Source organism: Stenotrophomonas sp. YJH_SMC_10, assembly GCF_059371555.1.
The window spans coordinates 170,262-227,932 of sequence record NZ_JCAFUS010000001.1 but is presented as its reverse complement, the minus strand read 5'-3'; the positions used below and the strand labels follow the sequence as shown (position 1 = coordinate 227,932).

Sequence of the window (57,671 nt, the reverse complement as noted above, 5' to 3'; positions counted from 1 at the left end):
ACGGCGGCCTTGGCGAAGGCCGCGTAGCCGTGGATCTCCACCGGGTTCAGGTAGCCCATCAGCACCACCGGGGTCTGCGCATCGCGCTCGCGGAACTGCGCCACGGCCTGCAGGACGTAGCGGCTGCCTGCACCGCGGGCCAGCGCGCGCTCGGAGCTGCGCTGGATGGTCGGGCCGTCGGCCATCGGGTCGGAGAACGGCACGCCCAGTTCGATCACGTCGGCACCGGCCTCGACCAGCGCGTGCATGACCGGCACGGTGGCCTCCAGCGAGGGATCACCGGCCGTGACGAAGGGGATCAGCGCCTTGCGCTGCTGTTCGCGCAGACGCTGGAAACAGGCATCGAGTCGGGCTACGGACATTTCAGGCACATCCTTCAATCAGTTCAATCGCATCGCTGGTTCCCCAGTACATCCGGGTAACCTTCCCTTCAAACAGTTCCACGCGGATACCCAGGTCCGAACCGGGGTCCTGCCAGGTGAGGTACTCGCCCTGGTCACCGTCGTAGGCATGCGGGCTGGATACCGGCGGCCTCGGGAACTGGGCCATGGCCTGGGCGCGGGTCATGCCGACGCGCAGGCCGAACGGACCGGGCTGCGGCGTGGGCGCGCCGCTCTCCGGATCCCGTCCGAGGTCGAAACGGACGACGCGATCTTCATCGGTCATCATCGACACGCCAGGCGGCAGCCCCTTGCCGTCGTAGTACTCGCAACTGCCGCCCATGGCTTCGACGGCGCCCTGTGCCGTCCACGGCCCGAGGGCCTGCAGATCGCTCATGTGCTGGCCGATCAGCACCTCGCCGGCATGGTCCAGCGCCACTGAGGCCACCGCGGGCGCATCATCGCCGTCCGTGCCTTCCACCGGTGGCGGATCGACAATCGGCGTGCGTGCGATCGGGTCGAGGTCGTCGTTGGCGGCCGGCTGCTGTGCCGGCTGCGTGGTGGCCTTGGCGGCCGGCGCCAGCACCGGCGGTTCCGGCGGCTGGCACGCGGCCAACCCCAGCGCCAGCAGCAGCACGCCACTGTTGCGCAGCAACGCGCTCACAGCACCAGCCCTTCGCGCGCGGCGATGGTGTGCACGTCCTTGTCGCCACGGCCGGACAGATTGCACAGCACGATCTGGTCACGCGGACGCTCGCGCGCCAGCTTGATCGCCTGCGCCAGCGCATGGCTGGACTCCAGTGCCGGCAGGATGCCCTCGGTATGCGCCAGCAGGTGGAACGCCTGCAGCGCTTCGTCATCGGTGATGCCGAGATAGCGGGCGCGGCCGGTGTCGGCCAGGAACGCGTGCTCCGGGCCGACGCCCGGATAGTCCAGGCCGGCCGACACCGAGTGGGTTTCGATGATCTGGCCATCGTCGTCGCACAGCACATAGGTGCGGTTGCCATGCAGCACGCCCGGGCGACCGGCAGCGATCGATGCGGCGTGGCGCCCGGTGCTGATGCCGTCACCGGCGGCCTCGGCACCGACGATCTCGACCTGGCGGTCGTTGAGGAAGGCATGGAACAGGCCGATGGCATTGCTGCCGCCGCCGACGCAGGCGGTGATCGCATCGGGCAGGCGGCCATACTCGGCCAGCATCTGCTCGCGTGCTTCGCGGCCGACGATGGCATTGAAGTCGCGCACCATGCGCGGATAGGGATCCGGGCCGGCGACCGTACCGATGATGTAGAAGGTGTCCTGCACGTTGGTCACCCAGTCGCGCATCGCTTCGTTGAGCGCATCCTTCAACGTGGCCGAACCGGAAGTGACCGGCACCACCGTCGCGCCGAGCAGCTTCATGCGGTAGACGTTGATCTTCTGCCGCTCGATGTCGGTGGCGCCCATGTACACCACGCACTCCAGGCCCAGCCGCGCGGCAACGGTGGCGCTGGCCACGCCGTGCTGGCCGGCACCGGTCTCGGCGATGATGCGCTTCTTGCCCATCCGCGCCGCCAGCAGCGCCTGGCCGATGGTGTTGTTGATCTTGTGCGCGCCGGTGTGGTTCAGGTCTTCGCGCTTGAGCAGGATCTGCGCACCGCCCACATGGTCGCTCAGACGCTGGGCGTGGTAGATCGGGCTCGGCCGGCCCACGTAGTGGGCCAGGTCGCGGTCGTAGGCCGCCTGGAACGCCGGGTCCTGGCGGGCCTGGTCATAGGCCTGGGCGAGTTCCTGCAGCGGGCCGACCAGGGTTTCGGCGACGAAGCTGCCACCGTAGCGGCCGAAATGGCCGTGGGCATCCGGGAAGGCGTGGTAGTCGGCAATGGGGGAGGCAGACATGGAAGCGACCGCTGGTTCGAGACAGGTGGATACTCTAGCGCACGGTTCATGACCGGAAAATGGATATTATCTGGCGCATACCGTCAGGAAATCTCACATGATCCGTTCCCTGCTGCCACCGCTCAATGCGCTGCGCGCGTTCGAGGCCACCGCCCGCCTGGGCGGCGTTGGCCGCGCCGCGCAGGACCTGCATGTCACCCACGGCGCGGTCAGCCGGCAGCTGAAACTGCTGGAAGACCACCTCGGCCTGGCGCTGTTCCAGCGCGCCGGTCGTGGCCTGCGCCTGACCGCTGCGGGCACGCGCCTGCAGGCAGCATGCAGCGACGCGTTCAGCGGCATCGAAGACTGCGTGCGGGAGCTGCGGCGACCGGCGGCGGCCCCGGCGCTGGTGCTGGGCTGCAGTGGCAGCGTGCTGGCCCGCTGGATGATCCCGCGCCTGCCCGCGCTGCAGGCCGCCCTGCCCGGCGTGCGCCTGCAGTGGTCGGCACTGGATGGCAGCTTCACCGAGGCGCAGGCAGCGCTGGATGCGGTGCTGCTGCTGGCGCAGGGGCCGTGGCCGCGCGGCTGGCAGGTGCGTGAACTGGCGCCGGAACGGGTTGGCGTGGTGGTGGCGCCATCGCATCCGGCCGCGCAGCGCCTGCGACATGTACCGCCCTCGGCACTGCTGCAGGAGACGCTGCTGCACACGAGCTCACGACCGCAGGCGTGGCCAGCGTGGGCGCAGGCACAGGGTCTGGACGTGTCGAAGCTGCAGCTGGGTACTGCCTTCGAGCACCTGTACTACCTTCTGGAGGCAGCAGTGGCCGGGCTGGGCCCGGCGATCGCGCCAGAGCCGCTGGTGGCCGAGGACCTCGCCGCGGGACGGCTGATCGCCCCGTGGGGATTTTCCGCCACCGGTGGCTTCTGGGTGCTGGCACGGCCGGATGGACCGGCAGATGTGCGCGTGGACGCGCTGGCCGATTGGGTGGTCGCGCAACTGCGCTGACAACAAAAAGGGGACGGAGGGGATTAAGTCGCAAGTGGCACAAACGACTTAATTCCCTCCGTCCCCTTTTTTCAGCTGGCAGTCGGGGTGGCCAGTCGCTGCTGCAGGTCTTCGCGCAGGCGCGACAGCTCGACTTCGGCCTGCTGCCGCTGCTGCATTCCTTCGCGATGGATGCTGCGCACTTCCTCGACCGTGGCGATCAACTGGTCGTGCACGTGGCGCAGCGTGGCCACGTCGATCACGCCGCGCTGGTTGCTGCGTGCGGTATCGACCGAGGCCTGGCGCAGCAGGTCGGCGTTGCGGCGCATCAGCTCGTTGGTGGCATCGTCGATGGCGGTGGACAGCTCGACCGCGGCCTTCTGCTCACCCAGCGAAAGCTGGATGGCGAACTGGCGCTTCCACGACGGGATGGTGATCTCGCGCACCGTGTTGAATTTCTCGATCAGCTGCAGCGCGTTGGCCTGGATCAGGCGGATCATCGGCAGCGACTGGTCGGCCGCATGCTGCATCAGCTGCAGGTCGGACACGCGCTTTTCGAGGAGGCGGATCGCGTTGTCGACTTCGCCCTGGCGGATGCGCTGCTGCGGATCCTCACTGCCCTGCCCGGCCTGCTGCTCGGCCTGCAGTTCGGCCAGGCGCTGCTTGCCGGCCGCAGCATACAGGCCCAGCGCATGCCGTTCTTCGCGGACGATGTCGTGCATGCGGTCGAACTCGCCCACGCGCTTGCCCATCAACGCCTGCTGCACACCGACATCACCCAGCAGCTGCTCGATCTGCGCATTGGTGTCGCTGAACTTCTGCACCAGCTCGCCCTTGGATACGCGCAGGCGGTCGATCAGGCCACCGATCACCGGCACCTTCGACCGCTGCGCGAAGCCGTCCAGCTTCAGGCTGCGCGCGATGCGCACCACTTCGCCCAGTTTCTCGCCGCTGGCATCGAGGTCACGATTGCGCACCTGGTCCAGCAACTGGCTGGAAAACGCTGCGGTGCGCGTGGCCGCTTCGCGACCGAAGACCTGCAGGTTGCCCGGGCGCAGGTCATCCAGCTCCAGACGGATCTCGGCGATGCGCGGCAGATCCTCGCGGACCAGGCCAAGCGCCTGCAATACGCCTTCATCGAGCGGAGCGGCGGTGGTCGTGCCGGGCACGAGGGCACCGGGGGTCTGGCTGTCCTGGGTCATCGGGCAGTCTCCTTGCAGTTGGGTAAGCGGCAGCGGCGGCCGGCTCAAGGCAGTCTAGCCTGAGCCGCCGCGACCTCGTCATCGATCTGTGCGTGCAGCGTGGCGGCCTTCGCCGCCAATGTGGCGCCGGCCGCAGCCTGGCCCGCCGCAGCGGCCTGCCGCCAGGCTGGCAACAGGAAGTCATGGATGCGTGCGAAGCGTTGCAGCAGCACGTTGTCCTGGTCCTGCAGGAGCTGCCACTGGCCGGCCTCGAGACGGCGCAGCGTGGCCAGCCGGCGCAGATGATCGAGCCGTTGCGACAGCGCGGCCTGGCCGGCGATATCCAGCGACGCCAGCCGCACCGCTGCCAGCTCGACCCAGGCGTCCAGCGCTGCGGCCGCCGCTGAATGTCCGGCAATGGCCATGGCCCGCAGCTGCAGCTGCAGCTGCAGCTGCTGGGCCTGCTCGCGCGCCTGCAGGGCCAGCACGCCCAGTTGCGACTGCAGCGCACGTGCTTCCGCCTCGCGATCGACATCGCGCCCCAGCAGGCGGCCCCACCAGCCCGCATGCCGCCGGATCTGCGCCAGGTTATCGGCCTGCAGGGCCAGCGCGATGCGTGCCAGTGCGGCCACCAGGCCTGCGCCCGCGCCCGGCGGCAACGCTGTTTCGCGCCGCGCCAGCGCCTGCAGCAACGGCGCACCATAGGTGGCCAGCACGGCGACATCGGCCGTGTCCGGCAAGCTCGGTGGCGGCAGTGGCGCCTGCATGGTCACGGCAGCGGCGGCGGCTGCGGTGTCGTTGCTGGAATCTCCTCACTGTCGTCCGGCGGCAACGACTCGCCGTAGAAGTGACGCATCAGGGCCTCATCCAGCGCGCGCTCCTCCGGCGTCGTGGCACGGCGCACACGCGCACGCTGCGCCACCGCACTGTTCGGCACCCCACGCTCGACCTGCTGCCGCGCCCAGCCGGCGAACGCGGCCAGGGTCTGCGACACCTGTGCCTGCTGCGCCTGCGATGCCGCCAACAGTTCCACCAACGGTGCCAGGCCAGCCTGCAGGTCGTCGGCCAGGAGCGTCGTCGGCACACTGGTGGCTGCCGCGACCGGCACCGGCGCGGCGGCCGGACGTGTTTCAGAAAGACGATGCAGGGCCTCCAGCAACGCCGGCCACGGTGCCGGGTCGGCAACGGCAAGCGCTTCCGGCACCGGCGGTGGAAGCTGCAGGGCGGCGGCGATGTCGGCCAGCTGCGCGACCACGCGCCCGCCGACATCGCTGTCGTCGGCCCCCAGGGCCTTGTTGCGCAGGAAGTCGCGCTTGATCTGCGTCCAGCGTTGCGCCTGCGTGTCGTCCAGCACGCCGCGCAGTTCGGCCAGCTTCAGCAGGTTTTCTTCGGCGCCGGTAGTCAGCAGCTGTGCCTCGCCCAGGTAGTGGTCGGAGATCAACTGCTGCAGCTCGTCCTCGTTCATCACCGGCGAGATCTTCTCGGCCAGCTTGTTCATGTTGCGGTAGCTACCCTGCAGCCGGAACGGCGGCTCGGTGCGGTAGCGGTCGTCCTGCGCGGCACTGGCGATGTACTGCTGGTTGACGCGGTAGACCACGTCGCGCACGCGCAGCATGCGCTGCAGGGTGGCGGTGATTTCGTTGATCTCCGCGCTGCTGTAGGCGTGGCTGAGGCTGTTGGTCGAGACCTCCTTGCCCATCGCCCGGTCGACCAGCGTGTACAGGTCAGCCATGTCGCGCGTAGCCAGCGGCGCCAGCACCGGGTTGGAGGTCAGGCTGTTCTCGATGTAGCTGAGGGTAAAGGCCGCCTCCATGCCACCGAGCACATCACCCAGGTTGTAGATGTCGGCACGGTTGGCCAGCATGTCCGGGATCTTGAACACCTCGCCGGACTCGGTGTACGGGTTGCCGGCCATCACCACGCAGAACTTCTTGCCACGCATGTCGTACGTACGGGTGCGACCGCGCCACACACCCTCGATACGGCGGGTGCCATCGCACAGCGAGATGAACTTCTGCAGGAACTCGGGATGGGTGTGCTGGATGTCGTCCACATACAGCATGGTGTTGTTGCCCATTTCCAGCGCCAGGTTGAGTTTCTCCAGCTCCTGCCGCGAGGTCGCGTCCGGTGCCTGGGCCGGGTCCAGCGAGCGCACCTCGTGACCCAGCGCCGGGCCGTTGATCTTCATGAAGACCAGGCCCAGGCGGTGCGCCACGTATTCCATCAGCGTGGTCTTGCCGTAGCCGGGCGGCGAAATCATCATCAGCAGGCCCATCAGGTCGCTGCGCTTGTTCTCGCCGACCGTACCCATCTGCTTGGCCAGGTTGTCACCGATCACGCCCAGGTAGACATCGTTGATCAGCTTGTTGCGTACGAACGAGGACAGCGGCCGCGCCTTGAACTCGGAAAGCCGCAGGGTCTCGCGCTCGCGGCCGATGATGCCCTGGCGCAGCGCCTGATAGGCATGGAACGCTGGCACGAAATGACGCAGGTGCTGCTTCAGGCGCGCCAGGAAATCATCCAGCGATACCACCAGCGTGCCGTTGCTGATGCGGGCGTGTTCACCCAGCAGGCCACTGACCTCCGCCTGCAGCGCGGCGTCGCTGGCACGGGTGCGCAGTTGACGCTGCACCAGCAGCAGTGCTGCAGCCTCGTCGACATAGCCGGCATGCGGGGCATGCGCCGGCATCCGCGCCAGCGCCCGCAGCCACTGCCCGGCCAGCGCCCAGCGCGTGGCCAGCGGATCCTGGCTGCGCTGCAGGGCGCGTTCGACCGCCTCGCGTTGCCCGGCCTGTTCCAGCTGCCGAGCCAGTGCCTCCAGCAGCGCTACCGCATGGCGGCTGCTGCTGAACACCGGCTCGCCGGCCGCCAGTTCCTCGCCCAGATAGGCGGCCGCGGCCTCTGCGGCATCGGCATCGAACGGCAACGCGTGGGATTGCGCATACGCCAGCAGTGCCTCGGCCATTTCCGCACGCAACGCCAGGCGCCCTTCGTCGGACCCCAGCAGCCGTGCCAGCGCTTCAGCCCCCATCTGGCGGGCCGGCCATTGCGCCACCGCTTCGTGCCGCTGCTCGGCAGCCCAGAACAGTACCGCCAGCGCACGCACCCGCGGTGCATGGCGCAGGCTGCCGGCCGCCTGCTGCAACGGCAGCAACGCACGCAGGATCAGCGCGGCATCATGGTCATGGATGCCGCGCTCGTAGCCTTCGCGGTAGCGCGGTGCGGCGAACGCACGCACGCGCTGGTCCAGTGCTTCGGGCGTGGCGACGTCGTGCTGCAGCGTGGCCAGATCAAGGCCGTCGCTCCCCTCCTGCGCGGCCATCAACAGGCTGCCGGCCAGATACTCGCCGCGATACAGTGCAGGTGATTCGGAGTCCAGGGTGACCGGCCAGAACGGCTTCAGCGCATCCAGCTCCGGATCGTGCAGGGCCTCCAGGAAATCGGTGCCGGTCAGATGGATCGCCAGCGTGTCACCACGCGGCAGCAGGGTCAGGTCCAGGGCCTGGGTGTTGACGCTGAAGCGATGACGCGGCCCCAGCCGCACCACGTTGCCGCCTGCTTCGTACAGATCACTGCGGTCACGCAGCTGGCGCACCGCCTGGTCACGCACGCCCTTCAGGCGTGCTTCGATGTCGTCGGCCTTGACGTTGTCATGCAACGCGCGCAGGCGTTCGGCCAGCTCACGCAGCTTGAGGATCAGCGGATCGCCGGCAAAGAACGCATTGAGCTCATCGGCGGTGGCGAAGCGCTCGGTGCGCTTGGCCAGGCCATCGAGGATGCGGCTGGCTGCATCCAGCACCGAACGTGCCTTGCGCTGGCGGTCATCCAGCAGTGCCTGCTTGTGCGTTTCGAAGGCTTCAACCAGCTCTTCGCGCTTGCTTAGGATGTCGCCGAGGAACTGCTCGTGTTCGCCGAACTGGCTCTCCAGCTCCTCCAGCTGCACCAGCAGGCGAGACAGCTGCTCGTCGGCACGCTCCGGATCCGTGGCCAGCGCCAGCGCGCTGGTGATCGACTGCGAGAACAGTGCGAACTGTGCGGCGAACTGCGCCACGGCCTCGGCCGAACCGAGCGACCTGCGGCGCTGATCGGCACGCGCGCGGGCCTGGTTGAGGCGACCGTACAGCACCGAAATGGACTCGACCACGCGGGTGCGGGCGGTGGCATCGTCCACCTTCAGGCCGGCCATCAGTTCGGACAGCATATCCAGATCGGCCGCCATCCCGCGCAGCCCCTCCAGCTGCTCATCCAGCTGGCGGGCACTCTGCGCCTGCTGCGCAGCTTCATCCAGCGCCTGCAGGCGCGTGGTCAGCGGCATCAGCGCGGCATCGCCGGCGAGGAAGTCACCCGTGGCGGCGCCGACATGATCCTGCGCCTCCACCAGCTCGGCCGTCATCGTCTCGATACGCGCGGTGTCGATGTAGCGCAGCTCGCGGATGGTCAGCAGCCGTCCGCGCAATGCGGTGATCGCATTGAGGGCCTCGACGAAGGCCTGCACCTCGTTCCAGTTCTGCGGCTGCAGCCGGCCCAGCAGCGCCTTGTGCGCGGCCTCTGCCTCGACCATCGCCTGCGCCGACTGCTGTCGGATCGACTGCACCTTCTCGTACTCGTCCAGCACCGATTCGCCGGTGGCGCTGATCTGCCGCAGCAGCGCCTCGGCGCCATCGCAGGCCGCGTCACCCAACCAGTGGTGGGCATCGAACAGGCGCCGGGTGTCGGCCACCAGGCGCTGGTAGCGCTGCACCGACACATCCTGGCCATCAATCTCGCGCGCCAGGTTGAACAGGTTGGAAATGCCGCGCACCAGTTCGGCATTGCCGATGCGGCCCATGAAGGTGTTGCCGGGCGGTCGGCTGGCGGCAAACTCATCACTGCTGAACGGGGTCTGCCAGACCTGCATCGGATGGATGCGGGTCGGTTCGCTGCCTTCGGCATGGAACAGCACCATGCGCCCGTCCTGCATCAAGGCGTAGCCATGGCCGAACACCGGGTTCTGCAGCACGCGCTGGATGGTGTTGTAGACGAACAGCGCCGAGCGCCCGCCCTCGCGCTCATAAAAGATGTACAGCACGTCCTCGCCATTCGGTGAACGGATGCTGCGCTTGAACTGCATCCCGGCCATCGAGGCGTCGAATGCCTTGTGCTCGCCGCCCTGCAGGTAATAGCCACCCGGGAAGATCACGCCGTGGTCTTCGGGCAGCTGCACGCAGGCCTGCACGATCGCATCGTTGCGCACGATGCCGCCGGTCAGCGTGTTGTAGATCAGCCCGCGCCACTCTGTCTCGCGGTATGGCAGCACCTTCAACAGCACCAGCGAACCGACCCGGGCGAACTCGAACTGGGCGTCGTCCAGCGACTGCGTGCTGTCCTCGACCGGTTCGCTGTAGATGCCCTGCCCGGTCTCGGTATTGTTCTCGACCTTGATGGTGAGGTCGCCGCCGGTGGTCTCCACGAACAGGGTGTCGAGGATGTTCAGGTGCGAATGGCGGCCGTTGACCGCCAGGTCGCGGGTCGCCCGGGTCCATTCGAAGTCGAACGGCGGCGGCAGTGCGATATCGCGCTCGCCGCGCGCATCCAGATAGGTCAGTTCGCCATCGCGCGACAGCGCCCAGCGGAACACGCGCACGTCGCTGCTGCGCTCGCCGATCTGGAACGAGGCCAGCAGCTTGTCGCCCACCACGATCAGCTGCAGCAGGCGTGCGTGCTTGTAGTAGGCATACAGCTCGTTGAAATCGTGCACGAAGCCCGGCTGGTCGAGGAAGCTGCCCTTCAGCTCCAGCGCAGCGACGTCGTAGCCGTCGCTGCCCTGCACCAGCCGGTACAGGCCGAACACATCTTCGATGCGGGTCTGGGTCTTCAGCCCGATGAACACGTTGTAGCCGAACAGCAGGCGGTCCGGGCCCACCTGCACGATGTCACGGCCGACGCAGTTGTTCTCGCTGCGGATACGGAAACGCCCGACCACTTCCAGGCGGCTGTCGCCGAACTCGGCCAGGCGCTGGCGGTTGAGCGTCTCGGCCAGGCCCTGCAGGCGCTGGCCCTGCTCGGCCAGGCGACGCCGCAGGACTTCATAGGCGCCACCCTGGGCAACGGCCTGGTCGACGGTGTTGCCGCCGGCCTCCGGCGCGGTGGATTCGGCGGACGGATGGGTTTCAGACATCAGCAGGCTTCCGGCTCACGGGCGGACGGCCGCGGTTGCGGCCGGCGCGGGCGGGCGGTGGCCGCAGCGGCCACCGCCCGATGCATCAACGGGCGCTGTCGACCACGGTGGCCGACACGGTCGGCACCGCGTCGGCATCCTCGGCGATCTGGCGCGGTGCCGGTTCGGCCACGGCCACGCCCAGGTAGCGCTGCATCAGCTCCTGCACGATCGGGCTCTTGCCGGCAAAGCCTTCGATCGACTTGCCCAGCGACACCGCCTTGACCAGGTTCTCGAACATGCCGCCGTCGCCACCGACCAGATCGATATCGGCGTTGCGCAGCGCGCTGGCGATGACGTTGGCGTTCTCGCGCGAGACTTCCTTGCCGGCTTCGATCGAGGCCAGCGCCTGCTTCAGGCTGTTGTCCAGCATCATGCGGAACTCTTCGTGGCCACGTGCCTGGTCGCTCAGCGAAGCGATGGCTTCGAACTTGCGCACCAGGCCTTCGGCCTCGGCCAGCAGCTTCTTCTGCACCACGCCGGCCTCGGCGTTGCCCAGCGATTCGGTGGCGGTGGCACGGGCCAGGCCCATCTTCTCCTCACCCTGCGCCTGCGCCTGCAGGGTCTCGGCCAGCACGCGGGCTTCGTTGCTGCCCTGCTTCAGGCTGGCTTCGGCCTTGGCTTCGATCACGCGGGCCTCGGCGATGCCGACCTTCTCGATGGCCAGTGCCGAAGCTTCACGCACCTGCGCTTCGGCCAGGCCCGGCGCAGCCTGCTCGGCGCGCAGCGCATCGGCCAGCAGGCGCTTGGCTTCGGCCTGCTTGCCGGCCGCTTCGTGTTCGGCCTGGGCCAGCGTGGTCAGTTCCACTGCGCGGTGCTTGGAGGCGGTTTCGCGCGCCTGCGCTTCCTTCACTTCGCGCACCAGCGATTCCTGTGCCTTGGCCTCGGCTTCCAGGATCAGCACCTGCTTCTGGCGGTCGGCCTCGGAGACCTCGCGCACTTCCTTGATGCGCTCTTCCTCCTGCGCCACGGTCTTGTCGATGGAGATGCGTTCGCGGGTGATGTTGGCCACGTCCATCTTGCCCTGCTCGACCACCTTGTCGCGCTCCACGCCCTGCAGCTGCACTTCGCGGTCGGTGGTGACCTGCTCAAGCTGGCGTGCGCGCTCCACGCGCTCGGCCTCGATGGCCACGGCACGCTGGCGGTTCTGCTCGGCCACTTCCACTTCGCGCAGGCGGTTCTGGTCGCGGATCTCGATCAGCTGCTGTGCTTCGATGCGGGCGTTCTCGGACAGCTGGCGCTGCTCTTCCTGCACCTTGGCGGTCTCGGCCTCCTCGCGCGCGCGGATGGTCTCGATCTCGCGCTTCTGGCGTGCTTCGGCTTCGGCCTGCTGGCGTTCCAGCGCCAGCAGCGCTTCACGCGCTTCCACGTTCTTCTTGGTGATGGCGAGCTTCTCGTTCTGCTCCAGCTCGTTGGTCACCACGTTCTGCGCGGCGGTCAGCTCGGTGATCTTGCGGATACCCTGCGCGTCAAGGATGTTGAACTGGTCCAGCAGCGCCTTCGGGGTCTGCTCCAGGTAATCGATCGCCACGTCTTCCAGCACATAGCCGTTGAGGTCGTTGCCGATCACCGCGATGATCTCGTCGCGGAACTCCTGGCGCTTCTCGAACAGTTCGGTGAAGTCGAACTTCTTGCCGACCGTCTTCAACGCTTCGGAGAACTTGGCGTTGAACAGCTCATCGACAGCATGCTTGTCCGACGCACGGTCGGCACCGATGGCCTTGGCCACGCGCAGCACGTCGGCCTGGGTCTCGTTCACCCGCAGGTAGAAGGCCACGGCGATGTCGGCACGCATGTTGTCGCGGCAGATCAGGCCTTCCTTGCCACGGCGGTCGATCTGCAGGGTGATCAGGCTGATCCGCATCAGCTCGGCGCGGTACAGCACCGGGATGATCAGCGCACCGGTGAAGTGCACCTTGGGCGTGGAGCTCATGTCGTTGACGATCAGGGCCACGCCCTGGTCGACCTTGCGGTAGAAGGCCTTGAACAGCCCGGCCACGCCCAGCAGCAGGACGAGCAGGCCGCCGGCGACGGCCAGGAACGGTAAGAGGGATGCCAACGTCATTGATGAGTCTCCTTGTTGCCCGGAAGCAGGTTGTCCTGGAAATCGAGGGCGATCGCATCGGCGCGGACCACCCGGTAATAGTGTTTTTCGGCCACGTGCTCGACCAGCACGATGCGCTCGCCACGCTGCAGTTCGAGGTCGCTGCGGATCTGCAGCACCAGCCCGGCGCCGCCATCATCGACCGTGGCATGACCGCTGCGTGCGTCCACCTTCGGCGATGCGACCACGCCGGCCCGGCCCAGCAGCGATGCCTGCGGTACCGGCCGCAGGCGCAGCAGGAAGCGCCGGACCGGGCGCAGGATCAGCGCGGTGAGCGGTACCGCTGGCAGCGGTGCCAGCACCGCCACGAGCGTCCCCAGGCCCCAGCGCAGCAGGTCCGGCAGCGGCAGCAGTACGAACAGATGGATGAAATAGGTGAGGAGCCAGCCGAACAGGCCCAGCAGGGTGACCACCACCATGATCGGGACGCCACCCAGGCCCCAACGCGCCAGCATGGCCGACAGGCCACTGAGGTCGGTCCCCGCCTCGAGCGCGCCGTCGGCGCCGAGATCGCCAAAACCGTCATCGACCAGGCCGAACGCCGCAACCGCCCAATACATCACCGACACCAACAGCAGAATGCTGTACGGCAGCGTCGGGTAACCGAGTACGACGGTGAGAAACTCCTGCATCGCTTGCCTTCCTGGGCTGTGGGCGGCGGCCGCCCGTTCGGGGCGCGCCGAGCGCGTCCCGTCGATCCCCGCGCCAGCCCTCATGGCAGGCGCGCTTGGGACCATCCTATGTGAAGAGTGCGTGCAGGCTCAAATCCAGGTCCAAATCGCGGCAGATAGTGACGCCAATCACTCCAGAACCGCGCAATCGGCCCGACGCACTTCTTCGACAAAGGTGCGCATCCTGTAGCCGTCCTTGATCCCCGGCTCCAGCTCGATGCCACTGGAGACATCCACGCCCCACGGCAGGGTGGCCAGCACCGCGTCGTAGACGTTTTCCGGGTTCAGGCCGCCGGCAAGCAGGAACGGCCGATGCAGGCCGGTCGGGATCCGTCCCCAGTCGAACGCCACGCCGGTGCCGCCACCGCCACCCGGCGCGTGGCTGTCGAACAGGAAGCCCGCGGCGCTGGGGTAGCGCAGCTGCAGGGTGCGGGCATTGATCTCTTCACGCCCGCCCATGGCGATCGCCTTCAGGTAGGGCATGTTGAAGCTGCGGCAGAAGCTCTCGTCTTCCTCGCCATGGAACTGCAGCAGGGTCGGGCGCACCGTGCGCAGCACCTCGCGCACCTCTTCCTTGCTGTTGTTGCGGAACAGCGCCACCACGTCGACCATCGGTGCGATCGCCTGGCGCATCGCGCGTGCCTCGGCCGGGGCGACCCGGCGGCTGCTTTCACGGGCGAAGATGAAACCCACCGCGTCCACGCCCAGTTCGCCGGCCAGGCGGACGTCGCCGGCCCGGGTCATGCCACAGAACTTGATGCGCGTGCGGTAGTAGGAGCGGCTCATAGCGTGACCTCGGCGGGCAGATGCCAGTTGTCGGGGTACAGGGGCCCAAGGAACACCAGGCCCTGCGGCGGTGCGGTGGGACCGGCTACGGTGCGATCGCGCCCGGCCAGCAGTTCGGCGATCCATTCCACCGGCTTCTCGCCACTGCCCACCAGGATCAGCGATCCGACGATATTGCGGACCATGTGATGAAGAAATGCATTGCCCTGCACGGCGACCTCGATCACCTCGCCCTGGCGGGTGACCTGCAGTGACTGCAGTTCGCGCCGCGCATGCAACGCCTGGCACTGCACCGAGCGGAACGCGCTGAAGTCGTTCTCGCCGAGCAGGGCCTGGCCGGCAGCGTGCATCAGCGTCTCGTCCAGCGCGCGGCGCTCCCAGCTGAGCGTCTGCCGCTGCAGCGCCGGCCGCACCTCGCGGTTGAGCAGGCGGTAGCGGTAGCGGCGCGCACGCGCCGAGAAACGGGCATGGAAGTCGTCGGCCACCGGCACGCACCAGCGCACCGCGATCGAGCGTGGCAGGCGGGTGGTGGTGCCCAGCATCCAGGCGCGCGGATCACGCGCCACGTCCGTATCGAAATGCACGACCTGGCACTGGCCGTGCACGCCGGCGTCGGTGCGGCCAGCACAGACCACCTGCAGCGGCGCGTCTGCGACCGATGACAGCGCCTGCTCAAGGCTGGCCTGCACGCTGGGGCCACCCTCGCCCAGGTTCTGCCAGCCCCTGAAATCGCTGCCGTCGTACTCGACGCCAAGCGCGTAACGCATGTGCTACCTCGATGTTGCGGGTGGGGCGGCGCTCAGGCCGGGTCGCGTTCGGACCAGACCGCCAGTTCGTTGCCACCAGGCTCGACGAACTGGAAACGGCTGCCCCCGGGGAAGGAAAACACCGGCCGCACGATCTCACCGCCGGCATCGCGCACCGCCGCTTCGATCGGCGCAAGCTGGTCGGCGTACAGCACCAGCAGCGGCGCACCGCTATCGCTGGCACGCTGTGGCTGGCCGCGGAAGAAGCCGCCCTGCAGGCGGCCGTCGTCGAAGGCGGTGTAGTCGCTGCCGTAGTCGACGAACGACCAGCCGAACGCCTTCTCGAAAAAGGCGCGACTGGCCGCAGGATCCGTCGAGGCGAATTCAACATAGTCGATGCGGCGCTCGCGGCTCATGGCAGGGTCCTTGTGGGCGGAATCGGTCACGGCAGCCGGGCCAGCAGTTCGCGGGCCTGGGCCTGGCAGTGCAGGTCGCCGCCGTCGGCGACTTCCTGCAGCAGCGTACGCGCGGTCTGGGCATCGCCCAGGTCGAGATAGGCGATGGCCAGTTCCAGGCGCTCCTGCCCGGCCCGCGGTGCCCAGCCGGCATCACCGGCCGATGCAGCAGTGCCTTCTTCATGCACCGGTGCGGCCGGCGCGTCCTCCGGCACCGCCGGCGCATCCTCGCTTCCAGGATGCTCGGCCGGCAGGTCGAACACGCCGCGGAACTGCGGCTGCTGCTCGGCGTGCAGCGCGTAGTCCGGCACGGCCACCTCGTCAGCGGCCGCGTGCGCGACCGGCTCATCCTGCACGTCGTCGGCCGGCACGGAGTCGTCCTGCGTGGCCGCCGGCTCATCCCAGCGCGGCAGCTCGGTCACCGCCTCGGGCAGCGCCACCACCTCGTCATCGCGCAGCGTCTGCGCCTGCCAGTCCGCCTGTGCGTCCAGGTCGGCAGCGGAGGCGGCAGCCACTTCATCCTGCGCCGCGCGCTCGGTCGCCCAGGCCGGCATCGCCGGCTCCTGGCGGCCCCCCTCGGTCGCCACCGAGGACCATGAGGACTGCTCGGCCAGTGTATCCAGCGCGGCGCCCGCCGGAACCGCAGCGGCCAGGCCGGCGGCATCGTCTTCTTCGCGCAGTGGCGGCAGCGGCGACGGCTTGCGTCGACGCAGCAGCCAGGCCGCGCCGGCTGCCAGCAGCAGCACCGGCAGCCCCAGCCAGTACCACGGTGTTGCCGCATCGCGGGCACCCGGTGCCTGCGCCAGGCGCTGCTGCGCGGCGGCCAGGTCGTTGTCCTTCATCGCGATCAGCGACTGCTGCTGTTCCTTGAGTTTTTCCAGGTCGGCCACGCGCTGCTTGAGCTCGCCGATCTCGGCATCGCGGGTCGCGATGTCCTCGCGTGCCTGGCGCAGTTGTTCGTTGCCCAGCATGTCACCCTCGCTGCCGGCTGCAGTGCCGGTGGTTGTGCCCGCATGCGCGGCGTCGGAGGCCAGCGCCGGAGCGATTTCAAGTCGTGCCCCATTGGCCGCAGCCGGGGAAGAAGCGGTCGCGGTCGCCGCCGTGGCGGCCGGGGCGACGCTGCCCGCCGGTTGCGGCACGGTGCGCGCCTGCCGCCACTGTGCGGCATGCTCACGCACCAGCGCGGCGGCCTCGGCGGCATCGACGGCCGCCAGTGCATCGCTACCGGGCATGCGCAGCACGGCGCCCTGTTTGAGCAGGTTGACGTTGCCGCGGATGAAGGCTTCCGGGTTGGCCCGCAGCAGGGCGATCATCGCGCGGTCGCGGCTGACCTGGTTGCCGCGGGCCACCGCGCTGGCGATCTGCGACAGGGTCTGCCCGCGCTGGACGGTGACGCTGCCATCGGCCGCCGGCGCCGTGACCGGCGCAGCCGCTGCACGGGGGCGCGGCGCGGGCACCGGCGCAGCGGCGGTGGACGGTGCAGGCGCGCGGGCGTCGTCCGCAGGGGCAGGCGCCGCGGTCGGCTCGCGCGCGATGGTGTTGGACAGGCTGCCGGCCGGCGCGACGATTTCCGGTTCGGCCACCGCCAGTGCACTGGAGGGTGCATCGACCAGCGCCGAGTACTCGCGGACCAGCCGGCCCTGGCCCCAGTCGGCCTCGATCAGGAAGCTCAGCGACGGCGTCTCGACCGGCGTCTGCGAGGTCACCCGCACCACTGCCCTGCCCTGCGCGTTGCGGGTCAGCTCGAACTGCAGTTCGCTGACCAGCCCGGTCGGGCGCTGCAGGCCAACGCGTTCGAAGGTGACCGGAGAGGCCAGCGCGACACGCAGGTTCTCCAGCTCGGACGGATCGGCCGAGACCACCGGGATTTCGGCCAGCAGGGGCTGGCCCGGCTTGGACAGGACACGGATGTCGCCCAGGCCCAGGGCCAGCGCCGAACTGCTGGCCAGGGCCAGCAGCGCAGTGGATAGATAGAGGAGCGGGCGCTTTGCGCCCCTGGCCCGTTTATTCATGGGCGACACTATAAAGCGTGCGGACCGCGGTCCGCATCCATCGAGGGGGACCTTCGGTAGTGCCGGCCGCTGGCCGGCAGACACGCACGCCCCCATCACGGCAATGCCGGCCAGCGGCCGGCACTACCGGTGAGGCAACCGCTGTGATCAACGCTGCTCGGCGGCGACCAGTTCGGCCAGCTGCACCGCGTTCAGGGCAGCGCCCTTGCGCACGTTGTCCGACACGATCCAGAGGTTGAGGCCGCGCGGGTGCGACAGGTCCTCGCGGATGCGGCCGACGTACACCGCGTCGGTGCCCGAGGCATGGGTGACCGGGGTCGGGTAGCCACCGGCCTCGTGGCGATCCACCACTTCGACGCCCGGCGACTGCTCCAGCAGCGCGCGCGCTTCGGCCACGGTGACCTTGTCGCGGGTCTCGATCGCCACCGACTCGGAGTGGCCGTAGAACACCGGCACGCGCACCGCGGTCGGGTTCACCAGGATGCTGTCATCGCCGAGGATCTTGCGGGTCTCCCAGATCAGCTTCATTTCTTCCTTGGTGAAGCCGTTGTCCTGGAAGTCATCGATGTGCGGGATCAGGTTGAAGGCGATCTGCACCGGGAAGCGCTGCGGATCGATCTCCTGGAAGCTCAGCAGCTGGCCGGTCTGCTTGCCCAGTTCCTCGGTGGCCGAACGACCACCGCCGGACACCGACTGGTAGGTGGAGACGTTGATGCGCTCGATGCCGTACTTGCGGTGCAGCGGCGCCAGCGCCACCAGCATCTGCATGGTCGAGCAGTTCGGATTGGCGATGATGCCGCGCGGACGGTTGGCGACCTGCTCCGGATTGACCTCGGACACCACCAGCGGCACGTCATCGTCGTAACGGAAGGCCGAGGAGTTGTCGATCACCACCGCGCCGGCGGCGGCGAACTTCGGTGCGTATTCCTTGGACACGCTGCCACCGGCCGAGAACAGCGCGATCTCGACGCCGGCCGGATCGAAGGTAGCCAGGTCCTGGACCTTGACCTTCTGGCCGTTGAACTCGATCTCGCCGCCGGCCGAACGCTCGGAGGCCAGGACGCTCAGGGTACCGACCGGGAAATCACGCTCGGCCAGGATCGACAACATGGTCTCGCCAACGGCGCCGGTGGCACCGACGACGGCGACGTGGAAACTGCGCTGTGCATTGCTCATGGGGGAACTCTCACGAAAACGGGAATGGGGAAAAACACGCACGACAGCTGGGTTCGGGGAACCTCCTCAAGCGGGGCGCGCGGAGGTTCCCTATCGTTTCCCGGTTTTTTTGCCCAGCGTCACGCGCGCGGCCATCGCCGCGTCAGCGTTGATCGCGCTCGGCATCCGCGACGGGCCGCCGTCCAGGCCGAGCCCGGCAAGCAGATTATCCACGGCCAGCTGTACCATCGCCGTGCGCGTGGCCAGCGAGGCACTGCCGATGTGCGGGGTCAGCACCACGTTGCGCAGCGCCAGCAGTTCCGGGCGCACCTTCGGCTCGCCCTCGTACACGTCCAGGCCAGCGGCAGCCAGGCGTCCGTTGGCCAGCGCGTCGGCCAGCGCGATCTCATCGACCAGGCCACCGCGGGCGATGTTCACCAGCGTTGCCGACGGCTTCATCTTCGCCAGCGCGGCGGCATCGATCAGGTGGTGCGAGGCCGGGGTATACGGCAGCACCAGCAGCAGGTGGTCGGACTGTGCCAGCAGCGTGTCCAGGTCCACATAGGTCGCGCCCACTTCCGCTTCGGTCGCCGCCGGCAGCTGCGAACGATTGTGGTACAGCACCTTCATGCCGAAACCGTGCGCGCCGCGGCGGGCGATGCCCTGGCCGATACGGCCCATGCCAAGGATGCCCAGCGTGCTGCCGTGGATATCGGCACCGAGCATGGTCTGGAACGACCACTGCTGCCACTGGCCGTCGCGCAGCCAGCGCTCGGATTCAGTGATGCGGCGCGCGGTGGCCATCAGCAGCGCGAAACCGAGATCGGCGGTGGTTTCGGTCAGGACATCCGGCGTGTTGCTGGCCAGGATGCCGGCCGCGCTGAGCGCGTCGACATCCAGGTTGTTGTAGCCGACGCCGACATTGGCGATCACCTGCAACTGCGCGGCGTCGGCCACCTGGGCCGCACCGATGCGCTCGTTGAGGGTGATGATCGCGCCGTCGGCGCGGGCCAGCTGTCCGGCGATCTGGTCCGGCGACCAGGCGGTGACGGTGTCGGTGCCGCGCAGCTGCACGCGATCGCGCAGCGGCGCGATGGCCGCGTCGATCAGCGGCTGGCTCACCCACACGGTCGGCCGCGTGTCAGCCATCGATCTGCCCGGGAATGCGCGGGGTGATCGTGCCGACGTCGCCGCACTGCGCGCGGTGGCGCAATGCCTGGTCCATCAGCACCATCGCCACCATGGCCTCGGCGATCGGGGTGGCGCGGATGCCGACGCAGGGGTCGTGGCGGCCGGTGGTGACCACCTCGACCACGTTGCCAGACGTATCCAGCGACGGGCCCGGCAGGCGCAGGCTGGAGGTCGGCTTCAACGCGATCGAGGCGACCACCGGCTGGCCGGTGGAGATGCCACCGAGGATGCCGCCGGCATGGTTGCTGGCGAAGCCCTGCGGGGTCAGCAGGTCGCGGTGTTCGGTGCCCTTCTGCGCGGCGCTGGCGAAACCGTCGCCGATCTCCACGCCCTTCACCGCGTTGATGCTCATCAGCGCGGCAGCCAGCTCACCGTCAAGCTTGCCGTAGATGGGTTCACCCCAGCCCGGCGGCACATTGTCGGCCACCACGTCCACGCGCGCACCGACCGAATCACCGGACTTGCGCAGCGCATCCATGTACGCCTCCAGCGCGGGCACCTGTTCGGCGTGCGGCCAGAAGAACGGATTGTCTTCCACGGCCGACCAGTCGAAACCGGCCGGGGTGATGTCGCCCAGCTGTGACAGGTAGCCACGCACGATGACGCCGAAGCGCTCGGCCAGCCACTTCTTGGCGATCACGCCGGCGGCCACGCGCATGGTGGTCTCGCGCGCCGAGGAACGGCCACCACCGCGCGGGTCGCGGATGCCGTACTTGTGCCAGTAGCTGTAGTCGGCATGGCCCGGGCGGAACTGCTGGCCGATGCTGGCGTAATCCTTGCTGCGCTGGTCGGTGTTGCGGATCAGCAGCGCGATCGGGGTGCCGGTGGTCAGGCCCTCGTACACGCCCGACAGGATCTCGACCTCATCGGCCTCGCGCCGCGCCGAGGTGTGCCGGCTCTTGCCGGTGGCGCGGCGCCGCAGGTCGTGGGCGAATTCGGCCGCGTCCAGCGCCAGCCCCGGCGGGCAGCCATCGACCACGCAGCCGATGGCCGGCCCGTGCGACTCGCCGAACGTGGTGACGGTGAACAGCTTGCCGAACGAATTGGAGCTCACGGGCGCTGCGCCGCCAGTTCGGTGATGCGTGCGCTGTGGGCGATCAGCTCGCGGCATTCGACCGCGAAGATGCCCATCTGGCCGACCTTGAATTCGATCCAGGCGAAATCGACTTCCGGCAGCAGCTTGACCAGATGCTGTTCGGATTCGCCCACTTCGCAGATCAGCAGGCCGTCTTCGCTCAGGTGCAGCGGCGCGTCACGCAGGATCTTCAGCACCAGGTCCAGGCCATCGTCACCGGCACGCAGGCCCATTTCCGGCTCGTAGGAGTACTCCTGCGGCAGGGCATCGGTCTCGTCGTTGGTGACGTACGGCGGATTGGTGACGATCAGGTCGTAGTGGCGGCCGGTCAGGCCGTTGAACAGGTCCGACTTGATCAGGGTGACGTTGTGCGCCTGCAGGCGCTCCTTGTTTTCTTCGGCCAGCGACAGTGCATCGTCGCTCAGGTCGACGCCGTCCACTTCCCAGTTCGGGTAGTAGTGGCCCATGGCGATGGCGATGCAGCCCGAACCGGTGCACAGGTCCAGCGCACGGCTGACATCGCGGCCGGCCAGCCACGGCTCGAAGCCGCATTCGATCAGTTCGGCGATCGGCGAGCGCGGTACCAGGGCGCGCTTGTCGCTCTTGAAGCTCAATCCTGCAAACCAGGCCTCACCGGTCAGGTAGGCGGCCGGGATGCGTTCATCGATGCGGCGCTGGAACAGCTCAAGCACGCGCAGCTTTTCGGCCTGCAGCAGGCGCGCCTGGCCGTAGGCCGGGCCCAGATCGTGCGGCAGGTGCAGGCTGTGCAGCACCAGCTGGGTCGCCTCGTCCAGCGCGTTGTCATAGCTGTGCCCGAAGGTCAGCCCGGCTTCGTTGAAACGGCTGGTGCCGTAGCGGATCAGATCGATGATCGTGTGGAGTTCGGCGGCCGTTTCAGCGGTCATGGCGGTACTGCGGGCAAAGTGGCCCCCGATTATAGGGGCTGGCGCCGGCGGCGGCATCCGTTGCGGCGGAAACGATCCGGCCTCACCCGGTATGATGGAGCCCATTTCGCGCGGGAGCCCCCATGTTCAATCGCAACGCCGGCATCATCCTGCTGATCGCCCTGGCGGCGGGGCTGGGCCTGCTGGCCGCCCAACAGGTGTTCGCGCCGAAGCCGCCGGCCAACGCGCCGGCCACCGAAGCCATCACCCTGTACCCCACGCCGCGTGAGCTGCCCGACTTCAACCTGGCCCAGTCCGACGGCACCCGCCTGATCCCGGGCGAGCTGAAGGGCCACTGGACCCTGGTGTTCCTCGGCTTCACCTTCTGCCCCGACGTCTGCCCGACCACGCTGGCCGAGCTGGCCGGCGCGCAGAACCAGTGGGAAGCCCTGCCCGACAGCCTGCGCCCGCGCGTGCTGTTCATCTCGGTCGACCCGGACCGCGACAGCGCCACCCGCCTCGGCGAATACGTGCACGGCTTCCACAAGGACACCCTGGCCGCCACTGCTGACGTTCCCTCGCTGGAGCGCTTTGCCACCTCGCTGGGCTTCGTGTTCCAGAAGGTGCCGGGCAAGCATTTCGACGAGAACCCCGAGGATTACACCGTCGAGCATTCGGCCAGCCTGGCCGTGCTCGACCCGCAGGGCCGCCTTGCCGGCCTGGTACGCCCCCCGTTCAACGCGCCGGCGATCGCCCGCGACCTGCAGAAGCTGACCGAGAAAACCGCCCCATGAGCCTCACCACCGCCCTGACGTACGCCCTGCCCCACCGCCTGCTGTCTTCGATGGCGCGTTCGCTGGCGTACTCGGACGATCCGCGCGTGTCGCGCTGGCTGATCGACACGGTCACCCGCAAGTTCAACGTGAACCTGGACGAAGCGGCCAACCCGGACCCGCGCAGCTATGCGACCTTCAACCAGTTCTTCACCCGCGCGTTGAAGCCGGGCGCCCGCGTGGCCGACGCCGATCCGCGCAGCCTGGTGATGCCGGCCGACGGCAGGATCAGCCAGCTCGGCAGGATCGAGGCCGGCCGCATCTTCCAGGCCAAGGGCCAGTCGTTCACTGCCGCCGAACTGCTGGGCAGCGCCGAGGATGCCAAGCCTTACAACGATGGCCTGTACGCCACCGTGTACCTGTCCCCGCGCGACTACCACCGGGTGCACATGCCGTGGACCGGCATCCTGCGCGAGACCGTGCACGTGCCGGGGCGCCTGTTCAGCGTCGGCCCGGCGGCGGTCAACGGCGTGCCTCGCCTGTTCGCACGCAACGAGCGCCTGGTCTGCCATTTCGACACCAGCTTCGGGCCGATGGCCAGTGTGATGGTGGGTGCGCTGCTGGTGTCCGGCGTGGAAACCGTCTGGAGCGGCGAGGAGATTCCGCACTACGGCGATCGCATCACCCGCAAGGACTACCGCGGCCAGGGCATCCGGCTGGAGCGTTTCGCCGAGATGGCGCGCTTCAACTACGGCTCGACCGTGATCGTGCTGCTGCCGCCGGGCGTGGCCGAGTTCGCCCCGCACCTGGACGCCGAAAGCCCGGTGCAGCTGGGCCAGGCGCTGGCGAAGCTGCGCTGAGGCTTCGGGAGTGCCGGCCGCTGGCCGGCATCCCCGTTGATCCAACGCGGCGGGCATTGCCGGCCAGCGGCCGGCACTACCGGTGCGCGCGTTACTGCAGGGCCGGGGCCGGGCCGACGTCCATGCCGTCGTAGTCTTCCACGCCGCGCTCCGCGGCCAGCGCCGCGAATTCCTGGTTGCGGCGATCCAGCGACGCTTCGTCGTGGATCTCCACGCGCTCCACGTGCAGCACGTGGAACGGCGCGTCACCCTCTTCCGGCTCCTGCTCGAACAGTTCCACGAAGGTGTAGCCCTGCGCCTGCAGGTGCCCGGCCAGTGCCTGCAACGGCTCAGCGGTGGAGTGCACGAAGAAGTACCCCCACAGCAACGGGCCGTTGATGTCCCAGTCGGTGTTTTCGCGGAGATTGGCGAACAGGTTGCGGGTGTCTTCGAGATCCATGTGGGTTCCAGGGGTCGGGGGGATTACTTGTCGCAGCCCTGCAGCTTCAGCGTCTGGCCATGGCGCAGGCTGTAGGCCGGGGCCTTCAGGCCGTTGGCGCGGGCCAGCGTCGGCACGTCGCACTGGAACTTCGCCGCGATGGCACCCAGGGTTTCACCGCGGCCCACCTTATGGCTGCGCACCGGCTTTGGCCGCGCAGCCGGTGCCGGGCGTGGCGTCGACACCGGCGCCACCGGCGCGGTCGGCACGCTGGTGGAGGCCGCCGCATCGGCCACCGGCACCACGCCGCCCACCGCTACGCTGCCGGTGTAGCTGGCCGCGGTCGGGCGCTTGATCGCAGCATTCAGATCGGCGGTAATCAGGGTGCGGGCCAGGTCGGCACGCGGGCCACTGATGCAGTTGCGCTGGTACAGGCCAGCGATGCGGGTGGTGGCGTTGATCAGGGTGCCGGCCGGGATCCAGCCATCGGCTTCATAGCGCGGGTTGAGGTTGCGCAGCGCGCGCATGTAGCCGTCGCGGGTGCCGTGGCTGCCCAGGCAGATGGTCAGTTCGTAGATGGTGGTGGACTTGGCCAGGCGCAGCGTGGCCGGCTGCGCGCTGATCTTCGGGAACTCCACGCCATACTGCTGCGGGTGCAGGAAGATCCAGGCCGCGGCAATCACCATCGGCACATAGTCCTTGGTTTCGCCCGGGAACTGGTTGTAGACGCTGTCGGTCCAGAAGCTCTGGCCGGCGCTCTGCTTGAACACGCGTGCGGCACGGCCTTCGCCACCGTTGTAGGCGGCCACCGACATTTCCACGTTGTTGTTCAGTTCGCGCAGGCGTTCGTTGAGGTAGCTGGCGCTGGCTTCGGCGGCACTGCGTGCATCGAAGCGGGTGTCGAACCCGGTGCCGTCCGGGCCGAGGCCGAAGCGGCGGCCGGTGGCCGGCATGAACTGCATCAGGCCGGCAGCGCCGGCGCGCGAGGACGCATGCACGCGGCCGTTGGATTCCTTGGCCATGATGCCGAACAGCAGTGCTTCGGGCAGGCCACGCTTTTCCCACTCCGGCCACATCACCGCGCGCAGGTTCTGGTAGTTCTCGTAGCTGGTCAGCAGCGCCGGGCGCATGTCGGTCAGCCAGCGGCGGATGCCGGCCTGCACCGCCGGGTTGTATTCGACCATGCTGTCGAAGGCGTGCCGCTTGTCGTTCAGCAGCGCGGCAGCACGCCCGGCCTCGGGCACGTCCGCGGTGAGCGGGCCGATGTGGTCGGGGTCGGCTTCCAGACGGTCACCGCCCTCGTCGGCCACCTCATCGCTGGCGGCCGCATCGGCGTCGTGCTTGAGCAGGCGCTTGTAGCTGGCCAGCAGGGTGCCCATCTGGCAGCCCTTCTGCTTCACGCAGTCGTTGAGGACATCTTCCATGTCCTCCAGCGCGGCATCGGCCTCGTTGCTGCCCTTGGGATCGGCGTTGGAGACCAGCAGCAGGGCGTCGCTGTAGCGCTTCTCGGCGGCGGTCATGCGCTGCTGCAGCGCATCCACCTTCACCTTGTCCCGGGCCGAAACCCGCTGTGCGTGGGCGTCGGGCGCCAGGGAAACCAGGCCGGCCAGGGCCAGCAGCGGCCAACCGCGGGAAATCAGGACAGGAACGGGCATTGATGGCACTGTGTGCGAAACAGGCAGGCAGAGTAGCGGCGCCGCCAAGGTCCGGGCAAGCCGACCTTCGGACCGTCACTGCCGGCGGTTAACATTGGGCTATTCATCACAAGGGCTGGACCATGGATCCGATTCTGCTCGGCAAAGGCATTACCGACGATATTGCCGTCACCCTGCTGCCGAAACTCGGCAACCGCCACGGCCTGGTGGCCGGCGCCACCGGCACCGGCAAGACGGTGACCCTGATGACGCTGGCCGAGGGGTTTTCGCGACTGGGCGTGCCGGTGTTCCTGGCCGATGTGAAGGGTGATGTGTCCGGCCTGGCGGTGCCCGGCAGCGGCGCCGAGAACCTGCTGCAGCGTGCCGCCGAGATCGGCGTGGCCGACTACGCGCCAGCCGCCAGCCCCGCCATCTTCTGGGACCTGTACGGCAAGCTCGGCCATCCGGTGCGCACCACGGTCAGCGAGATGGGCCCGACCCTGCTGGCGCGCATCCTCGAATTGAACGACACCCAGGCCGGCGTGCTCGATATCGTGTTCAAGCTGGCCGACGACCGCGGCCTGCTGCTGCTGGACATGGACGACCTGCGCGCCCTGCTCGGCCTGGTCGCCGAGGAGCGCAAGGACATCTCCACCGAGTACGGCCTGGTCAGCGCGCAGTCGATCGCCGCGATCCAGCGTTCGGTGCTGCGCCTGGCGCAGGACGGTGGCGAGCATTTCTTCGGCGAACCGGCGCTTGAGCTGGCCGACATCATGCGGGTCAACCACGACGGCCGCGGCGTGATCGGCATCCTCGCCGCCGACCAGCTGGTACTCAAGCCCAAGCTGTACTCCACCTTCCTGCTGTGGCTGCTGTCGGAGCTGTTCGAGCAGCTGCCGGAAGTGGGCGACCTGGACAAGCCGAAACTGGTCTTCATCTTCGATGAGGCGCACCTGCTGTTCGATGATGCACCGCCGTCGCTGGTGCAGCGCATCGAGCAGGTGGTGCGGCTGATCCGTTCCAAGGGCGTGGGCGTGTACTTCTGCTCGCAGTTCCCCGACGACGTCCCGGGCAACATCCTTGGCCAGCTCGGCAACCGCGTGCAGCACGCGCTGCGTGCGTTCACCCCGCGTGACCAGAAGGCGGTGAAGACCGCGGCCGAGACGTTCGTGCCGAACCCGAAGCTGGACGTGGCCAAGGTGCTGAGCCAGCTCGGCACCGGTGAGGCACTGGTCTCCACGTTGCAGGACAAGGGCATCCCGATGCCGGTGCAGCAGACCCTGATCGCGCCCCCACGCTGCAGGATGGGCCCGATCACCGAGGCCGAGCGCGCCCAGGTGCGTGCCGGCAGCCCGGTCGGCAGCCGCTACGACACCGCGGTCAACCGCGAATCGGCCGCCGAGCTGCTGGCCCAGCGCGCGCAGAAGAGCGTCGAGCAGGCACAGGCGCCGGCCGCGCGCAGCCGCGAGCAGGACGACGCACAGGAAGGCGGGTTCGGCCAGGCGATCAAGGACGCGATCTTCGGCACCAAGCGCCGCCAGGGCATGATCGAAACCATGGCCAAACAGACCACGCGCACCGTCGGTACCAAGCTGGGCAACCAGATCGTGCGCGGCATCCTCGGCGGCATCTTCGGCGGCAAGCGCTGATCTGCCACGGCCGGGGTCAGAGCCCTTTCCGCTGGAAAGGGCTCTGACCCCGCCTCCCGTTCGTCATCCAGAAAAGAAGCCGTATTGCATGTCGCGTTGGCGTCCCCCCGCAGAAAAAAGCACGGCCCTGATCACCGCCTCCGGGCATGCGCGGCTGAAGGCCGAACTGGACGAGCTGTGGCGCGTGCGCCGTCCGGAGGTGGTGAAGGCACTGGCCGCCGCCGCCGCAGAAGGCGACCGTTCCGAGAACGCCGAATACACCTACCGCAAGAAACAGCTGGGCGAGATCGACCGCCGGGTTCGCTACCTGACCAAGCGGCTGGAATCGCTGCGCGTGGTCGATACCACGCCAACCGATCCACAGGCGGTGTTCTTCGGTGCGTGGGTGGAACTGGAGAACGTGGACAGCGGCGATACCAGCCGCTACCGCATCGTCGGGCCGGATGAAACCGATGCCGGCCTGGGCTGGATCAGCATCGATTCGCCCCTGGCCAGGGCACTGCTGAAGAAGCGGCTGGACGATGAATTCTCGGTGGAACTGCCCGGCGGCCAGTTCACCTTTGCGGTGATCGGGGTGGAGTACGCGCCGTTGTAGAGTCGACTGTCGGTCGACTACCGCGCGAAGCGCGGCACAGACCTCCGCAGCCGGACGGCAAACGCACCGCGATCCTCATCGCCGCTGATGACTCGCCGGGCCATCTGTCAGGCGTCCACGGCCTCGGAACGAAGCGCAGTCGACTGACAGTCGACTCTACATGGCCCCATGCAATGGTGGCGGGTACGTGCGCCCTGCACGCAGCGGGCGGAAGTAGTCGGCATCGCGATAGAAGGCGGAATCCTGCACGTCGTGCCAACCCGGGATTCCAGCCAAAGGCAGCGGACGCAGCTGCAAGGGATCGGTCACTGCCCGGCCCTCGGCGATGGCCGCGGTCACCGCGTCAACACAGGCCGCATCGGCATCGCTTTGCACCACCACGCACTTGCCCACCAGCAACCGCCCCGGCAGCAGTGCCTGCTCCATCAGCGCATGCCCGAACACCGCCACGATGGCGATGTCGCCGCTGTGCCAGCGCATCGGCTCGAACACTGCAGGCCAGTCATGCCCATCCCATGCGCGCAGCATCGTGCCATCGCGCACACGCACGATCACGCCGGTCTCGTCGAACTGGGTCAGGGCGGCTTGCGCACGGTTGCGCTGGCCGGGTGGCATGGCCTCGATATGCCGGCACTGCTGCACGTTGAGCGCACGTTTCAGCTGCGGGTAGGCGGCCCACACCAGCGCATTGAACAGGTCGTGCCAGTTGTCGGCGCGGGTGGCGATGCGCCCCCGCGCGATGCGGGTTTCGTAGTGCAGCCCATCGGCCAGCAGCGCGGCATCCTGTTCGACCAAGCGCTTGCCCGGCACGGCCAGGCGTGCATCCAGCGCCGCGACGGATGGCCATGCAGTGGCGTCCAGCAGGTCACGGAAGCCCTGCAAGCCGGCGAACAGCGGATGCTCGAAACGCCGCGCAGCCACCGCCGCACGTGGCGGCGGGACGAAGCGCCGTGAACCGCCGCCGTCACCGGTGGCGGTCGGCGCGAGGGTCACAGCACCTTGAGGTCGAATGCCGGGCGGGTAGCGGCGGGCAGCGCGTCACCGTACAGGTCGTGCTCGTCGCTCTCGGTGATTTCCACGTCGACGAACTCGCCCACGCGCAGCGGCACCTGGTCGGCGTTCTGGATGTGCACCAGGCCATCGATCTCCGGCGCATCGGCCCTGGAACGGGCCACGGCGATATCGCCTTCAATGGCGTCGACCAGGCACTGCTGCACGGTGCCGATCCTGGCCTCCAGGCGTGCGGCGGAGATCTGCGCCTGCTTCTCCATGAAGCGGGCCAGACGCTCCTGCTTCACTTCCTCCGGCACCGCATCGGGCAGATCGTTGGCGGTGGCCCCCTCGACCGGCGAATAGGCGAACGCGCCCACGCGGTCCAGCTGCGCTGCGTCGAGGAACGACAGCAGTTCTTCGAACTCGGCCTCGGTCTCGCCCGGGAAGCCGACGATGAAGGTCGAACGCACGGTGATGTCCGGCGCGATACGGCGCCAGTTCTGCACGCGCTCCAGGGTCTTCTCGACCGCGCCGGGGCGCTTCATCAGGCGCAGGATGCGCGGGCTGGCATGCTGGAACGGGATGTCCAGGTACGGCAGGATCCGGTTCTCGGCCATCAGCGGCACGATCTCGTCCACGTGCGGGTACGGGTAGACGTAGTGCATGCGCACCCATGCATCGAGTTCGGACAGGCCTTCGCACAGCGCCTTCAGGCGGGTCTGGTAGGCCTTGTTGCGCCACATCTTCTCGGCGTACTTCACGTCCACGCCGTAGGCCGAGGTGTCCTGCGACACCACCAGCAGCTCACGCACGCCGCCACGCACCAGGCGCTCGGCTTCACGCAGCACCTCATCCACCGGGCGCGAGACCAGCTTGCCGCGCATCGACGGAATGATGCAGAAGCTGCACGTGTGGTTGCAGCCTTCGGAAATCTTCAGGTAGGCGTAATGGCGCGGGGTCAGCTTGATGCCGTAGTCGGGCACCAGGTCCACGAACGGGTCGTGCTTGGGCGGCAGTGCTTCATGCACCGCCTCCATCACGCTCTGGTAATCCTGCGGGCCGGACACCGCCAGCACGTTCGGGTACGCCTCGCGGATCTGCTCCGGGCGCTTGCCCAGGCAACCGGTGACGATGACCTTGCCGTTCTGGTTCATCGCCTCGCCAATGGCATCCAGCGACTCGGTCACCGCCGAATCGATGAAGCCGCAGGTGTTGACCACCACCACGTCGGCCGAGTCGTAGGACGGGACGATGTCGTAACCTTCCGAGCGCAGCTGGGTGAGGATGCGCTCGGAATCGACGAGGGCCTTCGGGCAGCCAAGGCTGACGAAGCCGACTTTGGGGTTCAGCTGGGACATGGAATCGCGGGACTCTGGGGGCCTGGGCCCCTGCCGGCGTGGCAGGGGTTCCTGGGGGCCGGGGCCTGAAAGGGCGCCAGTATACCGGGGTTGGCGGCCATGCTCTGAACGGCCAGCCGCCCGATCACGCACAGCCGCTGACATCGTGCTAACCGGCACAGCACCGACAATGCAGCTCTGTTCCCAGCAACGAGGAAGATGACGATGGCCGAGTGGATCACCCTGGATACGCATCACGGCCCGGTACGGGCCTGGCAGGCCCTGCCGGACGGCACCGCGCGTGGCGGCCTGGTGGTGGTGCAGGAAATCTTCGGCGCCAATCCGCACATCCGCAGCGTGGCCGAGCGCTTCGCGGCCGAAGGCTATGCGGTGCTGGCGCCTGCGTTCTTCGACCTGCTGGACGGCACCGACGCCGATCCGGACGCCCTGCCCTACGACGCCGAGGGCGTGAAGCAGGGCCTGGAACGGGTCGGCGCACTGGGCATGGAGCGGGCGCTGGAAGTGGTCCGGGCCGCCGCAACCCGGCTGGCCCCTCATGGCAAGGTCGGCACGGTCGGCTACTGCTGGGGCGGCACGGTGGCGTTGCTGTCGGCACTGCGCCTGGGGTTGCCGTCGGTCAGCTATTACGGTGGGCGCAACGTGCAGTTCCTCGACGAAGCGCCCAAGGCCCCGGTGATCTTCCATTTCGGTGCGCAGGACCGCAGCATCCCGCCGGAGGCGGTCCAGGCCCACCGTGAGAAACTGCCGCAGATGGCCACCTACGTCTATCCGGCCGACCACGCCTTCAACCGGGAGGTCGGACATGCGTATGATCCAGACAGCGCCGCCCTGGCGCTGCAACGCACCCTGGACTTCTTCTCGGAGCATCTTGGATGAGCGAATTCGAACTCGATTCACGCCTGGCCACCGATAGCGTACTGGTGGCGGAAGGACCGTTGTCGCAAGTGCGGCTGATGAACGACGAACGATTCCCCTGGCTGGTGCTGGTACCGCGCCTGGCCGGGGTGACCGAGTGGATCGAGCTGGATGGCGAGCAGCAGGACAAGCTGCGCACCGAGCTCAACCGCGCCTGCAAGGCCCTGAAAGGCTCCGACGGCGTGGAGAAGATCAACATCGGGGCGCTGGGCAACATCGTGCGCCAGCTGCACTTCCATGTGATCGGCCGCCATGACGGCGATCCGGCGTGGCCGGGCCCGGTCTGGGGCAGCGGCCCGGCGCATCGCTACGAGCCGGCGGCGCTGGACCAGCATGTCGCCTACTGGAAGGAACGGCTAGGATATCCGGCCCAGTCCTGAGCGTTTGCCGACCCGATGCGATTCAACCTCGTTGCCGCCGTCCTGCTGATCCTGATCGGCCTGTTCATGCTCGCCAGCAACCTCGGCTGGACGCACCTGAACCTGTCCAAGCTGCTGCTGACCTGGTGGCCGGTGGCACTGGTGGGCGTCGGCATCGCGATGCTGTTCGGTCGCGGCAAATAAGCAAAGGCGGCGCAAGCGCCGCCCTCTGCCCTGCCAGGAAGCCGAGCATGGCTCGGCTCCATAACCGATCAGGTCCGCGGCAGGGTCACGCCGGTCTGGCCCTGGTACTTGCCGCCACGATCGCGGTACGAGGTCTCGCAGACGTCATCGGCGGCCGCCTGGAAGAACAGCATCTGCGCCACGCCTTCATTGGCATAGATGCGCGCCGGCAGCGGCGTGGTGTTGCTGAATTCCAGGGTGACGTGGCCTTCCCATTCCGGTTCCAGCGGGGTCACGTTGACGATGATGCCGCAGCGCGCGTAGGTACTTTTGCCAAGGCACACCACCAGGGTGTCGCGCGGGATGCGGAAGTACTCCACCGTGCGCGCCAGCGCGAAGCTGTTCGGCGGGATGATGCACTCGTCGGCGGTGATGTCGACGAAGCTGCCCGAGTCGAAATGCTTGGGGTCGACAATCGTCGAGTTGATGTTGGTGAACACCTTGAACTCGCGCGAGCAGCGCACGTCGTAGCCATAGCTGGACGTGCCGTAGCTGACGATGCGCTGGCCGTTGGCCTGCTTGACCTGCCCGGCCTCGAACGGCTCGATCATGCCGTGCTGCTCGGACATGCGGCGGATCCAACGGTCACTCTTGATGCTCATGCTTTGTCCTGGGGGTACGAGGGGGCGCGAGGATTCTAGCAGGGGCCCGGCCTCGGCCGGCGGCCCCTGCCCCGGCGCTTACAGCAACGACGACAGGATCGGGATCGAGGCCCGCGGACGCTTGCCAACCTCCTCGATCAAGCGCTGCGCGGCGTGGCGATAGGCCTGGGCCGGCGCCGAATCCGGCTGGGCCACGGTGATCGGGGTGCCTGCGTCGCCCTGTTCGCGGATGCCGATCTGCAGCGGCAGCGACCCCAGCAGCGGCACGCCGTACTGCGCGGCCATGCGCTCGCCACCGCCTTCGCCGAACAGGTGCTCGACGTGCCCGCAGTTGCTGCAGGTGTGCACGGCCATGTTCTCGACGATGCCCAGCACCGGCACCTCGACCTTCTCGAACATCTTCAGCGCCTTCCTGGCGTCCAGCGTGGCGATGTCCTGCGGCGTGGTGACGATCACCGCACCGGCCAGCGGGATCTTCTGGGTCAGGGTCAGCTGGATGTCACCGGTGCCCGGCGGCAGGTCGATCAGCAGGAAATCCAGGTCATCCCACAGGGTGTCATTGAACAGCTGGGTCATCGCCGAGGTGGCCATTGGCCCACGCCAGATCATCGGCGTGTCCTCTTCGATCAGGTAGCCGATCGACATGGTGTCCACGCCGAACGCGCGCAGCGGCTCGATGCTCTTGTTGTCCGGGCTTTCCGGGCGACCGGACAGGCCCAGCATGGCCGGCACGCTGGGGCCGTAGATGTCTGCGTCGAGCACGCCCACGCGCGCGCCAAGCTGCTGCAGCGCCACGGCCAGGTTCACCGCGGTGGTGGACTTGCCGACGCCGCCCTTGCCCGAACCGACCGCGATGACATTGCGGATGCGGGCATGCGGCGTAAGTCCCTTCTGGACCTGGCTGGCATGGGGACGGCGGGGGGAACTGTTCACAACGAGCACCGGCAGGGTCAAGGGGATAACCCAACATCATACAAGCTGGACGCAACCTGACTGAAATTCAGGATTGCGACGGATTCGTGCACAGATTGTTAAGTTCATGTTACGTTCGATGAGCACTGTTTTTGAGCTGCGGAGCCGCTGTTCCGGCCCGCGCGATGGCGCATGCGCAGTGCCGTTTTTGTTTTTGCTCTCCATTGGAACTTCATGAAACACGTCAGCAATACCGCACGTCGCAACACGCTCGCCGTCGCCCTGATTTCCGCTCTGATGGCCGCCGCCCCGGCAATGGCCCAGGACAAGGCGACCAACCTGGACAAGATCACCGTCACCGGTTCGCTGATCCCGCAGACCCAGATCGAAACCCAGACCCCGGTGATGTCCATCACCGCCGAAGACATCCAGACCCGCGGCTTCAGCAGTGTTGCTGAAGTGCTGCAGCAGTCGTCGCTGACCACGGGCGGCCTGCAGGGTGGCCAGACCTCGGGTGCGTTCACCCAGGGCGCCGAAGCGGCCGGCATGTTCGGCCTGAACCCGGGCTACACCAAGTACCTGATCAACGGCCGCCCGATGCTTTCGTATCCGGCGCTGTACAACGGCAGCGAGTCGTTCAACAACATCAGCGGCATTCCGATCGACATCGTCGAACGCATCGAAGTCCTGCCGGGCGGCCAGTCGTCGCTGTATGGCTCGGACGCGATCGCCGGCGTGGTCAACATCATCCTGAAGGAACGCATGGACGGCGGCACGATGTCGATCCGTGGCGGCACCTACACCGAAGGTGGTGGCAGCAACATCCGCTTCAGCGCCGCCAAGGGCTTCAACGCATTCGACGACCGCTTCCACGCGCTGGTCAACGTGCAGATCGAAAACGGCAGCCCGATCTGGGGCTACCAGCGTGACATCACCAAGCAGAACAACCCGGTCGGCTACACCGCGCAGCTGCCGTCGAACGACTTTGCCGTCATCGGCAACGCCGACAACAAGCTGTACATGATGGACCCGACCCGCTGCGGCAACGTCGCAGGCCTGTACGACGGCACCACCACCGTCGGCAAGCGTGCATCGGGCGAATCGTGCGGCTCGGTGTACAGCGCCGGCTACAAGACCCTGAAGAACGGCAAGAACAGCGGCCAGTTCTACTCGTCGATGACCTTCGACGTGAACGACAACTTCCAGCTGTTCGCCGATGTGCTGTACAGCAAGGAGAAGACCGAGTTCACCTCCGGCTCCAGCGCCCTGTGGTGGGGCACCAAGTCGGTGATGGGCGGCTTCTACGACCAGGGCCTGGGCAAGGTCGTGAACCTGCAGCGCGCCTTCGCGCCGGAAGAAATCGGCCCGGGCCACTACAACAACATCCTGAACTCCGATGAGAGCCGTTCCTACCAGGTCACCCTGGGCGGCAAGGGCATGGTCGGCGATTGGGACTACAGCGCCAGCTTCACCCGCGGCGAATACCGCCTGGACCAGAACCGCTTCGCACGCTGGAAGGACAAGATCGAAGGCTTCTTCGGCGACACCGTGCTGGGCCCGCGCCTGGGCACCACCGCTGATGGCTTCGGCATCTACAACCCGGACTACACCGCGTTCTACTCGCCGATCACCCCGGACCAGTTCGCCAGCTTCACCGGCTACGGCACCCATCGCAGCAAGACCTGGCAGAACCTGGGTCGCGTGCAGGTGACGAACGGTTCGCTGTTCTCCCTGCCGGGCGGCGACGCCGGCCTGGCCGTGGTGCTGGAAGGCGGCAGCGAAGGTTGGGACTACTCGCCCGACCAGGCCTTCGTCGATGGCAACGCCTGGGGCGCCACCGCCGTGGCCGGTGCCGGCCACCGCAGCAACTACGCGGTGACCAGCGAACTGCGCATGCCGGTGTTCGAATCGCTGACCATCAGCGCCTCGGGCCGCTACGACGCCTTCAAGATCGCCGACAAGACCGTCGACAAGGCCACCTACAGCATCGGCCTGGAATACCGCCCGGTTGAAAGCCTGCTGCTGCGCGGCAAGTACGGCACCGCATTCCGCGCGCCGACCCTGTCCGACGCCTTCCAGGGCATGAGCGGCTCGTTCGCCTCCGGTCAGAACGACTACTACCGCTGCAGCCAGATGGGTTATGCGCTGCGTGACGAAGCCTGCTCGTTCTACAAGACCACCTCGGTGTACAGCGAAAAGTCCGGCAACCCGGACCTGAAGCCGATCACCGCCGACGTGTGGAGCGCGGGCGTGGTGTGGGCCCCGGTGAGCAACTTCTCGCTGTCGGTCGACTACTACAACTGGAAGATCAAGAACGAGGTCAAGACGCTGAGCACCGACCAGCTGCTGCTGGCCGAGTACCAGTGCCGCAACGGCCTGCCGAACAACACCTCGGCCAGCTGCCAGAACGTGACCGACTGGGTGTCCCGCGACGCCGGTGGCAACCTGACCCGCGTGTACACCCCGAAGCTCAACGTGGCCAGCCAGAACCTGGAAGCGGTGACCGTCGGTGCCAAGTACCAGCAGGACCTGGGCCGCTTCGGTTCGCTGATGTTCTCGGGCAACTACACCAACATGCTGAAGCGTGAAGTGGTGCCGCTGCCCGGCGCGCAGAAGCTGGATCTGCTGAGCGATCCGTACAACATGTGGTACTACGACAACTTCGCCAAGGTGCGCGGCGATGTGTCGGTGGGCTGGGCCATCTCCAAGTTCACCACCACCGTGTACGCCAACTACGTCGGCAGCACCCCGAACTACCTGGCCTACACCGGCCGCAGCTATGACTACGTCCACGCCTCCGGCGCCAAGGCCGGCAAGTGGGGCTCGTACACCACCTACAACATGAGCCTGAACTACCAGGCGCAGGACGATCTGACCCTGTCGCTGATGGTCAACAACGTGTTCAACAAGCTGCCGGAAGGCCAGCGCTACAACTACCCGGGCAACGAATCGACCCCGTTCAACGACGGCTTCTACAGCGTCTACGGCCGTCAGATCTCGGCCCAGGTCAAGTACGACTTCTGATCCCGTCGTATTCCGGACTGCGTGTCTGGACCAGGCCCCGCTTCGGCGGGGCCTTTTTTTTGGCCGGTCGCGCGCGATGCAGCGGAGCACCGCCCGTCGCCGACCACTCCAGCCTGAATGCATGGCTAATGCACCTCACGGAGCGCCGGGGACGGGCCTCACCGCCCCATATGAGAAAAAAACATAAGAAATCAATGACATGGCAAAAGGCTGATACTCAACCCGGGTTTGCCGAATCCGCCATTATGACGAGAGCATGAATGGTTGACAGGCCAAGTTAAGTCTGTGTTAACGTTGGATCGTCGGCTTGTGAAGCCGGTGAAACGTGGGCAATGCCCACCAGGGACGGCGGCGGCTGCGACAGGCGCCGACCGAGGTTTGATTCATCAGGGGATCCACATATGACCATCCGCAAGGCACTCATCCGCCACCCGCTGAGCTTTGCGCTCACCACGGCCCTCCTGGCAACCGGCATCGCCCCCGCGTTCGCCCAGGAAGCCGGCAACGAGGCAGGCGGCAAGAACAGCAGTGCCACCAATCTTGATCGCGTCTCGGTCGTTGGCTCGCGCATCAAGCGCGCCGACGTCGAGGGCCCGGCACCGGTCACGGTGATCACCCGCACGGATATCGACCGTGAAGGTTTCCAGACCGTTGGCGACATGCTGCAGACGTTGACCCAGAACACCACCTCGTCCTTCACCGGCGACCTGGCGGTGACCGGCTTCACTCCGAACGCACAGGTGGTCAACCTCCGCAACCTGGGCCCCGGCTACACGCTGACCCTGGTGAACGGCCGTCGCCCGGCGCAGTACCCGCAGCCGTACAACCGCGACAACAATGTCGCCAACATCAACTCGATCCCGAGCAGCATCGTCGAGCGCGTGGAAGTCCTGACCGGCGGCGCCTCGGCCATTTACGGGTCTGACGCCGTGGCCGGCGTGGTCAACATCGTGCTGCGCGAGCATTACGACGGCAACCTGGTCCGCCTGACCACCGGCACCACCGCAGAAGGCGGCGGCGACACGGTCAACCTGGAACTGACCGGCGGCCGTACCGGCGATCGCTGGAGCGCGGTTTGGGCCCTGCAGTACAGCGATCGCGAGGCTGTCTACGCCAACCAGCGCAAGTTCCTGTCGGATCTGCGTGAGGGCCCGCTGGGTTCGACCGCTACCCCGGGCCTGTCGCTGATCGCGATCCGCGGCCTGGCCTCGGCCAATGGCCGGGTCAACCAGAACGCCTACTATCCGGGCCAGGCCAAGTGCGATGCACTGGGCTTCACCACGGTGACCACCGCCGCCCGTGGCACCTACTGCGGTTCGTACGACAGCAACGCGGCGCGCTCGATCTCCAACCAGCGCCAGTTCTACTCGGCCTACGGCTACGGCACCTTCGACTTCACCGACACCACCCAGGGCTGGGCCAGCGTCAACTATTACACCACCAGCGCCAAGGCCAGCGCCGGCACGGAGTTCTGGGGCACCTCGGGCGACAAGTTCAACATCCTGTCCAATGGCACCACCAGCGCGTACTACTACGATGCCGGCCTGCGCGACATCGTGCAGTTGCAGCGTGTCTTCACCGCCGCCGAACTGGGTGGCAATGAAGCAGCCAGCACCAAGTACGACGAATACACCTACGACTTCGCTGCCGGCGTGCGTGGCACCTTCGCCGACCGCTTCGACTGGGAAGCCACCGGTGGCTACGGCTACTACAACTACAAGATGGACCGCCCGCGCCTGCTCGCGAAGTCGGTGCATGACTACTTCCTGGGACCGGTGCTGGGCTACAGCAACGCCACCGGCACCGGTGCAGGCGTCTACCCGATCCACCGCCTGAACCTGGATCGCTGGTCCTCGCCGATCACCCCGGAGATCTACCAGTCCTTCGCGACCCGCGTGATCAACCGCTCCGAAACCAGCGTGGCGAATGCCGCCTTCAACGTCAGCGGCGACCTGTTCGAACTGCCGGCCGGCGCTGTTGGCTTCGCCAGCGTGCTGGAATGGAACCGCCAGAAGATGGACATGGTGAGCGACCCGCGCACCGACCAGCTGCGTCCGATCGACGGCCAGACCATCTACAACCTCACCAGCTCCGGTGAGACCCACGGCACCCGCGACCGCTACGCCGTCGGCGCCGAGTTCCGCGTGCCGATCTTCAGCAATCTGAGCGTCAACGCTGCGGCGCGCTATGACAAGTACGACGACATCTCGTCGGTTGATGCATCCACCACTTACAACCTCGGCCTGGAATTCCGCCCGTTCAGCAACCTGCTGCTCCGCGGCAGCTATGCCACCAGCTTCCGCGCGCCAGACATGCAGCTGATCTACGCCGGCGGTGCCGCGTCCTACACGACCGAACTGGACGAATACTCCTGCCGCTCCGGTACCGGTCCGGGCGCTGCCCAGGGCCCGCGTACCCGCACCCAGTGCAACACGCCGACGAGTGACCCGACCAAGTACTCGGTGCAGACCCTGGTGGCCGGCAACCCGAACCTGACCGAGGAAAAGGGCAAGTCGTGGGGCGCAGGCTTTGTGTGGGACGTTACGGATGGCATGTCGCTGACGGTCGACTACTACCGCATCCGCCTGGAGGACGCCGCCGCCCAGCTGAGCAACGACTACCTGCTGCGCGCTGAGGCGGCCTGCCGCCTGGGCACCGCCAGCGACGGTCGCGCGGTCCCCAGTGCTTCGGTCTGCCAGAACGTGCTGGGCCTGATCACGCGCACCAACCTGCCCGGCTCGCCGGACGATGGCCGTATCCAGCGCATCAACAACGCCTACATCAACACCGCACTGCAGGACACCAGCGGTATCGATGCAACCTACAAGTACGCGCTGGACACCGACCGCTGGGGCCGTTTCAACGTCGACCTGGGTTACTCGCTGACGCTGACCAACAAGTACAAGCAGACCGCCGACGACGACCTGATCGATTACCGCGACCTGCCGCCGGAGTACTTCAACCCCGAGCGCAGCCGCGCCCGCGGCAGCCTGACCTGGACCAAGGGCGACTGGGCCACCACCGTGTTCGGCACCCGCTACGGCTCGGCCTTCAGCTATGCCGAAGCTGATGGCACCAACAGCGCGGGCGGTGCCTACTCGCGTCGCCTGGCGCCGTACTTCCTGTGGAACCTGAGCGTCGGCAAGAAGTTCGGCGAGAACGTGCTGGCCACCTTCCAGGTCGTCAATGTGTTCGACAACCAGTATCGCAAGGACAACAGCAACACGACGTACCCGTTCTACAACCCGTTCATCGGCGCAGACCCGCTGGGCCGTCGCTTCTACGTGAGCCTGCAGTACAAGTTCTGATCCTCGCTGCATGAGGTAGGAACGCATGGGAAAGCCCGGGTCTGAACCGGGCTTTCCTTTTTTGAACCGGCCGTAGCTACCGCTGGCCAGGACAAGGACCCCTGATCATGAAGAAGACCTCGCTGTTGACGCCGTTGGCCCTGGCGCTCGCCGCCGCCCTCCCCGCTGCCTTGCCGGCCGCCGCTGCGGGCGCGGCGACGCCCTATTCGATCGAAGACTTCGCCAGGCACGCCAGCTACAGCTCGGCCAGAATCTCACCGAGCGGCGCCTACCTGGCTATCAGTGTCGATCTGGGCGACCAGGACGTGCTGACCATCCTGCGCACCAGTGACCTGAAGGTACTCAAGGTCAACCAGCTGCCGGACCAGAAGAGCGTGGGCAGCTTCCACTGGATATCGCCGGAACGGCTGATGTTCAACGCGGTGAAAAAGCAGGGCGGCTACGCCCAGCCCTTCCCCACCGGGGAATGGTTCGCGGTCAACGCCGACGGCAGCCAGGCCCGCCCGGTGATCTTCTACGGCACCCGCGATGCCACCCAGCGCAGCAAGAGCGTGGGCAACGAATCCTATTCGTTGCTGGACACGCTGCGCGGCGATGACCAGAACGTGATCATGCAGGTCCGCTACCCGCGCTCTTCCGAAGGCGCAGGCACCCAGGTGGTGAGCGTGGACACCATCAGCGGCAGGCGCACGCCCTTGGCGCGCGCACCCAAAGAGAACTGCGACATCGCACTGGATGGCGCCAAGGAACCGCGCTTCGCGGTCTGCAGTTCCAGCCGCGATGAGAGCGGCGAATATGATGAGCGCAGCGAGCTGTACCGCCGCGACGGCACCACCTGGACGTTGATCAACGCCTCCAAGTCCGACGGCCAGCATCTGCGCGTGCTGCGCACCAGCGCCGACGGTACCGTCTACGCCGAACAGGATGATGGCAAGGTCCCATCGGCAATCGGCACGCTGGACACCGGCAGTGGCCAGTTCCAGAAGCTGTTCCAGGATCCTGTCAGCGAAGTCTCGCAGATGATGTGGAGCACTGATGACAAGCGGCTGATCGGCGTGGTCAACCAGGCCGGCAGCCCCAAGGTCACCCTGCTGGATGAGGACCACCCCGATGCCGCGCTGTACCAGTCGCTGGCCCAGGCATTTCCCGGGCAGATGGTGCAGTTCTCCAGTTCCACCGAAGATGGCAACCGCATCCTGGTGTCGGTTTACAGCGACACCAATCCAGGGGAGCTGTACCTGTTCGACCGCAAGACCGGCCAGGCCCGTTTCCTGCTGCAGGGCCGCGACTGGCTTGATCCCAAGCGCATGGCCAGCGTCACCCCGTTCACCGTCAAGGCACGGGACGGCCAGCTGCTGCATGGTTACCTGACCGTTCCGCAGGGGGCGCAAGGCAAGCGCCTGCCAATGATCGTCAACCCGCACGGCGGCCCGATCGGCCCGCGCGACAACTGGGGCTTCAATCCCGAGGCGCAGCTGCTGGCGAGCCGTGGCTATGCCGTCCTGCAGGTCAACTTCCGTGGCTCTGGTGGCTATGGCAAGGCCTTCGAGAACGCGGGTCACCGGCAATGGGCCGACGGCATCCAGAACGACATCCTCGATGCCACGCATTGGGCCATCGACCAGGGGGTGGCTGACAAGGACCGCCTGTGCATCTATGGCGGCAGCTTCGGTGGCTACTCTGCACTGATGGCGCCCATCCGCGAGCCAGGCCTGTTCAAGTGTGCTTTCGGCTACGTCGGGGTATACGACGTGGACATGCTGTTCAAGAAGGGCGATATCCCGCAGCGCGAGTCCGGTCAGCGCTATCTGCGCCGCACCCATGGCACCGACGTGGCCGAATGGAACAAGGTCTCGCCCGCCCGCCGGGCCGGTGAGGTCAGGATTCCGGTATTCCTGGCCGCAGGTGCCCGCGACATGCGCGCCGTGCCCGAACAGACCGAGCTGATGGCCAAGGCACTCACCGATGCCGGCAACCCTCCGGAAGGCGTGATCATCCAGTCCGGTGAAATGCATGGCTTCTACGACGTTCCGGCCCGGGTAAATCTGTACTCGAAGATGCTCGACTTCTTCGGCCGGCATATCGGCACGCCCGCACGCTGAACGAACCGGGGCAGCACGCCTGCCCCGTGTTTCCTTTGGCACAATGACCTACGCCGCATGTCCCGAAGCGCGCTCCGGCCGATGATTGGGGGCACGCGGTCCCCTTGCTGCCATCACGGATTGATGAACATGAAACTGCATTGGCTTTCGCCACTCCCTCTCCTGGTCGCGTTGGCCTCGCCGGCCATGCTGGCGGCGGCGCCTCCAGCGCCTTCCACGGCCCCGCTGCCCAGCGATCCAACCGATGATCCGCTGATGATCAGCGCGGGCTTCCTGAACGGTCATCCCGACCTGCGCTTCCGCATGCTGGGCATGGAAAAACAGCGCGCCAACGACCTGCCCGCTGCATTTGCGTTCTTCCAGCGCGCCGGTTTCTACGGGGACAAGGTCTCGCAGGCAAGGGTCGCTGAAATGCTGTGGAACGGCACTGGCACGGCGGTCGACCGCCCGCTGGCCTACGTCTGGATGGACCTGGCTGCCGAGCGTGGCTACAAGGGCTTCGTCGAACTGCGCGAACGCTACTGGGCCGCGCTGGATGAATACCAACGCAACCAGGCCATCGGCCAGGGCGAAGCGGTGTATGCACGGTTTGGAGACGCTGCCGCCGAGCCGCGCCTCGCATTGGCAATGCGGCGTGAACAGAAGCGCATGACCGGCAGCCGCACCGGCTTTGCGGGCAACGTCAAGATTCTCGTGCCGGGCCCGAATGGCACCACTGAACAGATTGATGGCAGCAAGTTCTACGACACCCGTTACTGGGACCCGCAGCTGTACCGGCAATGGCAGGACAGCATCTGGTCGACACCGCGGGTGGGACGCGTGGAGATTGGCAACGTAGCCCCGGTTTCCACCGAAAACCAGGCGCGTAGCCGAATCCCCGATGTTGCTCCACAGGTTGACGCCCCCGAGCCGGTGACCGGGGACGAACCGCCCCAGCCGACCCCTGGCCTGCGCTGAGGGCGCACCGCCGCCCCCAACGGACCATGCCGATCCTGCCTGCTGGCGACCGACCACCGCCAGGGCAGGCCGGCTTGCCATTGACCATGACCTTCGACACCCTTGCAGGTCTGGCCGGCGGCGTATCGTTCGGCCACGGTCGCACCTGCGGCCACTCCCTGACTCACTCGGCCCGGAGGCCATTCAAGTGACCCGTACTCCCAAGATCGTGCTGCTGACCCTGGCCGTTTCGGCCGCGCTGGTCGGCTGCGGCAAGACTGAAGCCCCGGCCAAGGACGCCGCCGCCTCCGCCCCGGCCACCGCCGAAGCCACCACCTATAAGCTGGACGAGAGCAAGCTGCCGGCCTACAACGCCTTCCAGCCGAGCGACCTGGACACCACCAAGGACGCCTGCACCGCCTTCGGCGACTACGTCAACAGCAAGTGGCTGGCCGCCAATGAAATCCCGGGCGACCGCACCAGCTGGGGCGCGTTCACCATCCTCGACGAGCGCTCGGTGGCCGTGCAGCACCAGCTGGCCGAACAGGTCGCGCAGGTCAAGAACCCGAACCACATCGAGAAGATCGTCGGCGACCTGTGGGCCACCGGCATGGACGAAGCCAAGATCAACGCACAGGGCATCGAGCCGCTGAAGGCCGACCTGACCGCGATCGACGGCCTGCAGGACAAGGCGGCCATCGCCGACTACCTGCGCACCAGTGCCGCCAAGGGCGACAACCTCCTGTTCGGCTTCGGTGCCGAAGCCGACTTCAAGAACTCGGCCGTGAACATGGCCTACGCCAGCCAGGGCGGCCTGGGCCTGCCGGATACCACCTATTACACCGACGCCAAGAACGCCGACAAGCTGAAGGCCTATCAGGCGCACGTGGCCAAGGTGCTGGAACTGTCCGGCGTCGCCGCTGCCGATGCCGCCAAGCAGGCGGAAGAGGTCGTCAAGTTCGAGACCCGCCTGGCCAAGGCCTCCAAGTCGCGCGTCGAGCTGTCGCGCAATGTCGAGCTGTACTACAACCCGGTCACCCTGGCCGACGCCGACAAGCTGACCCCGAACTTCAGCTGGACCGAATTCTTCAAGTCGCAGGGCGTGGCCGCACCGGAGAAGTTCTCGCTGGCCATGCCGGCCTTCCATGAGGAAGTGAGCAAGGCGCTGGGCGACACCGATCCGTCGGTGTGGCGCGCCTACCTGCGCTTCCACACCGTGGACAGCGCCTCGCCGTACCTGGCCGACGCGTTCGTGCAGGAGAACTACGAGTTCTACGGCAAGACCCTCAACGGCCAGAAGGAACAGAAGCCGCGCTGGAAGCGCGTGCTGGGCACCATCGAGAATGACGCCGGCGAAGCCTTCGGCCAGCTGTACGTGAAGGTGGCCTTCTCGCCGGAAGCCAAGGCGAAGATGGAAGAGCTGGTGAAGAACCTGGCTGCCTCGCTGAAGGACCGCATCCAGGGTCTGAGCTGGATGAGCGAGGAAACCAAGGCCAAGGCCATCGCCAAGTGGGAAACCTTCACCCCGAAGATCGGTTACCCGGACAAGTGGCGTGACTGGTCGGGCCTGCAGACCCAGCGCGACAGCTTCCTGGGCAACGTGCGCGCGGCCAACGAGTTCAACTACAAGTTCAACCTGTCCAAGATCGGCAAGCCGGTGGACAAGACCGAGTGGGGCATGACCCCGCAGACCGTCAACGCCTACTACAACCCGCTGCAGAACGAGATCGTGTTCCCGGCCGCCATCCTGCAGCCGCCGTTCTTCGACCCGAAGGCCGACGACGCGCTGAACTACGGCGGCATCGGTGCGGTGATCGGCCATGAGATGACCCACGGTTACGACGACCAGGGTGCGCGCTTCGGGCCGACCGGCAACATGGAAGACTGGTGGACCCCGGCCGACAAGAAGAACTTCGAAGGCCTGACCGGCAAGCTGGTCAAGCAGTTCGACCAGTACAAGGTCGACGGCCAGGCGGTGAACGGCCACCTGACGCTGGGCGAGAACATCGCCGACCTGGGCGGCCTGGCCACCGCCTACGACGCCCTGCAGAAGGCCACCGCCGGCAAGGAAGATGCCAAGGTCGACGGCTTCACCCGCGACCAGCGCTTCTTCTTCAACTGGGCCACCGTGTGGCGCACCAAGTACACCCCGGAAAACGCCAAGGTCCGCCTGGCCACCGACCCGCACGCCCCGGCGCAGTTCCGCGCCATGGGTGCGCCGTCGAACCTGCCGACCTTCGCTGCCGCGTTCCAGTGCAAGGCCGGTTCGCCGATGGCCCGCACCGGCGAGCAGCAGGTGGTGATCTGGTAAGCCACGGCTGACGCTGCGGCAGACCTGCAAGGGCCCGGGACTTCCCGGGCCTTTGCTTTTTTGCGATGCCCGCCGTCCACGCAAGGCGTGGCACCCCTGCCGACCACGCCGTGACGCGTGCATGTCGCGCGCCTCCCCGCGCCCGGTGGCAGCGCCGCGCGATGCCCGGCAGACGGCGCGTGATGTGTGCATGCCGCGCCCATGCCCGGCTTGCTATAGTGCGCGCGCCCTCAATCCATCACGGATTCGTTCCACATGCCCAATTTCCGTCCGCTTGCCATCGCCCTGGGCATCAGCCTGGCGACCCTGGTCCCGACCCACGATGCGTTTGCTGCCGCCAAGAAGAAGGCCGCTCGCGCCCCGGCCGTCAGCGCCCAGTGCAGCGACTTCTACGACGCCACCAATGCAGGCTGGCTGAAGGCCAACCCGGTGCCGCAGACCGGCGCCACCACCGCGCTCGGCCAGCTGGTCGAGCGCAGCCGCCAGCAGCAGCGTGAACTGCTCGACGCCGCGATGAAGTCGCCGCAGGGCAACGTGCAGAAGCTGCTGGGCGACTTCTGGGCCAGCGGCCTGGACGAGGCAGCGGTGGAAGCGGACGGCTCCAACCCGATCGCGCCGCTGCTGACCCGCATCAATGCCATCAAGAAGGCCAAGGATGTGCCGGCGTCGATCGCCGCGCTGCACCAGGTCGGCATCCCGGTGGCCTTCAACTTCGGCCCGGACGTCGATCTGAAGGCACTTGATCGTCACATCGGCTACTTCATGCAGGGTGGCATGGGCCTGCCGGATCCGGCGTTCTATACCCGCACCGACGCCGACACCGTGGCCCTGATGGGCCGCTACCGCACCTACGTGAAGCAGATCCTGGCACTGACCGGCACGCCGGCGGCCAAGCTCGATGCCGAGTCGCAGTCGGTGATCGCACTGGAGACCGAGCTGGCGCGCAACGCGCAGTCGCTGGCCGGGATCAACAACCCGTTCAACAACTACGCGCCGATCTCCACCAAGGAGCTCAACAGCCGCTACCGCAACCTGCAGCTGGACGCGTTCCTGAAGGCCCAGGGCGTGGACGACGACCTGGTTTCGCTGGCCGACCCGGGCCTGTTCAAGCAGCTCGATGGCATGGTCACCAAGCTCAAGCCGGACCAGTGGAAGGCCTACCTGCGCTGGCGCGTGGGCGACTCGATGGCGCCCTACCTGTCCAAGGCCTACCGCGACGCGGAGTTTGAGTTCCGTGGCCGCGTGCTGCGTGGCGAAACGCTGCCGCCGCCGCGTTGGGAAGATGTGCTGGAGGCGATCAACGTGGCCGCCGGTCCGATGCTCGGCCGCGAATACGCGGCCCGTTACCTGTCGGCCGAAGACCGTCGCCAGGCCGCATGGATCGTCGACAAGGTGCGCGAAGTGCAGATCGAGGCGGTCAAGAACAGCAGCTGGATGAGTGCCGAAGCCAAGACCGAAGCGCAGGCCAAGCTGGCCGCGCTGAAGATCGAGATCGGCACCCCGCTGCGTGATCTCGACTACAGCGTGCAACCGATGGGCCGCGGTTCGTTCGGCGGCAACATGCTGATCGCGTCGACCTGGCGCCACCGCGAGGAAATGAAGCGCATCGGCAAGGGCAACGCCGACCGCCGCTGGGACGTGCTGCCGCAGCAGCCGTCGCTGGCCTACGATCTGGCGCAGAACCGCCTGATCGTCACCGCTGCGATCCTGCAGGGCCCGGTGTTCAACGCCAAGGCCGATGCCGCCGACAAGTTCGGCAGTTTCGGTGGCCTGGTCGGCCATGAGCTGACCCGTGCGATTGATGCCAAGGGCGCACTGGTCGATGCCAAGGGCGAACTGCGCAGCTGGTGGACGCCGGCAGACAAGACCGCCTGGACCCTGCTCGGCAACCGCGTGGCCGCGCAGTACAGCGCCTACGATTTCCCGGGCGTGAAGGGTGCCAAGGTCAACGGCACGCTCACCCAGGAAGAGAACCTGGCCGACATCGCCGGGCTGGAACTGGCTTGGGCCGCGTACACCGCGCAGGAGCCGAAGGCCAAGCCGGCACAGCAGCAGGGCTTCTTCCGCGCCTGGTCGGCGTTGTGGGCGCAGCAACTGTCGCCGAACGAGGCCGCGCGCCGCTTGACCGCCGACATCCGCGCGCCGGGCCTGTGGCGCAGCAATGGCACGCTGGCCAACCTGCCGGCGTTCGGCGCCACCTTCAGCTGCAAGGCCGGCCAGCCGATGCAGCGCAGCGAAGCCGAGCAGATCAAGGTCTGGCGTTGAGCCTTCAGCGGCCGTGGTAACGCAAAGGGCGCCTTCGGGCGCCCCTTTTTTTTGCGGGTGCAGCACGATCCCGGGTTAACGCCGGGCATGCTATCGCTGCGGCTTCGTCCATCGCGGAGCCCCGACATGGCACACAAGAACACGATCTGCCTCTGGTACGACAACGACGCGCTCGAGGCCGCCACCTTCTATGCCGGCAACCTGCCCGACAGTGCGGTGACGGCCGTGCATCATGCCCCGGGCGACTACCCGGACGGCAAGGAAGGTGACGTGCTGACCGTTGAATTCACGGTCTGCGGCATCCCCTGCGTCGGGCTCAACGGCGGACCTGCGTTCAAGCACAGCGAAGCGTTCTCGTTCCAGATCCAGACCGACGACCAGGCCGAGACCGACCGCCTGTGGGATGCGATCGTCGGCAATGGCGGGCAGGAGAGCCAATGCGGATGGTGCAAGGACCGCTGGGGTATCTCGTGGCAGATCAGCCCACGCGTCCTGATCGAAGCGGTGACCAGCCAGGACAAGGCGCTGGCCAAGCGCGCCTTCAACGCGATGATGCCGATGAAGAAGATCGACATCGCCACCCTCCAGGCCGCCATCCAAAAAGGGGACGGAGGGGATTAAGTCGTTTCTCCCCACCGCTGCTGACCCCGTGCGAATTGCGACTTAATCCCCTCCGTCCCCTTTTTCGAGGTGCTGATGTCCTGGGATGCGATCATCATCGGCGGTGGCCACAATGGCCTGGTCTGCGCGGCCTACCTGGCACGCGCCGGAAAGAAGGTGCGGGTGCTGGAGCGTCGTGGCGTTCTCGGCGGTGCTGCGGTCACCGAGGAGTTTCATCCAGGCTTCCGCAACTCGGTGGCGTCATACACCGTGTCGCTGCTGCAACCGAAGGTGATCGACGACCTGCAGTTGCATGCGCATGGGCTGCGCATCATCAATCGCCCGGCCAACAACTTCCTGCCATTGCCCGACGACCGCTACCTGCTGTCGGCACCGGGCCGCACCCAGGCCGAAGTCGCCAGATTTTCCGAGCGGGATGCGCAGCGCCTGCCCGCCTACGAAGCGCGCCTGGAGATGTTCGCCGACGTGCTCCGCGCATGGGCCCTGCGTGCACCGCCGGATCTGGGCGTGGCCGGCGGTTGGCGTGCCCTGCCCGCGCTGTGGCAGATGGGCCGCCTCGGCCGCGAACTGGCGGTGCTGGATCCATCGCTGCGGCAGGAACTGCTGGACCTGTTCACGCTGTCGGCGGCCGAGTACCTGGACCGCTGGTTCGAGAGCGAGCCGATCAAGGCCCTGTTCGGCTTCGATGGCATTGTCGGCAACTATGCAAGCCCGTATACACCGGGCAGCGCTTACGTCCTGCTGCATCATGTGTTCGGCCAGTGCAATGGCCTGAAGGGTGCGTGGGGCCATGCGATCGGCGGCATGGGCGCAATCAGCCAGGCCATCGCCGCCGCTGCACGCGCGGCTGGCGCGGAACTGCAGGTGGACGCCGGCGTGCGACGCGTACTGGTTGAACACGGCAGTGCCGTGGGAGTGGAACTGGCCAACGGTGAAATCCTGCGTGCACGCGCGGTGATCGCCAACGTCAATCCGAAGCTGTTGTACGAGCAGATGCTGGCCCCGGCACAGGTACCGGACGCGACCCGCGAACGCATGGCGAACTGGCGCTGCGGTTCCGGCACGTTCCGGATGAACGTGGCGCTGTCGCGGCTGCCGGACTTCCGCGCCCTGCCCGGCCCCGGCGATCACCTCAGCGCCGGCATCATCATGGCACCCAGCCTGGACTACATGGACCGCGCCTGGCTGGATGCGCGCCGCGACGGCTGGTCGCGCGAACCGATCGTGGAGATGCTGATTCCCAGCACGCTGGACGCTTCGCTGGCGCCGGTCGGCCGGCATGTGGCCAGTCTGTTCTGCCAGCACGTGGCACCGGTGCTGCCCGATGGACGTCACTGGGATGATCACCGCGACACCGTAGCCGATCTGATGATCGCGACCGTCGACCGGTATGCACCGGGCTTCGCCGACAGCGTGCTTGGCCGACAGGTGCTGTCGCCGCTGGACCTGGAACGCACCTTCGGCCTGGTCGGCGGTGACATCTTCCACGGCGCACTGAGCGCCAACCAGCTGTTCTCGGCACGGCCGATGGTCGGCCAGGCCGGCTATCGCGGCGCCCTGCCCGGGCTGTACCTGTGCGGTTCGGGCACACACCCCGGCGGTGGCGTCACCGGTGCGCCGGGGCACAACGCGGCGCAGGTGGTGTTGCAGGATCTGTAGAGGCGTGCCGACCGACGGTCGGCACCTACAGCGTGGGAGAAGGCGTGCCGGCCAACGGTCGGCACCTACAACGTCAAATGATCCTTCGGATCATTTGACGCTGCGCAGATGGTTGGGGCGCTTCGGTGGGCCGGGCGGGCGGCGCTTGAATGGCGGCTGCCCACGCCAGTAGCGGATCAGCAACCAGCCGAACAGCATGCCGCCCAGGTGCGCGAAGTGGGCCACGCCCGGCTGCCAGCCGGTCATGCCCAGCACCAGTTCGCCCACGCCAAACAGGATCACGAAGGTGCGCGCCTTCATCGGGATCGGCGGGAACAGCAGCATCACCCGTTGGTTCGGGAACAGCATGCCGTAAGCGAGCAGCAGTCCGAACACGCCGCCGGAAGCGCCCAGCACCGTGGCAGGGTTTTCCAGCAGCGTACCCACCAGCAGCTGGCAGACACCGGCACCGGCCACGCAGACCAGGTAGTACAGCAGGAAGCGCCTCTCGCCCCAGGTCTGCTCCAGCGGCGCGCCGAACATGAAGACCGCCAGCATGTTGAAGAACAGGTGGCCGAAGCTGCCATGCAGGAAGCCATAGGTCAGCAGCTGCCACGGCTGGAAGTTGCCGCCGGGGGAGAACGCGTCGAAGCCCTGCTGCAGCGGTTGCAGCATGAACGGCTCGAAGGTCTGCATGCCGAGCAGGAACGGCTGCTGCAGCAGGAACAGGATCGCGTTGGCGATCAGCAGGGCCTTGGTGACGGTTGGCAGTCGCGGGAACATGGGAGCACCGGCATGGAACGGCCTCCATCATAGCCGCAGCACCGTGTGATGTTGGCGCGCCCACGGGATGCCCTGTTCAGTCGCCAGCGATGCTCAGCCGGGCCCCCACACAGCAGCATCCAGCGCCGCCGCCGGATCGGCCGCCGGCATCCGCACCCGGCCGTTTTCCACCTGCACGCCCTCGGCACGCAAGCGCTGCGACTGCTCGCGCCAGCCGGCCGACCCTTCCGCCATGGCGATGCGCCCATCCGAGCGCAGCACACGGTGCCAGGGCAGGTCGGGATCGTCGTTCTGGCCCAGGACGCGTGCGGCCAAGCGCGCACGCCCGGGCAGGCCAGCGCGCATCGCGACCTGGCCATAGCCCATCACCTGCCCCGCCGGGATCGCGCGGATCACCGCCAGGATGCGCGCACGCGCCTGCTCCGGGGTCAGTGCCGCAGCCGGGTCACCAGCAGCACGCCGATCAGCACCAGCACGGTGCCGGCGATCTGCGCCGGCCCCATCGGTTCGTCGAGCAGCCATAGGCTCATCACGATGGTGGAAACAGGGCCCAGCATACCGACCTGTGCGGCCAGCGACGAACCCACGCGCTGCACCGCCAGCATGATCGCCAGCACCGGCAGCACCGTGCACACCGTGGCGTTGACCAGCGACAGCCACTGTACCGGCGCCGGTGCCTGCCACAGCAACGGCAGCGGATGGGTCACTGCGAAATGCAGCAGCACCAGCACACTGGCCACGCAGCTGGCATAGGCGGTCAGCCGCACCGCACCGATGCGCGCGACCACCTGTCCGCTGCCGAACAGGTACAGCGCATAGCTGAGCGCACTGCCCAGCACCAGCAGGCTGCCGACGATGATCTGGCCGCCTTCGCGCTGCAGGTCGTGCCCGAAGGCCAGCAGCACGCCGAGGTAACTCAGCACCAGCGCACCGATCTGCCAGCGGCCCGGCCGCTGGCGCGCCAGCAGTACGTTGATCAGCAGTACCAGGGTCGGGTTCAAGTACAGGATCAGCCGCTCCAGGGTCACGCTGATGTACTGCAGGCCCTGGAAGTCGAGCAGGCTGGACAGGTAATAGCCGGTGAAGCCCAGCCACAGCACGCGGGCGCGATCAGCCCAGGACAACGGCTCGGCCCGGCGCGCGGCCCACAGGGCCATCAGCACGAACAGCGGCAGCGCCATCAGCATGCGCAGCGCGAGCAGCGTGGTGGCATCGACGCCATGGCGCAGGCCGAGCTTGACGATGATCGCCTTGCCCGACGCGGCAACGGCGCCGATCGCGGCGAGGCCGATGCCGCCCAGCGCAATGCGCGGGGAAGCAGTGGCGATGCGGGAAGCGGGAGTGGACATCAGGACGACGGCGGGCCGCGCAGGGCGGCCCGGCAAGGCGTGGGGACGCCCATTGTCGCATGGGGGCGCCCGATGCCCTGTAAAGCCACAACGGCCCGGCTCAGCGCATCAGCACCACTTCCTCGGCCGAGGTCGGGTGGATCGCCACGGTGTCGTCGAACTGGGCCTTGGTCGCGCCCATCTTCACCGCCACGGCAAAGCCCTGCAGGATCTCGTCGGCCGCTTCGCCCAGCAGGTGGATGCCCACCACGCGTTCTTCCGGGCCGGCACAGACCATCTTGAACAGGCTGCGCTGGGTGCCGTTGGCCAGCGCCTGCAGCATCGGGCGGAAGCGGCTGTGGTAGACGCTCACCTGGTCGAAACGCCGGCGCGCTTCTTCCTCGCTCATGCCCACCGCGCCCAGCGGCGGGTGCGAGAACACCACGCTGGCCACGTTCTCGTAATCCATCTTCGACTGCGGGCGGCCCCCGAACAGCCGGTCCATCAGCCGCCGCGACGCGGCCACCGCCACCGGGGTCAGGCCGACCTTGCCGGCGATGTCGCCGACCGCGTGCACGGTCGGCACACCGGTGGTCTGCCACTCGTCCACCTGCACCTGCTCATGCTCGCCGATGCCGATGCCGAGCGCTTCCAGACCCAGGCCCCGGCTGTTGCCGCGGCGGCCGGCAGCGAAGAACACCGCATCGAACACACTGTCCATCGGGCCGTCATGGCCGAACGCACGCACGCGCTCGCCATCGCGCTGCAGTTCGCGCAGGCGATAGCCGAAGTGGATCCGCACGCCCTGCTGTTTCAGGTTCTCGGCCAGCTGATCGGTCAGCTCGTAATCGAAGCGCTCCAGCAGGCGCTGCCCCCGTACCAGCAGGCTTACCCGGCTGCCCAGTGCCTGCAGCAGCCCGGCCAGTTCCACCGCGATGTAACCGCCACCGATGATCGCGACCTCGGCCGGTGCCGCGCGCAGATCGAAGAAATCATCGGAGACCAGGCCCAGTTCCGCGCCGGGAATCTCCGGGCGCAGCGGGTGCGCGCCGGTGGCGATCAGGATGTGCTCGGCGCTGTAGCGCACGCCGTCGCTGCAGGCCACGGTATGCGCGTCGAGCAGATGGCCGCGCGCCGGAATCCGTACCACGCCGGTTTCATCCAGGCGCTTGTGGTAGCTGGTGTGGATGTTGCTGATGTAGGCCTGCCGATGGATCACCAGTTCCTTCCACGACAGCGCCGGGCGTGCTTCGACATCGAAGCCCATCGCGTTGGCCAGGCCGATGCGCTCGTGCAGGTCGGCCGCCAGCCACATCGCCTTCTTCGGCACGCAGCCGACGTTGACGCAGGTGCCGCCCAGTTCACCCGGCTCCAGCAGCGCCACGCGCCGGCCATGCTGGGCCGCGCGGATCGCACCGGCCAGGCCGGCGGAGCCGCCGCCAAGGACGATCAGGTCGTAATCATAGGGTGCAGTGCTCATCGGAATCGCTCGGTCGGTAGGGGCAGGATCGATCACCAGCGCGCGGCCGCAGGACGTGATCGGCGATCCGCTGGCCACCACCGGTGCTCATGCTGATGCCGAGCATGCCATGCCCCGCCGCAAGCCAGGCGTGAGGACGCATGGGGCCGCGACCGATCAGCACAGCGCATGCGCGCCCATCGCTCAGCCCTGCTCCGCCCTGCGCCGCATCGGTGGCCACTGCCGGTAGGTCATCGCACGCCACAGCCATTCCATCGGACCAAAGCGGAAGCGCGCCAGCCATGCGTGCGAAACAGCCACCTGCGCTGCGAACACCACCAGCGCGAACAGCAACTGCACGCTGCGCGGCATCCGCTCGAACCCACCCAGGCCATAGTGGTAGAACAGCCAGGTACACAGCAGCGACTGGGCCAGGTAGTGGGTCAATGCCATGCGCCCGACCGGCGCCAGCCATTCCAGCCGCGCGCGCCAATGCACGATCCACGCCAGGTAACCCAGGCACATCGGCAGCCCGCCGATCGTCACCAGTGCCATCGCTGCGGTCACCGGCAGGTCGTAGGCGCCCGGTGCCAGATACGGCTTCCAGGCAACGCCGAGCAGCGTGACCGCCAGGCCCAGCGGCAGCGCCACCCAACGCAGCAGCGCGTACAGCCGTGGGAAGCGCTCGGGTGATGCCAGTGCGCCGCTGGCGGTGAACCAGCTGCCGATCAGGAACATGCCCAGCACTTCCGGACCGGTGATCAGCAGCGCGCCCATCGACGATCCGAACTCGTGCAGGCGCTGCGTGGTGGCCTGCATCCAGCTGCCGTGGCCGTAGACCAGGCGCTGCTGCGCGATGGCCTGCTGTGCTTCGGCGAGCATCTTCTGCACATCCTCCGCCGAAGCCATCGACACCATCGCGCCCACCAGCAGCATCATCGCCACGCCGCCCAGGTAGACCGTCACGCCCATCCACGGCAGCCAGCTGCGCGGCGCCTCGCGGCAGGCCAGCAGCGGCAACGAGACCAACGCGTACATCACCAGGATGTCGCCGGACCAGACCAGCAGCGCGTGGCACAGGCCGATCAGCAGCAGGCCAGCGCTGCGGCGCAGGTAGAACGGCGTGAACGCGCGCCCGGCCACCTCGGCGCGCTGCGCCATCACTGCGAAGCCGGCGCCGAACAGCAGCGAGAACAGGGTGAAGAACTTGCCCTGTACGAACACATAGACCAACGCATCGGCCCAGGAGTCGATGCCCTGCCAGTGCGTGTCGATGCCGGTGAAGGCCAAGTCCAGCGGGCCGCTGAAGGCCTCGATGTTCATCAGCAGGATGCCCAGCAGTGCCGCGCCGCGCAGTACGTCCAGCACCGCGATGCGTTCGCCGGAGGCCATCGGCTGCAGGGAAGGAGAAACAGCGTTCACGGGGCGTCCGTCGGGCAGGTCCGCCATTATGCCGCCGGCCCGCGCGGCATGGACGCCCGCGTCGTGGCCCGGAAACACAACGGCCCGCCGAAGCGGGCCGTCGCTGCCATCACGATCGCGCTGCGATCAATGCTGGTGACCACCGTCGCCATGGACGTGGCCGTGGTCCAGCTCTTCCTTGCCGGCTTCGCGCACGTCGACGATTTCGACGTCAAAGTGCAGGTCCTTGCCGGCCATCGGGTGGTTCAGGTCGACGTCGACGACGCTCATGCCGACCTTCTGCACGGTCACCGCACGCGGGCCGAAGTTGGTCTGCAGCACCACCTGCTGGCCCGGAGCCAGCTTGGTGTTGCCGAAGTGCTTCTTCGGCACGCGCTGGGACAGGCCCTCACGGCGCTCGCCGTAGGCGTCGGCCGCCTTGACGTCGACGTTGAACGTCGCGCCGGCTTCCTTGTCCATCATGGCGTTTTCCAGGCCCGGGATGATGTTGCCGTGGCCGATCAGGATCGCCAGCGGCTCGCCGCGGTCCTTGGACGATTCGATCGGCTCCTGGCCGACTTCGGAAACGGTGTAGTGGAAGCGGACAACGCGGTCTTTTTCGATCTTCATGCGCAACTCTGTCTGGATCTGCCGGAGGCAGGCGGGTTGGGGCGGGTTGTCGCCCGACGGGGACGCCGCCATCATGACGGCCAATCCAAGGTGGCGCATTATCCGGAGATCATGCACATCACGCCAGTTTCGTCCGGCCCGCGCCGGTTCCTTGCCCCGGCCCTGCTGCTGGCCCTGCCCCTGCTGATGACCGCCTGCGGCGGCGGCAAGGCCACCCGTCCGGCCCCGCCGCCGCCGACGGCGAACTGGCCAAAGACCGTGCCGGACAACCCCGAGGCCGCCAACTCGGTGCTGATGCGCGCCATCAGCCTGGTCGGCACGCCCTACCGCTATGGCGGCAATACCCCGGACTCGGGCTTCGACTGCAGCGGCCTGGTCGCCTATGTCTACCGCGAGATGCTGGACCTGCGGCTGCCGCGCACCTCGCGCGACCTCGCTGCGGTACAGGGCCCGAAGATCGATCCGCAGCGCCTGGCCACCGGCGACCTGGTGTTCTTCGGCAGCCGCGGCAGCGTCACCCACGTCGGCATCTATGTGGGTGAAGGACGCTTCGTGCACGCGCCGAGCACCGGCGGCACGGTGCGCCTGGACTCGCTCAGTGGACCTTACTGGAAGGACCACTACACAGGGGCGAAACGCGTCCTTCGCTAAAATGAACAGGCGATATGTTCAAAACTGTGACGAGAATCACCATGGAACTAACGAATTACTAACGGAATTTTTAACTTATCCGCGCTTTTACAGGGCATGATGCCCCATCGTTTTTTTCCTGTGACCGACGCGTGACGACTGACGACCTGAAAAGCGAAGGCCAGACTTCCGTATCTTCACGTGGTGCCCGCCCGCTGCTGCTTGGCCTGGCACTGTGCCTGACCAGCCTTCCGGCCTGGTCGCAGACGGTTCCGAACCGTTCCGATGCACCCGCGGCCCCGGTGGCCGAGAGCACCGCCCGACCGGCCGCCAAGGCCGAGGCTGCCGCTCCCCAGCGCAGCCGCGTCGATGCCGCCGCCAGCGCCACGCTGGCCGCGCTGCTGCCGCACCTGGCCGCCAACGACACCATTCCGCTGATGGACCGCTCGGCCGTGGTGGCCGGTGACCTCAGCCGCCTGCTCGCCAATTACGACACCAGCAGCGCCGCCAATGGCAGCGTCGTCGGCACCGCCGCGGACAACGGCAAGGTGCAGTCGCTGCTGCGCCGCGCGATGACCCTGCTGGGTACCCCCTACCGGTGGGGTGGCAGCAATCCGGACAGCGGCTTCGACTGCAGCGGCCTGGTCGGCTATGTGTTCCGCTCGGCCCTGGGCATCGAGCTGCCGCGTGTCTCGCGCGAGATGGCGCACGATGACAACGCCGAGCTGATCAACGACCGCACCGCGCTGGCGGCCGGTGACCTGGTCTTCTTCGGCCGCAAGGGCCGCGTCGACCACGTCGGCATCTACGTGGGGGACGGCCGCTTCCTGCACGCACCGAGCTCGGGCAAGGACGTGCGCGTGGACACCCTGCTCAGTGGCTACTGGGGCAACAAGTTCATGCAGGCTCGCCGGGTCGACCTCTGACCGGCTGGCGCCACGGCGCCGCCTGATACGCAAAGCAAAGCCGCTGCCCTGCAGCGGCTTTTTTGTTGGGCCCGCGTAATGGTGGGTCGCTGCCGACCTGGGTCGGCACCGCCCTCATCCACGCATGGCGTGGATCTACTGACCTCTGGTGACCTTTGGTGGGTGCCGACCTGGGTCGGCACCGCCTCCATCCACGCATGGCGTGGATCTACCAGGCCCGGCTTGACCGCCACCGCGCCAGCCAGCTCCCAGACAAGAAGCCCGCCGGGTCAGGGCGGGCCTTTCATCTCCACGCAACCTCAGCCGCGTGGTGGTGTCGGGTCGGGGTCGTCCACGCCCACGTTACTGGACGGGTTGTCATACACCGCCTGGTCCAGCAGCCCGGTCTCCTTGGCCACGATCACCGGCACCAGCATCTGGCCCGTCACGTTCGTCATCGTGCGCATCATGTCCAGGATGCGGTCGATGGCGTACAGGTAGCCGATGGTCTCCAGCGGCAGGTTCGCCGCGCTCAGCACCACCGTGGCCATGATCACCGCGGTCCCCGGCACGCCGGCCGTACCGAAGCTGCCCAGCACCGAAGCGATCAGCACCACCACGTACTGCTCCGGGGTCAGCGGCACACCGCTGTACTGCGCGATGAACACCGCGCACAGCGCCGGATAGATCGCGCCGCAGCCGTCCATCTTGATGCTGGCGCCCAGCGGCACCGCGAACGAACCGTAGTCCTTGTTGACGCCCAGGTTGTGGGTGATCGAACGCAGCGCCACCGGCATCGCGGCGAAGCTGGACGAGCTGACGAAGGCCACCTGCATGCCCGGCGCCGCGCCGCGGAAGAACTTCAGCGGGTTCAGGCCGTGCGCCAGCAGCAGCGCGCTGTAGACCACCACGATGTGCAGGGCGCAGGCCACGTACAGGGCCAGCACGAAATGGCCCAGCGGCAGCAGCTTCTCGAAGCCATAGCTGCCGACCAGGCCGGCGATCAGGCCGAAGGTGCCGATCGGGGTGACTTCCAGCACGAAGCGGGTCACCTGGATCATGATGTCGCTCATCTGCCCGACCAGCTTGCGCGCCTCGGTCACCTTCTCGCCGAGCTTGACGATGGCAAAGCCGACCAGCCCGGCGAAGAAGATCACCGGCAGGATCGAGCCACGACCGGCCGCCAGCACGGTCTCACCGGCCGCGTTGACCTTGGTGCCGATGCCGGACAGCGCGTAGAAGACATTGGCCGGCACCACGTCCAGCAGCACCTGCACCACGCTGGGCACTTCACGCGGCACGTAGTTGCTGGCCATCGTCAGCTGCAGGCCACCGGCGCCG

The 57,671-nt window shown here is 67.3% G+C and carries 47 protein-coding genes and 1 pseudogene (2 of these 48 cut by a window edge); 18 read left to right on the top strand and 30 right to left on the bottom strand.

From position 1 onward, the window contains the following. The 3 genes in view from trpA to trpB are tightly spaced (at most 1 nt apart) and all read right to left on the bottom strand, a layout consistent with a single transcriptional unit that may run on beyond the window. Nucleotides 1–362, bottom strand: the beginning of a protein-coding gene (trpA, locus tag AC5P9C_RS01000; RefSeq protein WP_343542169.1) for a tryptophan synthase subunit alpha. The gene continues 448 nt to the left of window position 1, outside the view; 362 of the gene's 810 nt are visible here — the first part of the coding sequence; it begins with the start codon at nt 360–362; the stop codon falls past the left edge of the window. A gap of 1 nt (nt 363) precedes the next feature. Continuing rightward, complete coding sequence (locus AC5P9C_RS00995; protein ID WP_182067571.1) at nt 364–1,044, bottom strand: hypothetical protein; 681 nt, start codon at nt 1,042–1,044, stop codon at nt 364–366. Continuing rightward, nucleotides 1,041–2,258, bottom strand: a complete 1,218-nt coding sequence (trpB, locus tag AC5P9C_RS00990) for a tryptophan synthase subunit beta (protein ID WP_053460952.1) — start codon at nt 2,256–2,258, stop codon at nt 1,041–1,043. The genes AC5P9C_RS00995 and trpB overlap by 4 nt, the downstream gene beginning before the upstream one ends. Nucleotides 2,259–2,355: 97 nt before the next feature. On the opposite strand from trpB, the gene AC5P9C_RS00985 reads away from it, so the two are divergent. Next, complete coding sequence (locus AC5P9C_RS00985; RefSeq protein WP_182067572.1) at nt 2,356–3,243, top strand: LysR family transcriptional regulator; 888 nt, start codon at nt 2,356–2,358, stop codon at nt 3,241–3,243. 71 nt (nt 3,244–3,314) lie between these two features. Here AC5P9C_RS00985 and AC5P9C_RS00980 read toward each other — a convergent pair whose 3' ends face one another. From AC5P9C_RS00980 to prmB, 13 genes are all read right to left on the bottom strand, one after another. Beyond that, nucleotides 3,315–4,424, bottom strand: coding sequence for a toxic anion resistance protein (locus AC5P9C_RS00980; RefSeq protein WP_182067573.1), 1,110 nt, complete (start codon nt 4,422–4,424; stop codon nt 3,315–3,317). Nucleotides 4,425–4,468: 44 nt separating this feature from the next. Beyond that, the gene (locus AC5P9C_RS00975) at nt 4,469–5,170 is read right to left on the bottom strand and encodes a hypothetical protein (protein WP_414615253.1); all 702 of its coding nucleotides are present in this window, start codon (nt 5,168–5,170) and stop codon (nt 4,469–4,471) included. 2 nt (nt 5,171–5,172) lie between these two features. Continuing rightward, nucleotides 5,173–10,560: a DNA repair ATPase gene (locus AC5P9C_RS00970; RefSeq protein ID WP_182067575.1), complete on the bottom strand. Its 5,388-nt coding sequence runs from the start codon at nt 10,558–10,560 to the stop codon at nt 5,173–5,175. Nucleotides 10,561–10,645: 85 nt separating this feature from the next. Continuing rightward, nucleotides 10,646–12,664 (bottom strand): hypothetical protein, encoded by a 2,019-nt coding sequence (locus AC5P9C_RS00965; RefSeq protein WP_053460957.1) that lies wholly within the window; start codon nt 12,662–12,664, stop codon nt 10,646–10,648. Further along, entirely contained in the window at nt 12,661–13,335 is a 675-nt protein-coding gene (locus AC5P9C_RS00960; protein WP_057493225.1) for a hypothetical protein, read from the bottom strand. The genes AC5P9C_RS00965 and AC5P9C_RS00960 overlap by 4 nt, the downstream gene beginning before the upstream one ends. Nucleotides 13,336–13,503: 168 nt before the next feature. After that, nucleotides 13,504–14,160 carry a phosphoribosylanthranilate isomerase gene (locus tag AC5P9C_RS00955; protein WP_049414718.1) on the bottom strand — a complete coding sequence of 219 codons (657 nt, stop codon included), beginning with the start codon at nt 14,158–14,160 and terminating at the stop codon, nt 13,504–13,506. Continuing rightward, a complete protein-coding gene (gene truA / locus AC5P9C_RS00950) occupies nt 14,157–14,927 on the bottom strand; it encodes a tRNA pseudouridine(38-40) synthase TruA (protein WP_053460959.1) in 771 nt (256 codons plus the stop codon). The genes AC5P9C_RS00955 and truA overlap by 4 nt, the downstream gene beginning before the upstream one ends. Nucleotides 14,928–14,959: 32 nt before the next feature. Continuing rightward, complete coding sequence (locus tag AC5P9C_RS00945; protein ID WP_049470645.1) at nt 14,960–15,322, bottom strand: VOC family protein; 363 nt, start codon at nt 15,320–15,322, stop codon at nt 14,960–14,962. 26 nt (nt 15,323–15,348) lie between these two features. Further along, a complete protein-coding gene (locus AC5P9C_RS00940; RefSeq protein ID WP_182067576.1) occupies nt 15,349–17,373 on the bottom strand; it encodes a FimV/HubP family polar landmark protein in 2,025 nt (674 codons plus the stop codon). Between the two features lie 147 nt (nt 17,374–17,520). Next, nucleotides 17,521–18,549 carry an aspartate-semialdehyde dehydrogenase gene (locus AC5P9C_RS00935; protein WP_053460962.1) on the bottom strand — a complete coding sequence of 343 codons (1,029 nt, stop codon included), beginning with the start codon at nt 18,547–18,549 and terminating at the stop codon, nt 17,521–17,523. 90 nt (nt 18,550–18,639) lie between these two features. After that, nucleotides 18,640–19,677, bottom strand: coding sequence for a 2-hydroxyacid dehydrogenase (locus tag AC5P9C_RS00930; RefSeq protein WP_053460963.1), 1,038 nt, complete (start codon nt 19,675–19,677; stop codon nt 18,640–18,642). Next, nucleotides 19,670–20,773, bottom strand: coding sequence for a chorismate synthase (gene aroC / locus AC5P9C_RS00925; protein WP_343542837.1), 1,104 nt, complete (start codon nt 20,771–20,773; stop codon nt 19,670–19,672). Before aroC ends, AC5P9C_RS00930 begins: the two co-directional genes overlap by 8 nt. Beyond that, nucleotides 20,770–21,699 carry a 50S ribosomal protein L3 N(5)-glutamine methyltransferase gene (gene prmB, locus AC5P9C_RS00920; protein ID WP_049470635.1) on the bottom strand — a complete coding sequence of 310 codons (930 nt, stop codon included), beginning with the start codon at nt 21,697–21,699 and terminating at the stop codon, nt 20,770–20,772. Before prmB ends, aroC begins: the two co-directional genes overlap by 4 nt. A 122-nt stretch (nt 21,700–21,821) precedes the next feature. On the opposite strand from prmB, the gene AC5P9C_RS00915 reads away from it, so the two are divergent. Together AC5P9C_RS00915 and asd are read left to right on the top strand one after the other, a co-directional pair. Continuing rightward, a complete protein-coding gene (locus AC5P9C_RS00915) occupies nt 21,822–22,472 on the top strand; it encodes an SCO family protein (RefSeq protein WP_312557857.1) in 651 nt (216 codons plus the stop codon). Further along, nucleotides 22,469–23,311, top strand: a complete 843-nt coding sequence (gene asd, locus AC5P9C_RS00910) for an archaetidylserine decarboxylase (protein ID WP_064238940.1) — start codon at nt 22,469–22,471, stop codon at nt 23,309–23,311. Before AC5P9C_RS00915 ends, asd begins: the two co-directional genes overlap by 4 nt. A 91-nt stretch (nt 23,312–23,402) precedes the next feature. Here asd and AC5P9C_RS00905 read toward each other — a convergent pair whose 3' ends face one another. Beyond that, on the bottom strand, nt 23,403–23,750 hold the full coding sequence (locus AC5P9C_RS00905) for a ribonuclease E inhibitor RraB (RefSeq protein WP_206632464.1): 348 nt from the start codon (nt 23,748–23,750) through the stop codon (nt 23,403–23,405). A gap of 23 nt (nt 23,751–23,773) precedes the next feature. Continuing rightward, nucleotides 23,774–25,384 carry a transglycosylase SLT domain-containing protein gene (locus tag AC5P9C_RS00900; RefSeq protein ID WP_057493232.1) on the bottom strand — a complete coding sequence of 537 codons (1,611 nt, stop codon included), beginning with the start codon at nt 25,382–25,384 and terminating at the stop codon, nt 23,774–23,776. A 122-nt stretch (nt 25,385–25,506) separates the two neighbouring features. On the opposite strand from AC5P9C_RS00900, the gene AC5P9C_RS00895 reads away from it, so the two are divergent. Both AC5P9C_RS00895 and greB read left to right on the top strand, forming a co-directional pair. Then, the gene (locus AC5P9C_RS00895) at nt 25,507–27,012 is read left to right on the top strand and encodes a helicase HerA-like domain-containing protein (RefSeq protein WP_103281887.1); all 1,506 of its coding nucleotides are present in this window, start codon (nt 25,507–25,509) and stop codon (nt 27,010–27,012) included. A gap of 88 nt (nt 27,013–27,100) precedes the next feature. Continuing rightward, nucleotides 27,101–27,607, top strand: coding sequence for a transcription elongation factor GreB (gene greB, locus AC5P9C_RS00890; protein WP_049470619.1), 507 nt, complete (start codon nt 27,101–27,103; stop codon nt 27,605–27,607). A 156-nt stretch (nt 27,608–27,763) separates the two neighbouring features. Here greB and AC5P9C_RS00885 read toward each other — a convergent pair whose 3' ends face one another. Continuing rightward, complete coding sequence (locus AC5P9C_RS00885) at nt 27,764–28,600, bottom strand: DUF3025 domain-containing protein (protein ID WP_414615255.1); 837 nt, start codon at nt 28,598–28,600, stop codon at nt 27,764–27,766. Beyond that, on the bottom strand, nt 28,597–29,958 hold the full coding sequence (rimO, locus tag AC5P9C_RS00880) for a 30S ribosomal protein S12 methylthiotransferase RimO (RefSeq protein WP_049470615.1): 1,362 nt from the start codon (nt 29,956–29,958) through the stop codon (nt 28,597–28,599). Before rimO ends, AC5P9C_RS00885 begins: the two co-directional genes overlap by 4 nt. Nucleotides 29,959–30,162: 204 nt before the next feature. Between rimO and AC5P9C_RS00875 the strand changes: the two genes are divergently transcribed. From AC5P9C_RS00875 to AC5P9C_RS00865, 3 genes are read left to right on the top strand one after another with little or no spacing between them, the layout of a single operon-like run. Beyond that, nucleotides 30,163–30,834: a dienelactone hydrolase family protein gene (locus AC5P9C_RS00875; RefSeq protein WP_053460970.1), complete on the top strand. Its 672-nt coding sequence runs from the start codon at nt 30,163–30,165 to the stop codon at nt 30,832–30,834. Beyond that, complete coding sequence (locus tag AC5P9C_RS00870; protein WP_014037994.1) at nt 30,831–31,253, top strand: HIT domain-containing protein; 423 nt, start codon at nt 30,831–30,833, stop codon at nt 31,251–31,253. The genes AC5P9C_RS00875 and AC5P9C_RS00870 overlap by 4 nt, the downstream gene beginning before the upstream one ends. Nucleotides 31,254–31,268: 15 nt before the next feature. Next, complete coding sequence (locus tag AC5P9C_RS00865; RefSeq protein ID WP_005418011.1) at nt 31,269–31,436, top strand: LiaI-LiaF-like domain-containing protein; 168 nt, start codon at nt 31,269–31,271, stop codon at nt 31,434–31,436. A 68-nt stretch (nt 31,437–31,504) separates the two neighbouring features. Here AC5P9C_RS00865 and dcd read toward each other — a convergent pair whose 3' ends face one another. Both dcd and apbC read right to left on the bottom strand, forming a co-directional pair. Beyond that, nucleotides 31,505–32,077: a dCTP deaminase gene (gene dcd, locus AC5P9C_RS00860; RefSeq protein ID WP_014037995.1), complete on the bottom strand. Its 573-nt coding sequence runs from the start codon at nt 32,075–32,077 to the stop codon at nt 31,505–31,507. Nucleotides 32,078–32,155: 78 nt separating this feature from the next. Next, nucleotides 32,156–33,010 carry an iron-sulfur cluster carrier protein ApbC gene (apbC, locus tag AC5P9C_RS00855; RefSeq protein ID WP_197640432.1) on the bottom strand — a complete coding sequence of 285 codons (855 nt, stop codon included), beginning with the start codon at nt 33,008–33,010 and terminating at the stop codon, nt 32,156–32,158. Between the two features lie 213 nt (nt 33,011–33,223). Here apbC and AC5P9C_RS00850 point away from each other — a divergent pair, with 213 nt between their 5' ends. The 8 genes from AC5P9C_RS00850 to AC5P9C_RS00815 all read left to right on the top strand — a co-directional run bounded on the left by AC5P9C_RS00850 (nt 33,224) and on the right by AC5P9C_RS00815 (nt 49,215). After that, a complete protein-coding gene (locus AC5P9C_RS00850) occupies nt 33,224–36,013 on the top strand; it encodes a TonB-dependent receptor plug domain-containing protein (RefSeq protein WP_049470610.1) in 2,790 nt (929 codons plus the stop codon). A gap of 401 nt (nt 36,014–36,414) precedes the next feature. After that, entirely contained in the window at nt 36,415–39,321 is a 2,907-nt protein-coding gene (locus AC5P9C_RS00845; protein ID WP_049470608.1) for a TonB-dependent receptor domain-containing protein, read from the top strand. A 107-nt stretch (nt 39,322–39,428) separates the two neighbouring features. After that, a complete protein-coding gene (locus tag AC5P9C_RS00840) occupies nt 39,429–41,423 on the top strand; it encodes an alpha/beta hydrolase family protein (protein ID WP_414615285.1) in 1,995 nt (664 codons plus the stop codon). Between the two features lie 129 nt (nt 41,424–41,552). Continuing rightward, nucleotides 41,553–42,380, top strand: coding sequence for an SEL1-like repeat protein (locus AC5P9C_RS00835; RefSeq protein ID WP_313287243.1), 828 nt, complete (start codon nt 41,553–41,555; stop codon nt 42,378–42,380). 187 nt (nt 42,381–42,567) lie between these two features. Continuing rightward, a complete protein-coding gene (locus AC5P9C_RS00830; protein ID WP_049470601.1) occupies nt 42,568–44,670 on the top strand; it encodes a M13 family metallopeptidase in 2,103 nt (700 codons plus the stop codon). A 255-nt stretch (nt 44,671–44,925) separates the two neighbouring features. Then, on the top strand, nt 44,926–46,935 hold the full coding sequence (locus tag AC5P9C_RS00825) for a M13 family metallopeptidase (RefSeq protein ID WP_053460975.1): 2,010 nt from the start codon (nt 44,926–44,928) through the stop codon (nt 46,933–46,935). A 126-nt stretch (nt 46,936–47,061) separates the two neighbouring features. Next, nucleotides 47,062–47,556 (top strand): VOC family protein, encoded by a 495-nt coding sequence (locus AC5P9C_RS00820; protein WP_182067585.1) that lies wholly within the window; start codon nt 47,062–47,064, stop codon nt 47,554–47,556. Between the two features lie 75 nt (nt 47,557–47,631). Beyond that, on the top strand, nt 47,632–49,215 hold the full coding sequence (locus AC5P9C_RS00815) for a phytoene desaturase family protein (RefSeq protein WP_206632458.1): 1,584 nt from the start codon (nt 47,632–47,634) through the stop codon (nt 49,213–49,215). Between the two features lie 90 nt (nt 49,216–49,305). Here the strand turns inward: AC5P9C_RS00815 and AC5P9C_RS00810 are convergent, their stop codons facing one another. From AC5P9C_RS00810 to AC5P9C_RS00780, 7 genes and pseudogenes are all read right to left on the bottom strand, one after another. Then, complete coding sequence (locus AC5P9C_RS00810) at nt 49,306–49,977, bottom strand: rhomboid family intramembrane serine protease (protein WP_343541261.1); 672 nt, start codon at nt 49,975–49,977, stop codon at nt 49,306–49,308. A 93-nt stretch (nt 49,978–50,070) separates the two neighbouring features. After that, nucleotides 50,071–50,499: an MGMT family protein gene (locus AC5P9C_RS00805; protein ID WP_223224825.1), complete on the bottom strand. Its 429-nt coding sequence runs from the start codon at nt 50,497–50,499 to the stop codon at nt 50,071–50,073. Continuing rightward, nucleotides 50,406–51,326: a DMT family transporter gene (locus tag AC5P9C_RS00800; protein ID WP_343541262.1), complete on the bottom strand. Its 921-nt coding sequence runs from the start codon at nt 51,324–51,326 to the stop codon at nt 50,406–50,408. The genes AC5P9C_RS00805 and AC5P9C_RS00800 overlap by 94 nt, the downstream gene beginning before the upstream one ends. A 100-nt stretch (nt 51,327–51,426) precedes the next feature. Continuing rightward, nucleotides 51,427–52,785 carry a glutathione-disulfide reductase gene (gorA, locus tag AC5P9C_RS00795; protein ID WP_495205069.1) on the bottom strand — a complete coding sequence of 453 codons (1,359 nt, stop codon included), beginning with the start codon at nt 52,783–52,785 and terminating at the stop codon, nt 51,427–51,429. Nucleotides 52,786–52,803: 18 nt separating this feature from the next. After that, nucleotides 52,804–52,930: pseudogene (locus AC5P9C_RS00790) on the bottom strand (amino acid dehydrogenase); the annotation flags it as partial. 38 nt (nt 52,931–52,968) lie between these two features. Beyond that, on the bottom strand, nt 52,969–54,213 hold the full coding sequence (locus tag AC5P9C_RS00785; protein ID WP_343541263.1) for a DUF418 domain-containing protein: 1,245 nt from the start codon (nt 54,211–54,213) through the stop codon (nt 52,969–52,971). 99 nt (nt 54,214–54,312) lie between these two features. Then, nucleotides 54,313–54,795, bottom strand: coding sequence for an FKBP-type peptidyl-prolyl cis-trans isomerase (locus AC5P9C_RS00780; protein ID WP_014647924.1), 483 nt, complete (start codon nt 54,793–54,795; stop codon nt 54,313–54,315). 111 nt (nt 54,796–54,906) lie between these two features. Between AC5P9C_RS00780 and AC5P9C_RS00775 the strand changes: the two genes are divergently transcribed. Next, entirely contained in the window at nt 54,907–55,446 is a 540-nt protein-coding gene (locus AC5P9C_RS00775) for a C40 family peptidase (protein WP_014038010.1), read from the top strand. Between the two features lie 131 nt (nt 55,447–55,577). After that, entirely contained in the window at nt 55,578–56,351 is a 774-nt protein-coding gene (locus AC5P9C_RS00770; RefSeq protein WP_053091670.1) for a C40 family peptidase, read from the top strand. A gap of 299 nt (nt 56,352–56,650) precedes the next feature. Here the strand turns inward: AC5P9C_RS00770 and AC5P9C_RS00765 are convergent, their stop codons facing one another. Next, nucleotides 56,651–57,671, bottom strand: the 3' portion of a protein-coding gene (locus AC5P9C_RS00765; RefSeq protein ID WP_005410518.1) for a dicarboxylate/amino acid:cation symporter. Its footprint extends 314 nt past the window's final position; the window shows 1,021 of its 1,335 coding nt (coding positions 315–1,335); the start codon falls outside the window, past its right edge — the gene reads right to left on this strand; it ends in the stop codon at nt 56,651–56,653.

What these genes read in the sequence shown, in the direction of transcription:
- trpB (WP_053460952.1), bottom strand. Translation starts at nt 2,258, where the DNA reads ATGTCTGCCTCCCCCATTGCCGACTACCACGCCTTCCCGGATGCCCAC.
- AC5P9C_RS00985 (WP_182067572.1), top strand. Translation starts at nt 2,356, where the DNA reads ATGATCCGTTCCCTGCTGCCACCGCTCAATGCGCTGCGCGCGTTCGAG.
- AC5P9C_RS00980 (WP_182067573.1), bottom strand. Translation starts at nt 4,424, where the DNA reads ATGACCCAGGACAGCCAGACCCCCGGTGCCCTCGTGCCCGGCACGACC.
- AC5P9C_RS00975 (WP_414615253.1), bottom strand. Translation starts at nt 5,170, where the DNA reads ATGCAGGCGCCACTGCCGCCACCGAGCTTGCCGGACACGGCCGATGTC.
- AC5P9C_RS00970 (WP_182067575.1), bottom strand. Translation starts at nt 10,560, where the DNA reads ATGTCTGAAACCCATCCGTCCGCCGAATCCACCGCGCCGGAGGCCGGC.
- AC5P9C_RS00965 (WP_053460957.1), bottom strand. Translation starts at nt 12,664, where the DNA reads ATGACGTTGGCATCCCTCTTACCGTTCCTGGCCGTCGCCGGCGGCCTG.
- AC5P9C_RS00960 (WP_057493225.1), bottom strand. Translation starts at nt 13,335, where the DNA reads ATGCAGGAGTTTCTCACCGTCGTACTCGGTTACCCGACGCTGCCGTAC.
- AC5P9C_RS00955 (WP_049414718.1), bottom strand. Translation starts at nt 14,160, where the DNA reads ATGAGCCGCTCCTACTACCGCACGCGCATCAAGTTCTGTGGCATGACC.
- truA (WP_053460959.1), bottom strand. Translation starts at nt 14,927, where the DNA reads ATGCGTTACGCGCTTGGCGTCGAGTACGACGGCAGCGATTTCAGGGGC.
- AC5P9C_RS00945 (WP_049470645.1), bottom strand. Translation starts at nt 15,322, where the DNA reads ATGAGCCGCGAGCGCCGCATCGACTATGTTGAATTCGCCTCGACGGAT.
- AC5P9C_RS00940 (WP_182067576.1), bottom strand. Translation starts at nt 17,373, where the DNA reads ATGAATAAACGGGCCAGGGGCGCAAAGCGCCCGCTCCTCTATCTATCC.
- AC5P9C_RS00935 (WP_053460962.1), bottom strand. Translation starts at nt 18,549, where the DNA reads ATGAGCAATGCACAGCGCAGTTTCCACGTCGCCGTCGTCGGTGCCACC.
- AC5P9C_RS00930 (WP_053460963.1), bottom strand. Translation starts at nt 19,677, where the DNA reads ATGGCTGACACGCGGCCGACCGTGTGGGTGAGCCAGCCGCTGATCGAC.
- prmB (WP_049470635.1), bottom strand. Translation starts at nt 21,699, where the DNA reads ATGACCGCTGAAACGGCCGCCGAACTCCACACGATCATCGATCTGATC.
- AC5P9C_RS00915 (WP_312557857.1), top strand. Translation starts at nt 21,822, where the DNA reads ATGTTCAATCGCAACGCCGGCATCATCCTGCTGATCGCCCTGGCGGCG.
- asd (WP_064238940.1), top strand. Translation starts at nt 22,469, where the DNA reads ATGAGCCTCACCACCGCCCTGACGTACGCCCTGCCCCACCGCCTGCTG.
- AC5P9C_RS00905 (WP_206632464.1), bottom strand. Translation starts at nt 23,750, where the DNA reads ATGGATCTCGAAGACACCCGCAACCTGTTCGCCAATCTCCGCGAAAAC.
- AC5P9C_RS00900 (WP_057493232.1), bottom strand. Translation starts at nt 25,384, where the DNA reads ATGCCCGTTCCTGTCCTGATTTCCCGCGGTTGGCCGCTGCTGGCCCTG.
- AC5P9C_RS00895 (WP_103281887.1), top strand. Translation starts at nt 25,507, where the DNA reads ATGGATCCGATTCTGCTCGGCAAAGGCATTACCGACGATATTGCCGTC.
- greB (WP_049470619.1), top strand. Translation starts at nt 27,101, where the DNA reads ATGTCGCGTTGGCGTCCCCCCGCAGAAAAAAGCACGGCCCTGATCACC.
- rimO (WP_049470615.1), bottom strand. Translation starts at nt 29,958, where the DNA reads ATGTCCCAGCTGAACCCCAAAGTCGGCTTCGTCAGCCTTGGCTGCCCG.
- AC5P9C_RS00875 (WP_053460970.1), top strand. Translation starts at nt 30,163, where the DNA reads ATGGCCGAGTGGATCACCCTGGATACGCATCACGGCCCGGTACGGGCC.
- AC5P9C_RS00870 (WP_014037994.1), top strand. Translation starts at nt 30,831, where the DNA reads ATGAGCGAATTCGAACTCGATTCACGCCTGGCCACCGATAGCGTACTG.
- AC5P9C_RS00865 (WP_005418011.1), top strand. Translation starts at nt 31,269, where the DNA reads ATGCGATTCAACCTCGTTGCCGCCGTCCTGCTGATCCTGATCGGCCTG.
- dcd (WP_014037995.1), bottom strand. Translation starts at nt 32,077, where the DNA reads ATGAGCATCAAGAGTGACCGTTGGATCCGCCGCATGTCCGAGCAGCAC.
- AC5P9C_RS00850 (WP_049470610.1), top strand. Translation starts at nt 33,224, where the DNA reads ATGAAACACGTCAGCAATACCGCACGTCGCAACACGCTCGCCGTCGCC.
- AC5P9C_RS00845 (WP_049470608.1), top strand. Translation starts at nt 36,415, where the DNA reads ATGACCATCCGCAAGGCACTCATCCGCCACCCGCTGAGCTTTGCGCTC.
- AC5P9C_RS00840 (WP_414615285.1), top strand. Translation starts at nt 39,429, where the DNA reads ATGAAGAAGACCTCGCTGTTGACGCCGTTGGCCCTGGCGCTCGCCGCC.
- AC5P9C_RS00835 (WP_313287243.1), top strand. Translation starts at nt 41,553, where the DNA reads ATGAAACTGCATTGGCTTTCGCCACTCCCTCTCCTGGTCGCGTTGGCC.
- AC5P9C_RS00825 (WP_053460975.1), top strand. Translation starts at nt 44,926, where the DNA reads ATGCCCAATTTCCGTCCGCTTGCCATCGCCCTGGGCATCAGCCTGGCG.
- AC5P9C_RS00820 (WP_182067585.1), top strand. Translation starts at nt 47,062, where the DNA reads ATGGCACACAAGAACACGATCTGCCTCTGGTACGACAACGACGCGCTC.
- AC5P9C_RS00815 (WP_206632458.1), top strand. Translation starts at nt 47,632, where the DNA reads ATGTCCTGGGATGCGATCATCATCGGCGGTGGCCACAATGGCCTGGTC.
- AC5P9C_RS00810 (WP_343541261.1), bottom strand. Translation starts at nt 49,977, where the DNA reads ATGTTCCCGCGACTGCCAACCGTCACCAAGGCCCTGCTGATCGCCAAC.
- AC5P9C_RS00805 (WP_223224825.1), bottom strand. Translation starts at nt 50,499, where the DNA reads ATGGCTGCTCGACGAACCGATGGGGCCGGCGCAGATCGCCGGCACCGT.
- AC5P9C_RS00800 (WP_343541262.1), bottom strand. Translation starts at nt 51,326, where the DNA reads ATGTCCACTCCCGCTTCCCGCATCGCCACTGCTTCCCCGCGCATTGCG.
- gorA (WP_495205069.1), bottom strand. Translation starts at nt 52,785, where the DNA reads ATGAGCACTGCACCCTATGATTACGACCTGATCGTCCTTGGCGGCGGC.
- AC5P9C_RS00785 (WP_343541263.1), bottom strand. Translation starts at nt 54,213, where the DNA reads ATGGCGGACCTGCCCGACGGACGCCCCGTGAACGCTGTTTCTCCTTCC.
- AC5P9C_RS00780 (WP_014647924.1), bottom strand. Translation starts at nt 54,795, where the DNA reads ATGAAGATCGAAAAAGACCGCGTTGTCCGCTTCCACTACACCGTTTCC.
- AC5P9C_RS00775 (WP_014038010.1), top strand. Translation starts at nt 54,907, where the DNA reads ATGCACATCACGCCAGTTTCGTCCGGCCCGCGCCGGTTCCTTGCCCCG.